General features: G+C 54.0%; 44 protein-coding genes and 1 pseudogene (2 of these 45 cut by a window edge). 4 read left to right on the top strand and 41 right to left on the bottom strand.

The annotated features are described in order from the left end of the window. The 12 genes from FE783_RS19600 to FE783_RS19545 all read right to left on the bottom strand — a co-directional run. Positions 1–56, bottom strand: the start of a protein-coding gene (locus tag FE783_RS19600) for an ABC transporter permease (RefSeq protein WP_238403166.1). 799 nt of this gene lie to the left of the window's left edge; 56 of the gene's 855 nt are visible here — the first part of the coding sequence; it begins with the start codon at positions 54–56; its stop codon lies beyond the left edge, outside the window. Positions 57–295: 239 nt separating this feature from the next. Then, complete coding sequence (locus FE783_RS19595; RefSeq protein ID WP_138881071.1) at positions 296–1,927, bottom strand: extracellular solute-binding protein; 1,632 nt, start codon at positions 1,925–1,927, stop codon at positions 296–298. Between the two features lie 188 nt (positions 1,928–2,115). Continuing rightward, positions 2,116–4,413: a helix-turn-helix domain-containing protein gene (locus FE783_RS19590; RefSeq protein ID WP_158301912.1), complete on the bottom strand. Its 2,298-nt coding sequence runs from the start codon at positions 4,411–4,413 to the stop codon at positions 2,116–2,118. Positions 4,414–4,636: 223 nt separating this feature from the next. After that, positions 4,637–5,725: a sialidase family protein gene (locus FE783_RS19585; RefSeq protein ID WP_138881069.1), complete on the bottom strand. Its 1,089-nt coding sequence runs from the start codon at positions 5,723–5,725 to the stop codon at positions 4,637–4,639. Between the two features lie 15 nt (positions 5,726–5,740). Further along, complete coding sequence (locus FE783_RS19580; protein ID WP_138881068.1) at positions 5,741–6,889, bottom strand: GNAT family N-acetyltransferase; 1,149 nt, start codon at positions 6,887–6,889, stop codon at positions 5,741–5,743. Between the two features lie 3 nt (positions 6,890–6,892). Further along, positions 6,893–8,464: an extracellular solute-binding protein gene (locus FE783_RS19575; RefSeq protein ID WP_138881067.1), complete on the bottom strand. Its 1,572-nt coding sequence runs from the start codon at positions 8,462–8,464 to the stop codon at positions 6,893–6,895. Between the two features lie 26 nt (positions 8,465–8,490). Then, positions 8,491–9,396, bottom strand: a complete 906-nt coding sequence (locus FE783_RS19570) for a carbohydrate ABC transporter permease (protein ID WP_238403160.1) — start codon at positions 9,394–9,396, stop codon at positions 8,491–8,493. Next, positions 9,390–10,322 (bottom strand): ABC transporter permease, encoded by a 933-nt coding sequence (locus tag FE783_RS19565; protein WP_238403159.1) that lies wholly within the window; start codon positions 10,320–10,322, stop codon positions 9,390–9,392. Before FE783_RS19565 ends, FE783_RS19570 begins: the two co-directional genes overlap by 7 nt. A gap of 243 nt (positions 10,323–10,565) precedes the next feature. Continuing rightward, positions 10,566–12,803, bottom strand: coding sequence for a helix-turn-helix domain-containing protein (locus tag FE783_RS19560; protein ID WP_158301911.1), 2,238 nt, complete (start codon positions 12,801–12,803; stop codon positions 10,566–10,568). A gap of 608 nt (positions 12,804–13,411) precedes the next feature. Beyond that, positions 13,412–15,079, bottom strand: coding sequence for a PhoX family protein (locus FE783_RS19555; RefSeq protein ID WP_138881139.1), 1,668 nt, complete (start codon positions 15,077–15,079; stop codon positions 13,412–13,414). A gap of 142 nt (positions 15,080–15,221) precedes the next feature. Next, complete coding sequence (locus FE783_RS19550) at positions 15,222–17,333, bottom strand: multicopper oxidase family protein (RefSeq protein WP_138881064.1); 2,112 nt, start codon at positions 17,331–17,333, stop codon at positions 15,222–15,224. A gap of 156 nt (positions 17,334–17,489) precedes the next feature. After that, the gene (locus tag FE783_RS19545) at positions 17,490–18,824 is read right to left on the bottom strand and encodes a hemolysin family protein (protein ID WP_238403158.1); all 1,335 of its coding nucleotides are present in this window, start codon (positions 18,822–18,824) and stop codon (positions 17,490–17,492) included. A 266-nt stretch (positions 18,825–19,090) separates the two neighbouring features. Here FE783_RS19545 and FE783_RS19540 point away from each other — a divergent pair, with 266 nt between their 5' ends. Continuing rightward, positions 19,091–20,233: an AI-2E family transporter gene (locus tag FE783_RS19540; RefSeq protein WP_138881063.1), complete on the top strand. Its 1,143-nt coding sequence runs from the start codon at positions 19,091–19,093 to the stop codon at positions 20,231–20,233. A 25-nt stretch (positions 20,234–20,258) separates the two neighbouring features. Here FE783_RS19540 and FE783_RS19535 read toward each other — a convergent pair whose 3' ends face one another. From FE783_RS19535 to FE783_RS19495, 9 genes are all read right to left on the bottom strand, one after another. After that, the gene (locus tag FE783_RS19535; protein WP_138881062.1) at positions 20,259–21,719 is read right to left on the bottom strand and encodes an HD-GYP domain-containing protein; all 1,461 of its coding nucleotides are present in this window, start codon (positions 21,717–21,719) and stop codon (positions 20,259–20,261) included. Between the two features lie 97 nt (positions 21,720–21,816). After that, the gene (locus FE783_RS19530; RefSeq protein WP_138881137.1) at positions 21,817–22,815 is read right to left on the bottom strand and encodes an acrylyl-CoA reductase family protein; all 999 of its coding nucleotides are present in this window, start codon (positions 22,813–22,815) and stop codon (positions 21,817–21,819) included. 41 nt (positions 22,816–22,856) lie between these two features. Then, positions 22,857–23,120: a hypothetical protein gene (locus tag FE783_RS19525; RefSeq protein ID WP_138881061.1), complete on the bottom strand. Its 264-nt coding sequence runs from the start codon at positions 23,118–23,120 to the stop codon at positions 22,857–22,859. An 87-nt stretch (positions 23,121–23,207) separates the two neighbouring features. Beyond that, positions 23,208–25,676 carry a S1C family serine protease gene (locus FE783_RS19520; RefSeq protein WP_138881060.1) on the bottom strand — a complete coding sequence of 823 codons (2,469 nt, stop codon included), beginning with the start codon at positions 25,674–25,676 and terminating at the stop codon, positions 23,208–23,210. A 132-nt stretch (positions 25,677–25,808) separates the two neighbouring features. Continuing rightward, a complete protein-coding gene (locus FE783_RS19515; RefSeq protein WP_138881059.1) occupies positions 25,809–27,134 on the bottom strand; it encodes a GerAB/ArcD/ProY family transporter in 1,326 nt (441 codons plus the stop codon). A gap of 1 nt (position 27,135) precedes the next feature. Beyond that, positions 27,136–27,372, bottom strand: a complete 237-nt coding sequence (locus FE783_RS19510) for a hypothetical protein (RefSeq protein WP_138881058.1) — start codon at positions 27,370–27,372, stop codon at positions 27,136–27,138. Beyond that, positions 27,365–28,537, bottom strand: a complete 1,173-nt coding sequence (locus tag FE783_RS19505; RefSeq protein WP_158301910.1) for a Ger(x)C family spore germination protein — start codon at positions 28,535–28,537, stop codon at positions 27,365–27,367. The genes FE783_RS19510 and FE783_RS19505 overlap by 8 nt, the downstream gene beginning before the upstream one ends. Then, positions 28,527–30,125 carry a spore germination protein gene (locus FE783_RS19500; protein ID WP_138881056.1) on the bottom strand — a complete coding sequence of 533 codons (1,599 nt, stop codon included), beginning with the start codon at positions 30,123–30,125 and terminating at the stop codon, positions 28,527–28,529. The genes FE783_RS19505 and FE783_RS19500 overlap by 11 nt, the downstream gene beginning before the upstream one ends. A gap of 137 nt (positions 30,126–30,262) precedes the next feature. After that, positions 30,263–30,541, bottom strand: a complete 279-nt coding sequence (locus FE783_RS19495) for a hypothetical protein (protein ID WP_138881055.1) — start codon at positions 30,539–30,541, stop codon at positions 30,263–30,265. 189 nt (positions 30,542–30,730) lie between these two features. Between FE783_RS19495 and FE783_RS19490 the strand changes: the two genes are divergently transcribed. Continuing rightward, positions 30,731–31,204: a nucleoside deaminase gene (locus FE783_RS19490; RefSeq protein ID WP_138881054.1), complete on the top strand. Its 474-nt coding sequence runs from the start codon at positions 30,731–30,733 to the stop codon at positions 31,202–31,204. Positions 31,205–31,208: 4 nt separating this feature from the next. On the opposite strand, the gene FE783_RS19485 is transcribed toward FE783_RS19490, so the two are convergent. The 5 genes and pseudogenes from FE783_RS19485 to FE783_RS19465 form a co-directional block, all read right to left on the bottom strand. Further along, a complete protein-coding gene (locus FE783_RS19485) occupies positions 31,209–32,618 on the bottom strand; it encodes an extracellular solute-binding protein (protein WP_138881053.1) in 1,410 nt (469 codons plus the stop codon). Between the two features lie 89 nt (positions 32,619–32,707). Then, the gene (locus FE783_RS19480) at positions 32,708–34,996 is read right to left on the bottom strand and encodes a hypothetical protein (protein ID WP_138881052.1); all 2,289 of its coding nucleotides are present in this window, start codon (positions 34,994–34,996) and stop codon (positions 32,708–32,710) included. 67 nt (positions 34,997–35,063) lie between these two features. Beyond that, positions 35,064–36,374 carry an ABC transporter substrate-binding protein gene (locus tag FE783_RS19475; RefSeq protein ID WP_138881051.1) on the bottom strand — a complete coding sequence of 437 codons (1,311 nt, stop codon included), beginning with the start codon at positions 36,372–36,374 and terminating at the stop codon, positions 35,064–35,066. A 586-nt stretch (positions 36,375–36,960) separates the two neighbouring features. Further along, positions 36,961–37,251 carry a hypothetical protein gene (locus tag FE783_RS19470; protein WP_138881050.1) on the bottom strand — a complete coding sequence of 97 codons (291 nt, stop codon included), beginning with the start codon at positions 37,249–37,251 and terminating at the stop codon, positions 36,961–36,963. 482 nt (positions 37,252–37,733) lie between these two features. Further along, positions 37,734–38,590 (bottom strand): annotated as a pseudogene (locus FE783_RS19465) (DUF72 domain-containing protein). Positions 38,591–38,809: 219 nt separating this feature from the next. On the opposite strand from FE783_RS19465, the gene FE783_RS19460 reads away from it, so the two are divergent. Beyond that, positions 38,810–39,118 (top strand): hypothetical protein, encoded by a 309-nt coding sequence (locus FE783_RS19460; RefSeq protein ID WP_138881049.1) that lies wholly within the window; start codon positions 38,810–38,812, stop codon positions 39,116–39,118. A gap of 64 nt (positions 39,119–39,182) precedes the next feature. On the opposite strand, the gene FE783_RS19455 is transcribed toward FE783_RS19460, so the two are convergent. Next, positions 39,183–39,809, bottom strand: coding sequence for a DsbA family oxidoreductase (locus tag FE783_RS19455; protein ID WP_138881048.1), 627 nt, complete (start codon positions 39,807–39,809; stop codon positions 39,183–39,185). A gap of 132 nt (positions 39,810–39,941) precedes the next feature. Here FE783_RS19455 and FE783_RS19450 point away from each other — a divergent pair, with 132 nt between their 5' ends. Continuing rightward, positions 39,942–40,643: a DUF6483 family protein gene (locus FE783_RS19450; protein ID WP_138881047.1), complete on the top strand. Its 702-nt coding sequence runs from the start codon at positions 39,942–39,944 to the stop codon at positions 40,641–40,643. 24 nt (positions 40,644–40,667) lie between these two features. On the opposite strand, the gene FE783_RS19445 is transcribed toward FE783_RS19450, so the two are convergent. From FE783_RS19445 to FE783_RS19380, 14 genes are all read right to left on the bottom strand, one after another. Continuing rightward, a complete protein-coding gene (locus FE783_RS19445) occupies positions 40,668–41,342 on the bottom strand; it encodes a response regulator transcription factor (RefSeq protein ID WP_138881046.1) in 675 nt (224 codons plus the stop codon). Beyond that, complete coding sequence (locus tag FE783_RS19440) at positions 41,339–42,697, bottom strand: sensor histidine kinase (protein ID WP_158301909.1); 1,359 nt, start codon at positions 42,695–42,697, stop codon at positions 41,339–41,341. The genes FE783_RS19445 and FE783_RS19440 overlap by 4 nt, the downstream gene beginning before the upstream one ends. Before the next feature lie 279 nt (positions 42,698–42,976). Continuing rightward, entirely contained in the window at positions 42,977–44,635 is a 1,659-nt protein-coding gene (locus FE783_RS19435; protein ID WP_138881044.1) for a glutamine--tRNA ligase/YqeY domain fusion protein, read from the bottom strand. 803 nt (positions 44,636–45,438) lie between these two features. Next, positions 45,439–46,758, bottom strand: coding sequence for an ABC transporter substrate-binding protein (locus FE783_RS19430; RefSeq protein WP_158301908.1), 1,320 nt, complete (start codon positions 46,756–46,758; stop codon positions 45,439–45,441). Between the two features lie 173 nt (positions 46,759–46,931). Next, positions 46,932–47,834, bottom strand: coding sequence for an arginase (gene rocF / locus FE783_RS19425; RefSeq protein ID WP_138881136.1), 903 nt, complete (start codon positions 47,832–47,834; stop codon positions 46,932–46,934). An 88-nt stretch (positions 47,835–47,922) separates the two neighbouring features. Next, positions 47,923–49,125 carry an ornithine--oxo-acid transaminase gene (locus tag FE783_RS19420; RefSeq protein WP_138881042.1) on the bottom strand — a complete coding sequence of 401 codons (1,203 nt, stop codon included), beginning with the start codon at positions 49,123–49,125 and terminating at the stop codon, positions 47,923–47,925. A 242-nt stretch (positions 49,126–49,367) separates the two neighbouring features. Continuing rightward, positions 49,368–49,760, bottom strand: a complete 393-nt coding sequence (locus tag FE783_RS19415) for an OB-fold nucleic acid binding domain-containing protein (protein WP_138881041.1) — start codon at positions 49,758–49,760, stop codon at positions 49,368–49,370. 156 nt (positions 49,761–49,916) lie between these two features. Then, positions 49,917–50,789 (bottom strand): glycoside hydrolase family 25 protein, encoded by an 873-nt coding sequence (locus FE783_RS19410; RefSeq protein ID WP_138881040.1) that lies wholly within the window; start codon positions 50,787–50,789, stop codon positions 49,917–49,919. After that, positions 50,773–51,033: a hypothetical protein gene (locus tag FE783_RS19405; RefSeq protein WP_138881039.1), complete on the bottom strand. Its 261-nt coding sequence runs from the start codon at positions 51,031–51,033 to the stop codon at positions 50,773–50,775. The genes FE783_RS19410 and FE783_RS19405 overlap by 17 nt, the downstream gene beginning before the upstream one ends. A gap of 2 nt (positions 51,034–51,035) precedes the next feature. After that, positions 51,036–51,419, bottom strand: coding sequence for a hypothetical protein (locus tag FE783_RS19400; RefSeq protein WP_138881038.1), 384 nt, complete (start codon positions 51,417–51,419; stop codon positions 51,036–51,038). A gap of 94 nt (positions 51,420–51,513) precedes the next feature. Then, positions 51,514–55,323 carry a GBS Bsp-like repeat-containing protein gene (locus FE783_RS19395; protein WP_138881037.1) on the bottom strand — a complete coding sequence of 1,270 codons (3,810 nt, stop codon included), beginning with the start codon at positions 55,321–55,323 and terminating at the stop codon, positions 51,514–51,516. Between the two features lie 221 nt (positions 55,324–55,544). Beyond that, positions 55,545–56,384 (bottom strand): hypothetical protein, encoded by an 840-nt coding sequence (locus FE783_RS19390; protein ID WP_138881036.1) that lies wholly within the window; start codon positions 56,382–56,384, stop codon positions 55,545–55,547. After that, positions 56,384–56,920 carry a YmfQ family protein gene (locus FE783_RS19385; RefSeq protein WP_138881035.1) on the bottom strand — a complete coding sequence of 179 codons (537 nt, stop codon included), beginning with the start codon at positions 56,918–56,920 and terminating at the stop codon, positions 56,384–56,386. Before FE783_RS19385 ends, FE783_RS19390 begins: the two co-directional genes overlap by 1 nt. Before the next feature lie 35 nt (positions 56,921–56,955). Continuing rightward, positions 56,956–57,671, bottom strand: the end of a protein-coding gene (locus FE783_RS19380) for a baseplate J/gp47 family protein (RefSeq protein WP_138881034.1). 838 nt of this gene lie beyond the right edge of the window; only the last 716 of its 1,554 coding nucleotides appear in the window; its start codon lies beyond the right edge, outside the window — the gene reads right to left on this strand; it ends in the stop codon at positions 56,956–56,958.

The following is a 57,671-nucleotide window of genomic DNA, read 5'->3' as shown; positions in this document are numbered from 1 at the left end:
CCGTACATCGGCACATAATAAAACACGATATAGTAGGCCACTACCGGTATGAGCATCAAATAAACATATTTATTAAGCTTCAAGTCGCGGATGGCGCGATACTTGAATGCGTTTTTGTCGACCGAAGGTTTCAAAGCAGCGTCGGGCTTTTCCTTCAACACAACGGACATTACGCAGCCCTCCTGTCTGTCTGATTTCTTGAATCTATGGGCTTGATATGAGGGAACCGCCGGGCGCGGAGAATGTCCATTCTTCGCGCCCATGCTCGCGGATCCGGCTAGCTGGCAATGGAATGTTACTTACGGTTATTGAAACGGTCGAGCGCGGCTTGACGGGCTTTGATCGCTTCGTCGATGCCCATGCTCTTGATCGTTGCAACGAATTTGTCGAAGTTTGCGATCGGTTCCGAACCCATGATGAACTTGTTGATCATTTCATCGCGATACGTTTTAACGTCGTTCATGATCGAAGACGTTTTGGAGCTTTCTTCGGCGGTCAGCGTAATCGGCGGCATTGTTTTCGAATGCTCGGCCTTCGCCCAAGTTTGCGCGGCTTCACGCTGCTCCGGCATCGTGAAATATTGCTCGATGTAGCGTTTGTCCTGAACGATCGGGCCGCTCCAGCTTGCGATGAAATATTTCGCCATCGCTTGCGTAATCGGCAGCTTATCCGGATTGTTCATGATGACATCGGTATATTTCGGATAACCGTTCTCCATCTTGTAGCTTTGGCCTTCAATGCCGAAGTTGAACAGCAGATGTCCTTCTTGACCGTACTTGTAGTCGAGCCATTTGACAATTTGCTCAGGGTTTTTGGCCGATGCGGAGATCGCCGCCCCGACTCCCGTAAACGGCATCGTATATTGGCCAAGCGGCTTGTCTCCGGCCTTGAGGCCCGGATATGGAGCCCCTACCAGCTGGAAGCTCGGAGTAGTCGATTTGGCCAGCAGCGTATACCTGGAAATGCCGCTGCCCGGGTACGTGGACAATGAGCCGAGCTGATTGTTCGTCACTTTGGCGTCTTTCAGCTTCGCGTCGGTAGTCGCATAGTCTTTGTCGATCAAGCCGTCTTTGTACCATTTGGCCATCGTAGCCAAAAATTCTTTGAACTGCGGCTCGATCGGGCCGTATTTGATTTTGCCGTTCTCGTTGTAGAACCCTGATGCAATGCCCCACGCTCCGACGAACAGATGGTTGGTGTCCAAATCGTCGATCGAGAAGTAATACGGAATTTCGTCCTTCTTATTGTTGCCGTTCGGGTCCTGATCGCGGAACGCCGTCAATACGGTCTCCCATTCGGATAACGTCGTAGGCATCTTCAAATTCAATTTGTCGAGCCAGTCTTTGCGCAGCACGGGACCGTGGACGACTTTAAGCATCTCGTCGCCGAGCAGGAACGGCATGACGTAAATATTTCCTTCGTCAGTCGTAATCAGCTTGCGGAATTCCGGGTTGTCCTTCAGCACCTTGGTCAAGTTCGGGGCGTTTTTCTCGATCAGCTCGTTCAGTCGGATAATGCGCTTCTCTTTAATCAGGCTGTCGGCGCCTTTCGGAGCGGAACCCCACGTGTACTCGATGACGTCCGGCAGCTTACCGGATGCGATCATCAGGTTGAATTGGTCTTTCTCCTGTCCGGTCGGCGGATGCTGGAATTCGACCTTCGTTCCAGTCCTTTTCTCCAATTCTTTATAAGCGGCTATTTCACCGTAGCTTTTCATCGTGGCGCCGGCGTTCGCGTTCAAGCTGACCCAATACGTCAGCGAATCCGGATATTTCACATCAGCCGAGGATGCCGCTCCGCCGGAATTGCCGGGAGTCGTTCCCGCTTCCTTCTTCGGCTCCTCTTTGCCGCCGCAGCCTGCGATTAATACTGCCAGCATCGATGTTGCAATCACCGTGGTTGTAAGCACTTTCATATTTTTCACCATATTCGATGACCCCTTCCGTATTAAAATCTTGTGCGAGTCGTACCCGCTCCTTAACTATAGAAAATGCCGGGGAAGCTGCCTACCGTCCGTTCTTCCAGACCGCAAACCGCACTTCACATCCGGCACCAACCGTTTTTCACCATGACGAACCGATCTTCAGATCCCGTGCCAGGAGCGGCTTTCAGCGCCTATCCTTGCTCCTGGTTTTGCATCTCCCGGTACTTCCCGGGCGTTATTCCTTCATGCTTCTTGAACACGCGGATAAACCCTATGTCGGTGGCATATCCGACTTGCTGGGCGATCTGGAGGACCGTCAACGCAGGATTTTCCAACATTTTCTTCGCTTCGCGTATTCGGACCGCAAGCATATAGTCCGTCAAATTCTCGCCGTTCTGCTTCTTGAAAAAACCGGACACGTATTGCGGCGTCATGCCGAAGTGATCGGCGATCGAAGTCAGGCTCAGCCCGTGATCCGCATAATGGTCGTCGATATACTGCTTCAGCTGGACACTCAGTCTCTCGCCCTGATCGGTTCGCGCTTCCCTCACGCTGTCGCAAACAATCTGGCACAGTTCTTTGATTTTGCGGAGCATCGACTCCGCCGACGAGCTGTTCGCGATGGCTTTGACCGGATCGGAGGATCCGAACAGCTGCTGCTCGTCGATCTTAAGCGCGTTCAGCACCTTCAGCATCGTGCTGAGCAAATCGAAAAACAAGCATTTGCCCATTTCCGGCGTCATCCCGCGGGATACGATATTTTGCTCGTACAGCTCGTCCAGCAGCCCGGCCGTACTGTTATAATCCCCGCTTTTGATATAATTCATGAGCTGGGCTTCCGTTTCCATCGGATAGTGATAGAACGTTCCGCCTTTGTCCTGTATCCTCTCGAAGTGAATAAGCGAGCTCACGCCGTGTATAATCCGGTAATCGAGCGCGTCGAGCGCCTCCTCGAAGCACCGTCCGGCCTCCGCCAGCCCCGAGCGGATCGAACTGATGCCTACCGCTATTCTCATCCGGAACCGTTCTTCGATAAGCCGCTTCAATTGTACAATGATATCGTCGCGCTCCTGGGCCGATTGCTCCGAGGCATCCGGCAAGCTCAGCAGAAGCGCCAGCCGGTTGCGGTCCGTTTCCGTTACATAACCCCTGTCCCCGATCAGCTCGCTGCTCAAATTGAACAAAATAAACCGGGTAAGCGCCCACTCCCGCTCGCTGCCGTCGACGAGAAACTCGCTGTTCTCGTCCACCTCGATGAGCAAGACGCATACATGATCGTGCGGAAAGCGGACGCCCATAAATTGGAGCGACTGCTCCTTGAGCGACGCCGTATCCGCCTGGCCCTTCAACAGCCGCGACAAGAAATAGGTGCGTACGACGGGAATGTGCCCTTCCAGCTTTTGCCGCATCTCCTGGCCTTCGGCGAGCGTCTCGGCGATCGAATTTTTGATAAATTCGTATTCGTTGACGAGCGCCGGCTTATCCGCATGCTTTCCGTTCATGATGGCGAACATCATATCGCGGATCGGGCTGTAGCTCCGGTAAGCCATCCAGTAAGCGACGATCGCCCCGACAACTACGGCAAGTCCGAGCAGCGACAGTGCCCATCCTTTGATTTCGTTTACCCGCTCCAGTACCACCTTCTCCGGTACGAGCGACACGTATTTCCAGCCGCTTTGACCTGTCGTATGGGACAGAATGCTTTCGGTTCCTTCCGCTTTGTATGACTGATAGCCGCTTCCCGCGGCGATTTCCTCGCTTAATCCTGCAGGCAGGTCAAACCGTCCGCTGGACGAAAGAAGGACTTGGCCTTTATCGTCTATAATGTACATCGAACCGCTGTTGACCCATTCGATTTGCTTCAGCAAATTGAAAAACTGCTGATCCTCGATATTCATGATCAGCGTGCCCCAGACGTTTTCCTTCTCCCCGAGCGGGAGCGATACCGCGCATTGGATTACGTTCTTGGTGGTGGAAATATCTTTGATCCCGGTAACCGGCCAGAACGTTTTGAAATGATAGCCCGACAGCAGTTGCTCGCGGACTTGCTCCAGACTTTTGTCCGCATACGGATACAGATTGGTATAAAACGTGTTCGCATCCGTCTTGATAAAAGGGGTCAAAATAATATCCCCTTTGCGCAAATGAATATAGAAGTCGTTGATAAAGCCGGTCCCGTTGCGAATGTTGCGCAGCGACCTGACCGCTTCCTCGTACTGGATATATTTCTCGCTTTCCTCAATCGTCCATAACGTCTGCAGCTTCGGATGCGTGGCGATCTGGACCGCCATCTGGTCGATTTCCTGCAGATGATTGTCCATGATCTGCCGCACCTGCTCGAGCATCGCCAAGTTGGAGCGGCTGGCGTTCTGGACCATCGTGTTCTCCATATTCGTGTACAGGATGGCGGACACGGTGACCGGTATAATCAGAATGAGGATATACGATAACAACAGCGTCAAAAATACGCTTTTGCGGCGGCGAATCATGCGGCTGACCTCCCCGTTCGGAAATGGATGACGATGCATAATTTATTAATAGCAAATTTTGTAAACGCTTTCTAAAAATTAAACAATCTTCAGGACTGAAGTTTATCATATTTGTCCCCCCTCTTCAAACCATCTCCGCACTGTCAATTAAGTCCAAAACGAAAAAAGCACCCGCCGCTCGGTTCACCGGGAACCAGGGAGGATGCTTCTTTGTTCAAAACGTTTAAGGCTTCCACAATGTGGCGGCGAGATAACACGCTCCACCCAACTCGTCGTTGTAATAGTAGACGATCACGAGCGTCCCGTCGTCACGAAGCACCGTACGCGGATAACCGATATCGTGGCTGCCCGCCTCGGCATTCAGGATGATTTCTTCGCCCCAGGTGAGCCCATTGTCGGAGCTCAGCTTGGCTCTCATGCCGTAGGGCGCATTCCGGTAAGCGTAAGTCATGCAGATGCGGCCGTCGTGGAGCCGGGTCAGCGTCGGCGGATTGCCGCCATGCCCCGTGTCGGCCACCGGACGACCGACATAAGCCCAAGTGGCCCCATTGTCGGACGAGCGGTACAGATCGATCCAATTCGCCGCCACATTGTTGTCGCCCACTCTGCGCTCGCGCGTCGCGACCAAAATGTCGGTATCCGACAGCCGGACGCTGGCCGGCATAATCGTGAAACCATTGCCGGATTCGGGACCGATCCATGAAACAAATTCGAACGTCCGGCCGCCGTCCGGCGTCCGTGCGCAAAATACGCGGCTGCCCGTCTCCGTTCCTTCCGCCGTAGGCGCCGTAAGGAAAAACAGGCATTCGTCCGGGCCGGACACGAGATAGTCGGTGCGTGCCGCCAGCCCGATCTGCCCCATCATCGGCAGCGCAAACGGCCCTTCCCAGGAATGGCAGCGGTCGTGCGACGTGTAGAACCACGATCGCGACCCTCCCGTCAAATCCTGCCTCGCGCACATCAAGGCGAAATCCGGGTGGGCGAAGTCGATCGGCCGCTCTACGGGGACAGGCTCGCTCCCCCCGTCCGTCTCCCCCGTCTGCGATGCGGAATGCTCTCCCGCCGACAATCCTTTGTTGCCCGGGGTGCGAACCGGCGTCTCGACCGATTTCCAGCTTTCCCCTCCGTCCATACTGCGCGCCTGCATGGCGACGAAGGGCCTCGTCTTGTCGCGGGCGTGAAACCCGCCCTCCGTACTATGATAACCAAGTGTGTAGCCGACTACGATCTCGTCGCCCCACGACCATATGCCGTAGTTGGCTGGCCAGCCCGCGTACCGGCCCGCTTCTTTATATACAATAACCGTCTTCACGAGCGCACTCCTCCATTACACGTAGTTCAAGCCTTTCGTATAGGGAAACGGAACAGGCAGGAATCGGGCTGCCGCATCGCGCCATTCACGGTCCGACGCCGGTCCCTCCGGCTCGTGATCGAACAGCAGCGCAGTCAGCGACGCCAAATCCAAAGCTTCGCTTTCACGACTGCCAATCGCAACGGACCAGGAGCCGTCCGGCCGGCCCCGAACTGTCGGCACTTCACCTCCGGCGCCGGCAGTTCGCTCCCAATTCGGACGAAGCTGCTCGAACAATCTGGCCGGGCTCACGATATGGACGGTGCCCGAATTATCTTCGTCCGCGGCCGTACCGATCCCATCCAGCAGCCTCTCCATCTCCCTCTCCTGCCAGCCGACGGTGATGTCCAGTTTGTCCGCCAGCCCATTCGCGAGGGCATACTGCACGATCGCGCATACGTCCACTGCCGGGCCCGCCCATTCGAGCACATAGCTGTTGCGGGCTCCGTAATCGACTCCGTCGCGCTTAAGGGCCAGTACGCAGAACGCGACGGCCTTCCCGTTCCGCTCGGCGATCAGTGTCGTCTGCTCCATCCGCTGCATTGACGTTACCGCGGCGGCGGCATGCAAATCCGCCAAGTCCCATACGCTCCGCTCGTAACGCACATCTATGCCCGCCGAAAGCTCCCGCAGACGGAACCAATCCGCCAAGTCCGCCGCCCTGCACCTCACTCCCGGAGCCAGCCGGGAAGCGAACGCCTCCGCGCCGTCCACCGACAGCGTATGCTTACGAAACGCGCCGAACCGGTGGCAGCCAGCGTCCGTGTACAAGGATCGATTGCCCGAGACGAGCAGCAGAGAGGCGCCGGCTTTGTCGATATGCCGTTTCGCATAGTCCAATATGAGACTGGCGCAGCCTCTGCCCCTGAAGTCGGGATCGGTGCATACCGCCCCGTACGAATACACCAGCAGCCGCGCTTCCCCGACCCGTACGATCGACGGGACCAATCCGGCGAACGAGACGAGCTTTCCCTCCACATACCCGCCAACCGCCTGCCCCAGACTGCCGGAGAACACTTTGGGCGACGACACCGCAAGCGACGGGCGGTCGTCGTTGCGAAACGTCCGATCGACCAGCCCGATCGCTTCCTGAATATCGCCGTTTGTCAACAAACGAATATCCATAGGTTATTTCATCCGTTTCCATGCGGCATTGTAAATGTCCTCGATCTCGGTCGCCCCGCTAGCCGCTACCTCTTTCGCGAAAGCGTCAAGCTCGCTGAGCGGACGGCTGCCGAGAATGAACTTGTCGATATTTTGCGTGACGACGGTGTCAACCTTCGAATTCAGCTGCTTCAGCTTCTCCCGCTCCTCCTCGTTGAACGGCGGATCGAGCGGCTTCTCGACGACTTCCTTGCGGTCCTTCTGCTGCTTGACGGTATCCGACCATTGCTTTAGCTCCGGCGGAGATATGGTCAGCATCGGCGTATCGTCGGTGAACGTGCTGAAGGCGAGCAGCCCGGTTCCCAAGAACGATTGCATCGCCCGGTACGGGTCCTGCTTATCCTTGAACTGGTCGATCAAGCCTTTGCTGATCGTCACCTTGTCCCCGGACCTTGTGAAATGCTCGCCGGGCACGCCGAAGTTCGTAATATCCGCGCCTTCGTCGGAATACATCCAGTCGAACATTTTGACGATTTCCTCCGGATTTTTCACCTTACTGCTGATCGCGTAGGAATTGAAGCTGGACGGATTGTCCATATAGTTCCGTTTGTTGCCGGCCGCGTCCTTGAAGATCGGCAGCATATCGAATTTCGCCTTCGGATTGACCTGCTGCAGCGCGGCGTTGAAGTTGACGGCGAACGTGTAGTTGTCATAGAAAAACAGCGATTTGCCCGAGCTCAAATTTTGCTGCCATTGCTGCGCCGTCAAGTTCGTAAAGTTGGGGTCGAGCAGCTTCTCCTTATACAGCTTGGCCAAATACGTGATCACTTCCTTGAACTCCGGACGGGTCGGGCCGTATATGAATTTATCCTGCTTCGGCTCGTAGTAGATGGAGAAGCCGCTGCCGAACGCATACGCCAGAAAACGCAAGTTGTACTGCGAGCCGCTGCGCATCGTCCACGGATACGAATCCGGGTACGCCTTCTTGACCGCCTTCAGCACCTCGTACAGCTCCTCGAACGTAGTCGGCGCCTTCAAGTTCAGCTCCTGCAAAATATCGGCGCGGATCATCGGGAAGTTGCCTACGTTGGCCGCCACCGCTTTATTGGCCATGATCGGAAAGCCGTAAAAATTGCCGTCGATCTTCAATTTGTTCGCTTCCGGGTCGCCTTCCAGCCTTTTCTTCAAGTTAGGCGCGTACTTGTCGAGGTACGGGGTCAAATTCAGGAATATCCCGGTACTCGCATAAGTCGTAATATCGGTGCGCGTCACATGGATGACGTCCGGGATATTGTTTGTGGCGATCAAAGTCTTTTTCTTCGCTTCGTAATCGCTGCTCGGTACGCCCTCCATATTGACTTTGAAGTTCGTTTTGGCCAAAATTTGCTTGAGCGCCGGCGAGTCCTTCAGGACGGGCTGGATCGAGCTGTCGCTTCTCATGACCGTAATCGTTCGCGGCTCCCGCCCTTTGTCGGATGCGGCGCCCCCATCCGTCGATTTCTGCGTCCCGTTCGAGGAAGAACAAGCGGACATCACCGCTATGGCGGGCAGCAAGACGCTGAGCGCCACCGGATATAACCGTTTCTTTGCAGCCATAGTAACACCCCTTCTGCTTATCTCGTTTAACCTTTCAGCGAACCGACCATCGATCCTTTGACGAAATATTTTTGCAGGAACGGATATAGCACCAGAATAGGCAAAATGGCGATGATGACGACCGCGTATTTAATGTTTTGGTCGACCACCAGCATACCCATTACTCCGCTGAGCTCCGTTGATTGAGCCGACATATCGCCCTGAATGACGATATTGCGCAAGATCATCTGAATCGGGAATTTGCTGCTTTCGTTCAAATAAATGAGTGCGGAGAAGAAGCTGTTCCAATGCCCGACGGCGTAGAACAACGTCATCGTCGCCATCAGCGGCGCCGAGAGCGGCAGCACGATCGTCCGGAACACCTTGAAATCGTTCGCCCCGTCCATTTGTGCCGATTCGATCAGAGCGTCGGGAATCGCCTGGAAGAAGGTCCGCATCATGACCATATAGAAGACGTTGATCGCCGGCGGCAGCACGATCGCCCACAAGGAGTTGAGCAGGCCGAGGCTGTCGACTACCAAATAGCGGGGAATCATCCCTCCGTCGAAAAACATCGTGAATACGATCAATAGAGCGAACACGTTTTTGCCGTAAAAGTGGCTTCGGGACAACGGGTAGGCGCAAAGCGCCGTCATCGCCAAATTGATCGCCACGCCGACTGTCGTGTACAGCAGCGTATTCTGATACGCTTGCACGATCGGAGCGCTGGAGAAGACGATTTCGTACGCCTTCCACGTCATATCGATCGGGTAGAACCCGACCTCCCCGCGCGTAACGGCTCCCCCTGCGCTGATCGAGACGATCGCCATGTAATACAGCGGATACAGCATGACGAATATGACGCCGATCATAATCAGAATGTTGACCAGATCGAATACCGAAACGTTTCTTTTGCCGAAGCGGGACATCGATGCACCACCGTTCCTTACCATAGGCTCGTTCCGCCCAGCGATTTGGTCAGCCGGTTCGCGCCGATGACGAGTATATACGCTACGACCGACTGGAACACTCCTACTGCCGCGGCAAAGCTCAGATCGCTTCCGAGCAAGCCTCTGCGATACACGTATGTCTGAATGACATCAGCCGTCTCGTACGTGGCGCCGTTATAGAGCAGCAATATTTTCTCATAGCCTACGGAGAGAGAATTGCCGATCGAGAGCAGGAACATAATTGTAATAACCGGAATCAAGCTCGGCAGTGTAACGTGAACCATTTGCTTCCACCGATTCGCTCCGTCCATTCTCGCCGCTTCGTACAGCTGCGGGTCTACGCCGGTCAAGGCGGCCAAATAAATGATCGTGCCCCAGCCGATCTGCTGCCAGATGTCCGAAGCGGTATAGATCGTCCGAAACCACGAAGGCTGGATCAGAAACTGCACCTGCTCGCCCCCGAACCATTCGATCAGCCGGTTCAGCATGCCGTCGACGGCCAGGAAATTGACGATCATGCCGGAGACGACAACCGTGGACAGGAAATGGGGCAAATAAGCTACCGATTGCACCAGTCTTTTGAAATACTTGGCACGAAGCTCGTTCAACAGAAGCGCCAGCACGATCGGCGCGGGAAAATTGAAGACGAGTCCGTACAAATTGAGCATGAGCGTATTGCGCACAAGCTTCCAGAAATACGGGTCGGACAGAAACACCTTGAAATGGTCGAAGCCGACCCACGGGCTTTTGATAAAGCCGCTGAAGACGTTGTAATTTTGAAATGCGATGACATTGCCGAAAATCGGGATAAAATGAAACAATACAAAGTATACGGCAGGCAAAGCAAACATGGCGTACAAATACTTGCTTCTGTTCAGCTGCCTCTTCCAATTGCGGGTACGTATTCCGGCAAGATGTGTGCTGTCCACCTTCCTGTCCTCCATTCCGTTAATCACACACGAGAGATCGAGTTGGTTCTTTATGGAAGAACCCGATTCTCTATTTTCCCGGCAATAGGCCCGTCGCGTTCTGCTCCTCCTTCCGTATCGGCGGCGCCGTATTTCCGTTCCCCCTCAGCATAGCCGCACGCCTTGCCCTTTTCTATTGCCAGTGTGCCGGAAACAGTCCCAATTTCCCGCCGCAGGCTTCAGTCTCAGTTTTCCTTCACAGTCTCAAATCGGCTCTTCTTCCGAAACGATGCCGTCCTGCAGCATTTTTCTATAATCTTGAGGGGTGATGCCCTCATATTTTTTGAACAGCCGGAAAAAAGTGGAGCGGCTTACGATGCCGACCTTCTCCGCGATTTCGTCGTTCTTCATCGCCGTCGACATAAGCAGCTTCTTCGCTTCCGCGATCCGTTTGATGCTGATATATTCGGTCAAGTTCGTCCCGGTCGATTCCTTGAACAGCTTGGAAATATACTTCGCGGACAAATTCATTTCCGAAGCGACTTGCTCCAAGTACAGATCGTTCATATAGTTGGCGTCGATGTAATCGATCATCCGGATGACGATCTTGGCCGCTTTGTTATCTTCCTGCGTCGTCGCCGACTCGACGATCTCCCGGCAGAAGCGCAGCAGCAGCGCAAGATGCTCCTGCAAGTCCAGCAGTTGAGACGACTTGCCCACCAGAATCTGATGGTCGCTTTCCGTCAACATGCGCTCCGGACTGATGCCCTTCTCCATCAGGAATTTCACCCCGATATTGTACAGCTCGACCAGCAGCAAATTCATATACCAGTGGGACGTGCCTTTCTCCAGGTTCACATCGACGATCGCGCGGATCTCCGCCTCCAGCACCGTCATATCGCCGCTGCGCAGGGCATTGAGCACTTTTCGTTCCTCCACGAATCCGAACTGGTAATATTGCTCGAGAGGGAACCGGGAGGCATCAATAATCTGGCAATCGATCTTCTCGTCAGCCTTGGCCAGTGCGATTCTGGAATCGCCGTATGATTTGGCCAGATCTCCGATATGCTCGTATATTCTCCCTACGCCCACGACGAGTCTGCAATATTTCGTGTCGTAGTTGAACGTCTCCATCAGAAGCGCGAGCGCTTGATCAAGCGCGGAGCGGTCCTTTTCTTCTTTGAGATTGACCATGGCCGCATATAAGTTTTTCTGGACGTCGATTACATAAGCGGACACATGCCGCTGCAGAATGCCTTGAATGATCTTCTTCATGCTCTCCAGAACGAGAAGCCGATCCGTGTCCTGAATGTCTTGATAGAACGCGTCCTTGAAATGAAACTTGATGCCGACGCACACATATTGTCCATTCTCGAAGCCGATTTCCTGCATGAGCGCCTCATGCTTGCTTAGCCGGTTGCCGTTCAGGACGTAAGTAAAGGCATTCTCCAGAAACTCGCCGGAAAACTTCTCCCTTCGATGCTGGGCATCGATCAAATTCCGGATCGGATTGTACAGCTTGTTGCTGAATATGAAAGAGAATACGATGCCGAGCACGATCAGGATGACCGACATCCACTTGATCAAAGATAAAATGCCGCTCGCTAAACTCGTATATTCCGTTGTCGGCGTAATCGAATAATAGTTCCAGCCGTACTCCGACCGGTATACAGTGACGACTGAAGGACGCTTATCCAGCTTGAGTTCCGCATTGCCGTTATCCGTATCGCTCATCGCGTCGGTCAGAAGCTTCACGACGGAAGGCTGAAGCATTTCGGACGAGCCGGCGACGACCCGGTGATTTTGATCGGTTACGAGGAAAGCGCTGGAACCGACCACCCGATTCTGGATCAGGAACTGATCGATTTTGGAAGCGGATACGGTCGCGACCAGGACGACACGGTTACCGGCAATGTACTGGCTCAGCACAAAGGGGACGACTCGCTCGCTCCCGTCCTTGAATGATTTGCGAACCTCCGTCGGTTCCAGCACGCGCAAGGAGAAATCGCTTCGCAGCAAATCCGCCCAATACCGATCCCCGTAATCGGCGAAACGGCTGAATTGGGTAAAGAACGAATGAAAGCTCTCCATCCCGTCGCTTTTGTATACCCAGTCGCTGTCGGTATAGACGAACATGTCGTCGATATACGGACTCACGATATTGCGGTTGGACGCGAGCCACTTGATAATGCTCGATGTTTTCTCTCTCTCGTCGACGCTTTGCTGGCTATAGGGGACCAAATACCGCTGCACCGTATCGTTCATCAGAAAGTTCATGCCGGTCTGCTCGGTCGTCCGCAGCACGTTGTCGATCGATTTGGAGGAGGAGATCAGATTCGAGCTTATTTTATCGATCGTCTGCTCTTTGAAGATGGCCACGTTCGCGGCATAAATCCCCGCCCCGATGATCAGCGTCGGAACGAGCAGAAACAAAAAGTACGACAAAATGCGAAAATATAGCCGATTCGTTCGCGCCGGATATCTCCATTTCTCTATGCTCATAGCAGCTGTACTCCCCTCTTCTTGTTCATGGCAGGATCCATCCGTCTTTGTATTTATTGTATCAGCCTGACTGCGGCGAGCATAGATGAACGGCAAAAAAGCATCCGCGGCACGGTCGGAACCGGGCGGATACTTTCGTGTACAGCCATTAGAGAAAGAAATATTCTCGACCCTATATAGACGGAAACATTGCATAAAGGTGATTATGATACGATGTGATTTAGGTGAATTTTCGAAAAATAGGAGAGAGATGCACGGTGTATAAAACACAAGAGATATGCAGTTTCTGTGGATGCAGAATGGTTCGGGATTCAAAAGGTGCTGTTCATTGCCCCGAATGTAAAAAGAATTCGCGAAAAGAAAAGACAATAAAACTGTATATTGTATTATTCTTCACTACTGTTATTCTTCTTGTTATTAATGAGATAGTCATGCGAGGCGGAAATGACGCTTGGGATCAACTAAACAGAGGACTGCCTCTCTTTGTCGGGATACCTATTTACATTATTCTCTTTATCATTTTTATTCACAGCAGAAGATAGACTAGTTCCTCCGCATAATAAAGAGCCACGAAAGCATCTCCGTGGCTCTTTATTCACATGCAGATCTTAGCCAAGCTTAAAGCCGCTGATCGCCACAACCCCGCAGCGGGCGATCGTGTCGCCGGGACGGTGCGGCCACAAGCTGGTCGGCTTGCTCAGGTCGGTCGTCAGCTCGCCCGGATGCTGGATGGACAGGAACAGCGTGCTCTCGTCCGGCGTGAAGTATGGGCCCGTCAGCTCGCTCTCGACGGGGGCCGACGCGAATTGCATCGCTTGCGCCATGGCGGGACCGTGTGTCGGAACGACGAACAGTCCGTTGTTCATGAATGTTTTGTATACGCCTTTGTTATGGCTGCTCGACGAGATGTCCGTAACGACCCACAAGTTGCCGCTCGAATCGAACGCCAAATTGTCCGGCGAGCTGAAGCCCGATTGACGTCCTCCGGCGATAAAAATTTCGAAGTCGAACTCGGTTGCCCCGAGATCGTCGTCTTTCTCGAAGATGCGGGTAATATGCCCGTGAATGTTGCCGTGCGTATCGTTGTTCGTGTGGCTTATAAATACCGTATTGTCGAACGGGGAAATCTCGATGTCTTCCGGGCGGTCGGTCGGCGTGCCGCCTACGAGCAGCGCCGCTTCGTGGCAGTTCGTTACGACGTCGCCTTGATTTTTGAATTTGGCGAGCAGCTCTTCCCGCGTTCCTTTGACACCGGCCGGCGCTTTAAAGCCCGTATTCGAGAGCAGCTTGGCGATAGCCTCATACGTAACCGGCACCCATTTGCCCGACTTCAGGTTCGCTACATAAAGCGTGCCGTCTTCCAGCAAAGCCGAGTTGGCACGGCCCAGCGATTCGACGTACTTGCCGGAGCTGACGAATTTGTATACGCAGGCATCCTTCTTGTCGTCGCCCATATAGACGACGACGCGGCCGTCCGCAGTCAAGCCCATCGCCGTATTCTCATGATTGAAACGTCCCAATGCGGTATGCTTCTTCGCGTATGAGCCGTCAAACGGGTCGATCTCGACGACCCAGCCGTAATGCGTAAGCTCGAGTCCGGCACGCTCGGCCGTCTCCGAGAAGTTCTCCTCGCAGGACAGTACCGTTTTCCAGAACGTAACGCCTCCGGAGCAGTTGGCGAACGTGCCCTTCGCGGAAGAGGCCCCGCCTACCGCCGTCGTCGATCGGGCCGGGCCGGTCAGCTCGAACGGGCTGTAGCCGTTAATGCGGCGCGCGTACTGCGAGCCGGTATCCATTTTCCACGAGCCGTCGAAGTCCTGATATACCTCGATCACGGACATTCCTTGGTAGTACAAATCTTTCTGGATTTGTTCGTCCGTCCATCTGCCATTGTCGGCGATCGGTCCGATCGAGAAAATGTTCGTATATTCATGGTTGTTTACGAGCAAACCGCGCGTATTGGAGCCGTTGATCGGGAAGAAGGCATTGTAGTCGGAGCCTTGCCCGAATTTCTCGCCGGCTTGGTTGATCACATCGTCGAAAGCGGCGACTACGTCGTACTTGTATCCTTTCGGAAGCAGCAGCAAATCTTCCTTCGAAGGCTCGATCGGCTGGAAGTAGCCGCTTACTTTATTCGTCTTGTAGCCGAACAGATGGTCCGCCGTAGGCGATGCCGCGGAAACTTTGCCTTCCAGTATGCCGAGCCCGGCCGATGCGGCGGCCAGAGCGGCGGCTCCCGTTCCCATATACGACAAAAACGTGCGTCGGTTGATCATTTTCCCCACGAAACATTCCTCCCATACTAGGCGAATACGGCGGCAAAGCGTACGCCGACATCACGCCAGGTTGTCTTTAGGACAACAATACCTCAGAAGTGTAATCGGAATGTTTCGCCCATTTGAAGAAGTTGTAAAGGCTTTATTCGGGATGATTGCTTGTCGCGCTTCCGACCGTAAACGGAGTCGTAACGCCCTCATACATCAAATGCATCGTCATCCCGGCTGCGGCATGCTGCAAATTGTGACAATGATCCATCCATATGCCGGGGTTGTCGGCGCGGAACGCGACCTCGTACGTTTCGCCCGGGGCCACATCGAGCGTATCCGACCACCATGGACTTCCGGATACCCGTTCGCCGCTGCGCGACAGGACAAGCATATGGTGGCCGTGCAAATGCATCGGATGGTCCACCGAGCCCCGATTGACGATGGTCGTCTTGACCAGATCGCCTTCCCGCACGACGAACATCGGCGTATTCGGGAAAACCGCTCCGTTAATCGTATCGTAGGAAGAGAATACCCCATTGTAGAAGCCGAGCTTATTGTCCAATATCATCGTAAATTCCCGGTCGAACCGGCTATCCGCATCGAATGGGGTAGGCGCGGGACTCCCGTAATGCTGCGGCTCGAACGGCACCGTAGGCGGGGAGGAAGGAAGGTCCCCCGATCCGTCCGGACTCATGAACAGTCCCAGCTTCTTTCCTTCTCCCACACTCAGAAATACCGGACCGTCAGGCATCGTGAACGTGACGTCATACCGCCCTCCGGTCAGCAGCCCGAGCCGAGTATACCGCAAAGTTCCGGGTTTGTTCAGGTCCGTTCCGTCGATGGCGGCCACTTGATATTCGGTTCCGATCAATGTGTATGTCTGGCGTACCCAATCGTCCGTATTGATCAGCCGAAGCCGGACCGGCGTTCCCGCAGCAACGGTCATGCGCTCGACCGTATCGGACGAGCCTATGGCGAAGCCCGCCCCTCTCCACATATGAGTAAGGACCGTAATATCCTTCAGATCTTTCGCCTGCGGCTGCCTCGGCTCTACGATAAGCGCGCCGAACAGTCCTTTCTGAACCGCCTCTTTGGAATGCTGATGCGAATGATACCAGAACGTGCCGACCTGTTCGGCTAGAAAGCGGTACGTATACGTTTCCCCGGGCATAACGGCGTTTTGGGTTGCACCGGCTACCCCATCCTCGGCATTCGGAACGTCGAGGCCGTGCCAGTGGATCGTGACGCCATCTTCGATATCTTTATTGATCAGCGTCACTTCGACCAGCTCCCCTTCCTTCATGCGGAGCTCGGGGCCCGGAATTTGCCCGTTGTAAGTCCAGGCGTCCACTTCCTTGCCCGAGCTTAGCCGGACCGTCTTCTTCTCGGCTGTCAGCGTGTACTGCCGATCCGGCTTCCCCGTTCGCGGCCCCGTCAATTGGGTAACGGAAACCGTCGAAGCGGACGTCGCAGCCGGTTTTCCCGCAGCATGAGCAGTATGATCGAGGTGCCCTCCGCCAGCAGGGATCACTCCCCCGCCGTAGTCCGCCACTCCGGTTCCCATATCCAGCTCCTCCGGTAAACGGCTGGCGTTCATCGCCGATATAAAAAACGGTGCGGCTACGGCTGAAGCTATGACCAGTACGCCAACATTGCGCAATGCGCGAACCGGCCAGGATCGCAGCTTTAGAGCGGTGTCAGAACGGCCCGCTCTCTCCGAGCGCCTACGGTGTAACGTCCATAACGCGAAGCACAGGATAGCAAATAAACTCACCGGGATCGCGACATTAAGCCATTCAAACGGAACCGGAGGCACCAGTACGAAATAGAAAGTCGTCAGTGCCCCTAGCGCCAGTAGTTGAAACGGCGCAACAAGACTAGCCTGCGAAGCCCGGCTGCGAAGCGTGCCATTCACGGGCCCGTCCGCTTCCTTCTTCGTATCCTTGTACAAGTTCATAAGCTTCGGCACGGAGGAGAACCAGACGAATAACACGGGTACCCCAACAAGCGGTATGTGGAGCGCCGCCCGGTCTATCCAAAATATCGGCTCCATTCGGACGGCCAATAAAGCAACGCAGCTTACGACCGCACAGACTGCCGCCGAGACGTATGCCGCCCACCATAACAGCTTGCGCGACCGGATGCGAAGCCGATCGATCGAGCCGTGAAACACGAGCTTCGAAGCTTTGCCCCCCGCTATCCACGATAAGATAAGCAGCAGCAGCACCGCCGCGAGCTCTATCGATACAACGATTCCGTACAAACTTCCATTCCCCCTCGGATTGGTTTTGGCGATTTCATTTTACCTCTCCGGCCAAGCGGGCCGACACCGTCGCAGGTTATAGCGCCGCCCGGCCTTCGGTCGGGGGAACAAAAAAACAGCCTGTGCCGGAGCACAAGCTGCTTACTTTTAACGCTATCAAGATACGACCGACACGACCTCATCCTCGCTATCTTCGGCCGTCTTGCGGACGACCAATCGCGAGACGCGCATATGGTCGACTTCTTCTACAATCATTTCATAGCCTTTGAATGCAACGCGTTGATTTTTCTTGGGCGGAATTTCCACTTGCGAGTATACCCATCCGCCGATTGTATCGTAATCATCCGTTTCGATATCCAAACCGAAATAGTCGTTGAACTCTTCGATGTGAAGCAGACCGTCTACGGAGTGCGTATGTTCGTCTTTTTTCTCGATGCTCGGTCTCTCTTCGTCGAACTCGTCATGAATTTCCCCGACAAGCTCCTCCAAAATGTCCTCCATCGTCACGAGACCGGATGTGCCGCCGTATTCGTCGATCAACAGGGCGACTTCCGTCCGTTTTTTCTGCATCATCTTCAGCAATGCGCTGATCGGCATCGATTCCGGGATGCTCATAATCGGTCGGACGATCGAACGGATCGTGTCGAGACCGTCTCTCGATTTCAGTATATCTTTGATGTGGATAAATCCGATTATATTATCTTTATCAGGGTCGCACACCGGATAACGTGTCCGCATTTCCGTAGTGGCGATTTCCATGTTTTCTTCGAAGGATCGATCCGCGTACAGGCAAGCAAGCTCCGTACGGGGAATCATGATTTCTCTCGCGACGGTTTCGGTGAACTCGAACACGTTGTCCACGAGCGTCAACTCCGTGTTGTCAATAAAGCCGCCTTTATGGCTTTCCTTGACAAGAAGACGAATTTCTTCTTCGGTATGCACCGCGTCGTGCTCGGATTCCGGCTCGATTCCGGATTTGCGGAGCATCCAGTTGGAAGCGCCGTTCAAAACCCAGATGAACGGATACATGATCTTGAAAAACACTATCATCGGGATCGCGGACCATAACGTGACCGCTTCCGATTTGCGGATCGCGTACGTCTTGGGCACTTGCTCCCCGACCGTAATATGAAACGAGGTAACGATAGTAAATCCGATAATAAAGGCAATAATATGAATGATACTGTCCGGCATGCCCATTCTGCTCAGAATAGGCTCGATAATGCGCGCGATCGTCGGCTCGCCCAACCAACCGAGAACGAGAGACGTAAGCGTAATGCCAAGCTGGCAAGCGGATAAATAGGCGTTCATGTTGCCCAGAATCCGGCTCGCGAATTTCGCCCTAATATTTCCCTCCAGGGCCAAAGCATCGATACGGCTGCTTCTCGCTTTCACCATGGCAAATTCCACGGCTACAAAAAAACCGTTCAGCAACACCAAAATTAACGCCAAGGACAAATTCAGGATTATCGGACCAGGGTCACTATCCAAATAATTTCCTACCCGCCTTACCTTGAGGCGGACAGGTACACCTCCCTTGAGAATAAACTATGTCTTCTATTATAAAGGAACGTCAGTGAAGATCAAAGGTTCGCACGGGGTCTTATTGGACCATTTGGCTACAAAATGTCAGATAATTCGCCGAAAACAGTTTATTATTTAATCTTTATTCGCGTTTACTGCTTAACATAACAATTGATTTTTTGTAAAGCGCGTCGGAAGGCTGCAAAATCGGTTTGGCGGGGGATGGTAACAACGTGGACAACGATAAGGTTTGGACGGAACGGTTCAAAAGATTGATCATGAACAACCGGTTCGTGCTCGGTTTGCTCGTCTTGCTGCTGATCGGCTTGAACATACGCGTATTTTCGACGATTCCTTACGTGTTCCTGCCCTTCGTCGCACTGGTCAAAACGGTATTTCTCCCTATTCTGCTCACCGGCATCGTCTTTTATTTGCTGAATCCGGCCGTGGATCTGCTGGAGAAGAATGGCGTCAAGAGAGTCTATTCGATCCTTATTCTATATTTGCTGATCGCCGCGATCATAGCGCTTCTGATCACGATCGTAGTTCCTTTTATACAAGGGCAGGTTCGGAGCCTGCTCGACAATTTCCCGAGATACAGCAAGCAGGTGGAGCTTCAATTCGAACAAATCGTCGGAAGCGGATTGCTGGAACAAGCAAGGGAGACGCTCAGCTTCAATCCTGCCGATTATGTGGAGCGGGTGACGGGACAGCTGTCCAAATTCGTAAATAACGCCTGGACAAGCATCGGCGCCGTAGTAGGGGCGGTGACCGAAGTCATCCTGTCGATCTTGACCGTGCCGCTCATTTTATTTTACTTGCTCAAGGATGGCAGGCGGCTTCCCCATTACTTGTTGCAATTCGTACCGACCTCGCTTCGCGGGGAAACGTACAAAGTCATGTCGGAGATGAACCGTCAGATCAGCTCCTATATCCGGGGCCAAATTATTGTCAGCTTCTGTATCGGCATGCTGCTATATGTCGGCTACTTGGTCATCGGCTTAGACTATTCTCTCGTACTGGCCGTGTTCGCCGCTTGCACGAGCGTCGTCCCTTACTTGGGACCGGTGATTGCCATCACACCGGCCCTGATTATCGCCATCGTCACTTCGCCGTTCATGCTGCTGAAGATGATCATCGTCTGGACGATCGTTCAGCTGGTGGAAGGCAAGTTCATCTCGCCGCAAATTATGGGCAAAAATTTGCATATCCACCCGATTACGATTTTGTTCGTCATCTTGACGTCCGGCAAGCTGTTTGGGATCTTGGGAGTGATCCTCGCCGTTCCGGGCTATGCGGTTCTAAAGGTGATCTTCGTACACCTGTTCCGATGGTTCAAGGTGCGATCCCGGCTCTATGAGCCCGAGAAAAGCTAGCCGCTCGAGCAGCCTTGCACCCGCATCATATCGAAACGCCGCCGGAAGCGGCCACGGCAGCAGGCATGCCGCCTTCCTGAATCATTCTGGCCGGATACTGATACACTTGCGGGTCGCGCTCGCACAGCCGTATCCAAGCTTCCACGCAATCCGGATCGAAGTGGGTCCCTTTATGATCGTGCAGGAACGCGATCGTTTCGCTGTGCGACCTGGCTTGGCGGTAGGAACGGTTCGACGAAAGCGCATCGTAGACGTCCGCTACGGCAATGATCCGGGCGAGCAGTGGAATTTGTTCCCCCCGCAGCTTATCCGGGTACCCCGTCCCGTCCCAACGTTCGTGATGGGATCTTATGATTTGCAGCTCTTCCTTCATGAATCCGAGATTGCGGCACAACTCGTAGCCCTTGACGGGATGCAGCTCGATGATGCTGCGCTCCTCGTCGGTCAGCCTGCCCGGCTTGTTCAGGATCGAATCCGGTACGTTAATTTTCCCGACATCGTGCACGATAGCCCCTTGGGCCAACGCCCGCAATTGCTCCGGTGACGCCTGCATTTCTTCGGCCAGCCGGAGCGCGTACATCGTCACCCGGAAGTTATGTCCGGCCGTATATGGATCTTTCGTTTCGGTTGCCAAAATTAGCGCTTTCACGCTAGGGGAGATGCTGTTCGTAATTCTTTCGATCGGATCTTTCGTGAACAACGCCTTCATGGCGCCCGAGATCGATTTCTTCGATGCATATTGAAGAACGAGCCCGACGATCATGACGAGCATCGAGAGCAGGAGGAGGAAATGGTACAGCCACCAGCTGAGCATCCACGTTGTGCCCGATACCATAATGATCTGGGCGGCGACGAGCCATCCCGAGCTGTATACGATCGACAGCTGCAGCGGAAATCGGGAATACCGGTACGATTGATTGTACCGGTACATCGTGATCAGGTTCAGCACGATGGTGGTGACGGCAACGACGGCCTTAATCGGATTGCGGTTAAACGGAACGATGCTGACGACTTCGGGAACAAGGATCCCGATCATGGCGAATAACCCGAGTGCTGCGGTCCAGACCGGGACGAGGTAGCTTTTCCAGTGCGACAATCGTGCTACCAAGACATGATCCGACGACAAGGAAGACAGCCAGAGCCATATAGCCGCAAGGAGAACGCTTAGCTGGGCGGCGATTCCCGGCAGCGGAGACGGGCTCATGACAAGTCCGGGCGTGGAGAAACCATGGACGGTGAACATTTCGGCGAGCGAAATAAAGGCGAGGGACAGGAAGCTGATCTCGATGTTCCGCAGCCGGCTTCCGGCGATGCCAACCATCAAAGCGATAATGGTGGCAAGCAGCGCGACGGAGCTGACGATGTAGAAGTGACCATGCGGATGGTTCATCGAGACGTCGAGAGACGACCATGACCGCAAAAACTCGAAGAGCAGCAGCGGAATCGCAACGGCAAGCAAAGGTCCGACAAATCCATGGAATTTCATAGGACGCTTATCCCCTTATCGCTAAGCATATAGTCCTATTTTACCACAACATCCCAGTATGCTGGCTAGTGGCTGTCCGCTGCAATCGGGCAAAAATTCAACTTATTTTTACTAAAACCCGGCCCCTCGATTCCCCGCCGATAATCGAGGCGAGCGACTGCTCCAGTCCATCAAGTCCGACCTCGTCCGCGACCAGCCGGTCGTATCCGCCGGTAGGTCTCCACTCCCGAGCGAGCCGCTCCCAGATCCGGACGCGGGTCTCGTGCGGGCATCGGACCGAATCGATCCCGAGCAAGCTCACGCCCCGCAAAATAAACGGGAATACGGTAGCCGGCACCTCGGCTCCGCCGGTCAATCCGCTGACCGCCACGGCGCCGCCGTAACGCACGGCGCCCAGAAGCCCGGCCAGCCCCGGCCCTCCTACCGGATCGACGGCGCCCGCCCAACGCTCCTTCTGCAGCGGCTTATGAACCGCACCGGCAATCTCCTCCCGGTTCAGAACGGCTGCGGCGCCGAGCTCGCGCAAGAAGCCGGCCGCGTCCGGTTTGCCCGTACCGGCTGCGACTTCGTACCCGAGCGAGGCCAGCAGCGCAACCGCCATGCTGCCCACGCCGCCCGTCGCGCCGGTGACGGCCACCGGACCGAGTCCCGGCTGCACGCCGTTGTCCTGCAGACGCTCGATCGATAATGCAGCCGTAAACCCCGCCGTTCCTATAATCATCGCCTCGCGCAGACTCAGTCCGTCAGGCACAGGGACGATCCAATCGCCGGGCACGCGCGCCGCTTCGCTGAAGCCTCCGAAGTGGGATACGCCGAGTCCATAGCCGGTAACCAGGACGCGGTCACCTACCCGGAACCGCTCGTCGGCGGACTGCTCTACCGTACCGGACAGGTCGATGCCGGGGATAAACGGGTAGGCGCTTACGATTTTCCCGTCAGCCCGGACCGCAAGCCCGTCCTTGTAATTGACGCCGGAATAGGCTACCCGGATCGTAACATCGCCCGGCGGCAAATCTTTCTCCGTAATGGCGGCCACCCGGGTGAAGCAGCGGTCTTCTTCCTTCTCCACGAATAAAGCGCGAAAAGTTCCCATTATGCGTCCTCCTGTCAGCCTAAAGAAGTTTGAGCCATTTAAGATTACTGCAGCTTGGCTTTCGCCGCTTCCACCAACGCGTCGAACAGCTCGTCGTCCTCCTCCAGCCGTTCTTCGGCAGCTTCGATTTCCGCCTCGATGCCGGACTCCTCCGTGAAATTCAGGCTGTAGCTCCACTCGTTGCCCTTCTTGCTTTGCAGCGTTATTTCATAGCGGGACCGCTGTCCTTCCAGCGAGAAGCGCACTTTGCCCAAGTAGCCCTCCTCCTTGCTGTACACCATCTCCGCGTCGATAATTTCCCATTTCATCGTCAAGTCCTCCCTTTCTTTTCTTGTATCGACGTAAACAGGGACTCCCCCGGGCTCATCGCTCCGGGAGACCCCTGCACCCATTAGTCAGTCCAGTACGATTGACCCGAATGCCTGCTCCATCCGGTTTGCATTCGCCTCGGTATGGGCCGCATCATCCAATTGCATGGTCACCGTATAGACGATATTGCCTTTGGCGAGCACGTACACCGTTTCCTTGTAAGGCGCTTTTTTCGTCTTGTACTCGATCGCGAACTTTCGCGCCGGCTGACCGAATACCGTCTCTTCGGTCGCTTCATACTTGAACTTGTTATCGTTCTCGGCGCTTTTCTTGTATGACTGCTCCAAATCCTCTACGACAGCGTCCAGCTTGCCGCGGTCGTCGGCTTCGATCTCGAACGAGCCGCCGTCAAACATATAGGAGACGTCCGCCTCGCCCTCCGCCCCGTAATAACCGGATACGGATTCCCAAGTTTCCGGAATTTTCACCGAGTATTTGTATTTCGCATTACGCACTGTAATCGTCCGGTTCGGATCGAGCAGCTCATTCTCATCCTGGATGAAGCCGAGTCTCGCATTCATATCGTCCTTCGATATGGACAAGGACGTCTTGAGCTTGCGGAGAAACTCCTCCAGATCGGCTCCTCCGTCTTCCTCGAAGAACGTCACGTCGATTTCGTATTTGTACTTGTCCTTGATGAAGTAGATCGTATGCCGGGACTCCCAGTCCTCTCCCAAAGCCGAAGAATAGCGGTTTTCCTTCGCCGGAACACCCCCGCCGAGCTCGAATTCGTGCCAGCCGCCCACTTTGCGGCTTGCCTCCACGTAGCTGTCCTCGAACCGTTTCTGCTCCCGTTCGGTCCAAGCATCCAGCGTATCGCCGGAAGACGCGGAAGTGACCCGGAACGCCACCTGCACCGAATTGTCTTTGTTCGTGTAGGTCGGCTCGTCCGCATAAGCGCTCTCGCTCCAGTCGGACGGCAGCTCGAACGTCAGCCCGTATTCATTCGTATAGGAGGTGTCGCCGTCCTTATAGACGGAAATGTCCTTCAACGCGTCGTCCTTCGTGTCGAACGTCAGCCGGAAGCTGTCCAGCAAATCGAGATACGTATTTTGCTTGAAGCTGTTCTTGTAGTTTTCTTCGCTCTGCACGTAAAGCAGAACGTAATAAATGCTGCTCCCTTTCAGAAAAGCTCTATTCTCATAGTACGAGCCGGACGACGTTTTCCCTACAATTTTCGCGTAAGAGCCTTCGTTTCGCTCCACGTACTGCTTCTCCAGAACGAGATCGCCCGATTTGGCCAGCGCTTTGCGGAGCAGACCGACCGGAGACAAGTCCTCGCTCTGCTTCTCCTCTACGGTGACGTTCAGGGCGAACTCCCCTTTGGAGTCGGCGAACATGACGGTGTCCCCTTCTTCCGACTGCCTGGCTTTAATCAGCCCGGCCGGATATTTCAGCGACCAGCCGAAATGGCTGTCTCCGATCCTCGTCTTGCCCCGGTCCGAATCGATGTAGGTGCCGTCGGACGTCCGCACCCAATCGGAGCCGGCGTTCGCCTCCTCACCCAGTACGACCTCGCGGGTTACGGTCTGGCCGCCGGATTTGAGCGTTACTTTCACGGTCTGCTTGGGCAAATATTTCTTCATCAATTCATTGAACTCGACAATCGTCTTGACGGAAGACTGGTCGAACTGGATCACGATGTCCCCCTGCTTGATGCCCGCATTGGCGGCCGGCGAATCGGGATCGACATAAGCGATCCGCAGCTCTTCCTCCGTCGGCAAGCCGACAACCGCTTCCCAGCTTTCCTCCAGCTCCACGCCCAGATAAGGTCTCATCACCTTGCCGTATGTAAAAAAATGATCCAGAACGTATTGCACCGTATCGACCGGAATCGCGAAGCCGAGACTGTCGATCGAGTAGTCGGCGAATTTCATCGTATTGATCCCGACGACCTTCCCCTTCATGTTGACGAGTGCGCCTCCGCTGTTCCCGGGATTGATCGCCGCATCCGTCTGCAGCAGCTGGTATTTCGAATTGACCGCCCGCTCCAGGCCGCTGACGATGCCGACCGTCACGGAATTGCGCAGCGCGAACGAAATCGGGGTGCCGATCGCAATGACCGTCTCGCCTACTTTCACATCGCTTGCAGAGGCGAATACCGCCGGCTTTAAGCCCGCCGCCTCGATTTTGACGAGCGCCAAGTCGCTCTCCTCGTCGAAGTGCGTCGTCTTGCCGGGATATGACTTGCCGTCGGACGTGACGACCACGATATTGCTCATATCTTTGACGACATGCGCGTTGGTCACGATATATCCGTCTGAGCGGACGATTACGCCCGTCCCATGCGCCAGATCAAACCGGTTGGACGGCTTCCCCCCATCCTCTCCCGGTTTCCCGATCACGGCTACGACCGACGACGTGACTTGTTGAATGACGTTCGGAATTTCGTTCATGTCCGCCGCCGAAACGGGAGAAGCTCCCCCGAAGGCACAGCCCAAACTTACGATCAGCAGCCAAAGGAGCGCCTTGACCGGTATTGTTCCCCTCTTCATCCATCCGCTTCCTCTCTCTCAAACTTAAAGCCATGCAATCTGAATCTATCACATGGCAATAAGAGGAAGCAATAAGGAACCGTCGAGGGAGTCGGCTGCATGCAGGTCATTACGTGACAATCCCCAATAAATTTACGGCTGTCGCCCGCCCGCGGGCTTTCGCACGATCCGGTTGGACCTCCAGAAGTCCAGCGCGTTGAATGTCACCGATCCGGCCAACGCCGCCGCGTACACCCAAGCGCCGATTATGCCGTAAAGCTTGTACAAATGCCCCGTATAGCTCCCGATGAACAGCGCCGCGAGCGCAACGGCAATCATCGCCCAGCCGCCCGCCGTCGTTGCGGCGGATCCACCCGGCAGGCGGGACCGCTTCCGTTTGCCGCGGTTCCGGAGCAGCATCCCCGTCATCACGCACGCGAAAAAACAAAATTGCACGATCAACGTAATCGGAAAAGACGCATAGCTGCCGAACCGGTATACTTCCATGACGCTCTTGAACGAAACGAGCGTCAGCATCAAAGCGAACCAGCCGCTCATCACATTGATTCCCCGCATTTTGCCGGTGCCGAGCATCGAAGACAAGCCGGCCATGAGGCAGAAGTAGAGCAAGATCATTTTCATGAAATAGGACGGCATCCAAAATCCGAGCATCACGACGTCCAGCCGATCCATAAAATCGGTAATATTGATCTGCTCCGACAGCGTGAAAATCGGGTACATCGCTCTTGCGGTCGTAGGCGCTCCCAGTACGGTCATATGCAGCAGCATCAATACGGTCAGCAAAATGGTCGAGGAGACGATGCCGAATTTCAACGACACATAAAATTGGCGGGAGCTGCCCAAATAGTTCAAAAATGCCCCGAACACGAATATTTCGCCGGCCCAGCCGGTGCTGAGCGCGCCTCCCTTCACGATAGCACCCGGGCCTTGCGCCAGCATAGGCTGCACCCGGCTGAAGTCCATCTCATTGGCAAGCAGAAACGGCAGCAGAAGCAGGCTTGACAAAATAACCGGAAACAGCAAGTTGACGGACCGCGTGAACTCCTCCACATTTCCGGTAGCGTAATAAATCAGAAGAAGCACGGAGGACAAGTAGATGAACTCGGTCGGCGTCCGCTGAAGCACGGACGTTCCGATAAAGTCGCCGAACATGCGCAAATCGCGGACAAGCAAATGCAGGACGTAGAAGAGCACGATGACGTTCACCAGCCGGCCCAGCCATTTGCCGCAGGCGGCCTCGCATATTTCGAACATATTTTTGCCGGGGTAGGCGGCGCCAAGCCTGTACAGCAAATAGGCGATCAGCCAGGCATACAGCATCGAGAAGATGAAATTGAACCAGGCATCCTGCTTCGACACCTCCGCCAATGTTTTGAACAGGCTGCCCATCGCCCCGGCCATGTAAAGGATCGTGCTCAGCATGAAAAGCTGGTAGCCGCTAATTTGTTCTTTCGTCATCTCATCCCCCCCTGACCATCCGCTCCATATAAGGAACAACGTAGTCGGAGACGAGCCGGGTAGGCATCGGCCAATCGAGGCCGAGCGAGTAGAGGATGTACATGCCGGCGCTTAATGCGGCCAAGGCGGCATAGATCCACTTTTGCGCGGCGGATACCTTACGCATCGGCTTCCATTGAACCGCCACGGTCAGTCCGATGCCGAGCCACAACAATACCGCGAACAGTGCGTTACTCATTCTGCCGCTCCTTCACGCTTATATTTTTCGAGAACATGCCCGTCCGGTTCACATTGACACTAGCCTCCACGCGGAGCTGAATATTCCGGATGTCCGAAGGCCAATTCCTCCCCCAATCGCTGCGCCAGCGTCCGGGAAACGTGCGGCTGAGCATGGCGCCGAAGCCGGGAATATCGGTCCGCTTCTTCCGGATGATGTCCCCGACGGTCTGCAGATCATCGCGGATTTTATGCTCCAGCTGCCGTTCCAGAAGCGCGACATTATTTCTGTTCTCGTAATCCCGGCCGTCCGGTGCCTCGATAATCGTCCCTTCGCCTTCGATCTTGATTCTGTAGTGAATCTTGCCTTCAGCGATATAGGGCTTCATGCTGCTTTGCCCTCTGCGGAAGGCGACGCTCACCAGGCCTCCTTCTACTTCGACCGTCTCCAAATACGGTTTAAACGAATTTTTGAGCCAGCGGATGCCGGTAGCAGCATCCCCTTTGGCAATGCCGCTCATCCGGCCCCCGGACGTATAAGCGAACCCGGTTATTTGCAGCTCTTCGTTCGGCTTGTCGCTTCCTTCCGTCTTCACCGCTTCCACGTAGGGGAGAAGCGCGTCTTGGCCTTCCCCGCTCAGTTCCGACACTACGTCCTTGACTTGTATCGAAATCGTCGCATCCGACTTGAGAAGCTCCCGCAGCGCTTCCGCAGAGAAGCGCTCCAGCTTGGGCGTGGCGTTCAGCACGTCCAACGCCTTTCCTTTGGTGACGGCAATATAACTGGTCAGCCGGTTTTCCGGAACTCTGCCGGCAATATCCATCATTTCCGCCAGCCCCGCTTTGGCCGCCTCCTCCCCGATAAGCAGCACTTTGCGGTGACCGGAGAAGAGACGGCGGGAAAGCCGGCTCTGCAGCTTGTTATAGGCTTCCCGGACGGTCCGGCCCGTTTCCGAATCGATCGTGTACGGACGGTTGCCGCCGCTCCCGCCCCCGCCTCCGGACGCTCCCCCCATATTTCCCGGCAGCGGGACGAGTATGCTCACCCGATAGCCGTCCTTGTCAATATCGATGCCGCTCGCCAGCACGATCGCGATATCGTTCACTTCCGTCCTGTCCCAACAGCCGGTGAGCAGCATGGCCACACTCAATCCGGCAGCGAGCACGATCATACGACTAGGCTTCATTGTCTTGCTTCCGCCCCGTTTCATTCCGGTCACCCGCAGCCCGTTTATTTCCATGCCCGCTTCCGGTTTCTTCGCCCAATCGGGTCAAGTTCGCTACGCCCAGAGACAGCGGACGCCGCTTCATCCGCCACCACGGAGCGCGAACGAGCGTATCCTTCAAATCGCTGAGCGTCATCGGGCTGATCGGAGACAAGTACGGGATGCCGAATGAGCGAAGTCGGGCCAGATGGCCGATAATGAACATGACGCCGAGCACGATGCCGTACAGCCCGAACACGGAAGCGAGCAGCATGAGCGGAAACCGGAGCAGGCGGACGGAGATGGCCGCGTTGAACTTCGGAATCGCGAACGAAGCGATTCCGGTAATCGATACGACGATTACGAGCGGCGCGGATACGATTCCCGCTTCCACCGCCGCCTGGCCGACCACGAGCGCCCCCAATATGCTGACCGCTTGGCCTACCGCCTTCGGCAGCCGGACCCCGGCCTCGCGCAGCGCTTCGAACGACAGCTCCATGATGAGCGCCTCGACCACCGCCGGAAACGGGATCGCTTCGCGTGCGGCCGCTACGCTGAGCAGCAGCGTCGTGGGGAGCATCTCCTGATGGAACGTCGTCACCGCTATATACAGGGCCGGCGTCGTAAGCGCGATAATCATGAATTGGATGCGGATCAGCCGAAGCAGCGAAGAGATTTGGAACCGTTCGTAATAATCTTCATTCGCCTGCAAGAACGACCAGAACGTTACCGGCACGATCAGCACGAACGGGGTCCCGTCGGTCACGATCGCCACCCGGCCTTCCAGCAGAGCGCCGGCGGTCGTGTCCGGCCTCTCCGTATACATGATTTGCGGAAACGGCGAGTAGCCGTGATCCTGGATCAGCTCCTCCACATATCCGGACTCCAGGATGCCGTCGATCCGGATCGCTTCGATCCGGCGCACCACTTCCTTCACCAGCTCCGGATCGGCCAGCCCGTCGATATAAGCAACCGCGATGTCGGTATTCGTTTCTTTGCCGACGACGAGCGGCTTCATTTTCAGCCGGGGCGACTTGATTTTGCGCCGGATCAGCGCCGTATTCGTACGCAGCAGCTCGGTGAACCCTTCGCGGGGGCCGCGGACGGACGATTCGGTCTCCGGTTCGGCAACGGTCCTGTGCTCCGCTCCGCGAAGCCCCATGATCAGCGCGCGATCGTTCCCGTCTACGAGCAGCCCGGCATCCCCGCCCAGCACACGCTGCAGCATATCCCCGAAGTTATCCGCATCGGAAATTTGCGTTACCGGCAATGTCCGGCTGCTTACTTCCTCCAGCAGCGCACGGTCTCCTCTGTGGATCATTAAACTGCCGGCAACCCGGTCGACCAGCTCCGTATCGGACAATCCGTCGACATAGCAAATAACGGCTTTGACGCCGTTCTCCATCCGGAACTCGCGAATGACGAAGTCCGAGCTCTCGGCCATAATGCCGTTCAGCTCCCGTACGTCGTCCTCGATATTCCCGCTTAACGGCATTTTCTTCAAACTGCCGATGTACAGCTCGTCCTTAACCGGCTCCTTCGACGGTCCGCGCTTCGTTGCCCGGCTCATGATCTTCCCCCTCCCGGAAACATCAAGTAGAATATGCTTATGTTACCAATTTGTCCGCCGGGCTATCCCCTCCCGAAACAAAATAGCGCCGGAACGTTCGTTCCGGCGCTGTATTCGTACCTTATCCGGCAGCAGGATTAAGATTCGCTGCTTGCTTGTCCACTCTGCTTCAGGGCATTCAGCTCCCGCTTCTCTTCCGCGAGCATCTCCTCGGCGAGCTCGACCGGAGCCTGATTATAGCTGAGACCGGCTTGATCCACCGAGCGTTCGGCTTTGGCGATCGCGTTCTCCGCTTGGCTTATCGTCTGCTCCGTCGGATGCGTCTCGGCCTGGGATACGGCGTTATGCGCCGTCTCCACCGAATTTTGCGCTTGGGAGATCGGATTTTGCGACTGCAGGCTGGAATCGTACTTCATATGCGTGGCCTCCTGTTGTTCATTTCGTGAATTGCCCGGTTCCCGTCTTACTATGACGAATCCGCTGCAATTTTATACCTCGGGATACGGAGACGCTCCAATGGAGGGAAAATCATGAATAAGACACGATTAAGTCGGCCGATCATAGGATAATAGTAGTAGAAGAGGCGACACTCGGGAGGCGTAAGGATGAATAAGGAAGCGTATATGCAAGAAGCGATCGCTATGGCGTGCGAGAATGCGAAAGGTACGCGCGGAGGCCCGTTCGGCGCCATAATCGTAAAAGACGGCCGAATCGTCGGCCGGGGGGTGAACGAAGTCACCTCCGGCAAAGATCCGACCGCTCACGCGGAAGTGCAGGCGATCCGGGATGCGTGCCGCAACCTGGACGATTTCCAATTGACCGATTGCGACGTGTACACCAGTTGCGAGCCTTGTCCGATGTGCCTCGGCGCCTTGTACTGGGCGAGAGTGCGCACCGTTTATTTCGGCTTCGACCGCGACGATGCGGCTGCGGCAGGCTTCGACGACAGCTTGATCTATGAAGAAGTTCCGAAGCCAGCTGCTGAGCGCCTTCTTCCTATGATCCGACTGGAACCGGACGCTTCGGCCGCAAGCCCGTTCGACCTATGGAAGCGGTCCGCACTCAAGACCGATTATTGATCGGCTACGGAACGGCTTCCACCTCGGAACGATTCAGCTCGTTTAAAGCCCGCTCGATATTCCGGCAAACGGTTGCTCTGTCGTACAGTCCCGACCAATACAGCTTAGCCTCCCGGTACACCGCGTTCAGCTCCTTCGAGGTCAGCTGCAATTCGGAGGCAAGCCGGAAGGTCGGGATAATTTCCCGGTACAAATAATAGCGGGACGGACGGGGCAATTTGTCCTCTCCCGTCCATTCGGCTGCCCGCTTGTTGGCCGGTATGCTGAGCGTATGGCGGTGTATGTTCAACTGCGACTCGTAGGACCGCAAAAAGTCGGCAAGCAGCTTCGCGGCTTCCTTCACTTTGGACTTGCGGTTGATGGCCAGGCCGATGACGATCATCAAGGTGCGGAATTCGCGAAGCGAAGGCAGCGGCGCGATTTCGAACGGAAAATCCGCATCCTTCAGCTCGTTTAACGACGAGTAGGAGGTGATGATGATCGATACCTTCTGCTGCAGGAACAGCTCCTCCGCATCGGCATTGCTTGCCGACAGCATGGACGGAAACACGTTCTCCATGCCCAGCAAATCTTTGCATACGTCCAAGCCTTCCATCAGCTTCTCGCAGTCCAGCCTGTACGTTCCGTGTTCGTCCGGCACAAACTTCATGCCGCTCTGAAGCAGGAACAGCGGCCACCGGTTGCGCGCCAGCATGTGATAGTAGAAGCCGTACCGTTCATTTCCGACGGCCAGCCGCCGGGCGGCGTTGAACAAATCGTCCCACGTCCAGCCGCTGTCCGGCTCCGGCAAGTCCTTCTCGATAAAATGCCGCTTATTATAGCAAAGAACGAGCGGGGTAAAAATAAGCGGCTGTACCAGCTGCTCGCCGTTCGCCACGAACGGTTCGGTCAGGAACGGATAATGATGCGGGTCGGTCTCCACGGGCTCGAGCAGATCGACGGCATCGTTTTCCTGCAGAACGGTGAAGTTGTAATCGTTCATCGTGAAGACGTCCAGCAGGTTGGCGTCCATATATTCTTTGTAGAAGCCGAGATAATTGCTTGTCGGCACTTTCAGCGTCTGCACCTGGATATGCGGATAGCGCTTATGGAATTCGTCCAGCAAAAAGTCGATGCCGGTTTCCAGGGCGATCGTTTCGTGATAGCCGAACCGGATCACCGTATTCGTTTCCGGGGACGGGGCGGCAACGCGATTCCCGACCTTGGGGATTTTCTCGATCAGTCCTTCTTGAACGAGTACTTCCAAGCCTTTGCGGACGGAGTTGTTGCTCAGCTGAAACTGCTTCCCCAATTCGGCTTCCGACGGCAAATATTTGTCGACGCCGAGCCGGCCCGTTAAAATATCCTCGCGCAATAAGTCGACCATCTCGTCCAGCCGGACCCGAAATGTTTTTCTGCTCGGTTTCTCCGCCATTGTACTACCTCGCTATCCGATTTCCTTTTTCTAGTAAGCATAGCGAAAACGGTGCCGCTCTTCAAGCGCTTCCGCCAGCTTACGCAAAATCATTTCGAGGTCACGGTTATGCGGTTCGTCTCCACAATCGTCCCCTGCAGATCGACCCGGGCCCATATTTCCGCGGTGCCGGCTTTGCCTGCGACGAGCTTGCCGTTCTCGAAATCCGCTACTGCCGGATCGCTGCTGAACAGCATCGGGTTGCGCCTCTCCAGATGATCCACCGTACGCCCTTGCTCCAGTAAACCTTTAATGAACAGCTCGGCGGTGCAGCCCTGGCTCAGCTCGCATACCGAGGCCGTGAGCTCCGCTCCGACAGGCCGTACGATGAGCCCGGGAATCGTCAGCTTCAGCAAGTTCGGGCCTTCGGTCAAATAAAAGTGGCCGAAATCGTCCTGAGCGAGCCAATTCCGCTTGCCGGCATCGCGTATGATCGTCATTTGCTTGCTGGCGGCGTCGATCCTGAAAAATTTGCTCCCTTGCACTCCGTATACATTGCCGTCCGTCCCGATTTGAAATTGCGTATCCCGCCACACCGTACTCGTATACGATTTCGGGATCAGCTGCTGCGTATGGACCACTTGTCTCGTCTGCGGATCGAATACGAACAAATAGCCTTCGGCCGATCCCCAAATCATGCCGTCCGGCCCCGCGATCAGCTCGGTAACCGCTTTTTGGCCCGGAACGGGGACGATTTCGAACACCTTCTCCTTCTTCTCCATATCCCAGACGAACAGCTTCGCCTCCGTCTCGACCGGATCCATTCCGAGACCGCCCCATATACACGTTCCGCCGTAAATGAAGCCGTCCTTGTACGCTACCGCCGTCACGCTTTGACGCTCGACGGGAGCCCAGTACGCTTCTCTTTCGCCGCTTATCAGGTCATAGATGACGAGCGCCCCGCCGAGCATGCCGTATTTCGGCACCGTGCCGATGATGAGCTTTCCCTCGTCATGGGCAATTGTCCCCGCGAGACCCCGGTCTTGATACTTCACGTCATAAGCACTGAAAAGCAGCCTCGGGTTCGGCGCTTCCTTGTCTTGGACGTTCCACGGCCGTTTCGTATCGAACTCGAACACCTTCATGCCGGTGTACGCGGAGAAATAGACGCTGTCCTTGTAGCTGTACACGCGGTCGGTCTGGGTCGCCGACAGCTTCTGCCCGTATCCGAGCGTCTCATTCGTATATTGTACCGTCGCTCCGGTGAATGGATCGAAGCAAGCGTTGCCGCCGGACAAATATCCGCTCGTATAAATCGTTCCGTCATTCGCCTTCGCCGCAGTCTGCAGCTCGGTCGGTTCGCCTTCGATATCGAGAGCGGTTAGCGAGGAATGCCCCGTCTCCGGATTGTATTTGAACAGCTTCGCTTCCGTCGTCATTCCGACCAGCGTAAATCCGGGATAGTCCGGTTCGTCCAGCCGGACGAACGCGAAGCCGTTTATGTTGCCCCCCGAATGAACGGGAAGCTGCACATATTGGCTCGTCTGAACGTCGTAATAGCCGAGCTGCGCATTGTTCGTGTAGTACACCTTGTCTTCGACGGGTGATTTGGGCGACATTAACCGGGAAGAAGCGTTGTCCACCGTATCGTCGAACCGCCCGGTCGCCAGATCCAGCGCAATCAGCCCGCTCGGGGAGAAGCGCATGAACAGCTTGCCTGCGGCGACGGTCATATCGAATACGAATTGGCCGGAAGCGAACGGTTCGGGCAGAGGGATTTCCGTTTTCACGCCCGTTCCTCGGTTGTAACGGATCAGATGGACGTGTGAGCCGATGCCGAAATAGGCGTCGTCCCGTTCCGGATCGTAGGCGACCGAATAAGCATACGATTCGTTGTCCATAATCCGGCCATAGCTGGTCAAAGTTCCGCTCCGCGTATCGAATTCGAACGCTTCGCTTTTGCTGTACGTGCCTCCGATCAGAATACCGTCCGGACCGTTCTTCATGTCGAACAGCTGGGAGCCGTTCACGGCGCTGACGAACTGTACGCGATCCGCCCCGGGTACGTATTTGAACAAATAGCTGGGCGTTCCCGCCAAATAAACCGTTCCGTCGGGCTGTACGGCCAATCCCCGGACATAGGTGTTCGCATACGTCCTGCCGTTCACCGTATCCTCGACCGGAATTTTCGCGACAAGCTTGCCCGTCTTGACGTCGGTTACGAGGAGTTTGGCCGGAATGCCTACCAAGGTCGTATAGGCAACCGTATTTCCCGAAGCATCCCGGCCGAACGCCGTCCTATGCGTATTGACCGTATGAACTTGGGGGCCGAGATCGATCAGCTCGAACTCGACGCCCCCTCCCTCGGCCTGCGATTTGCTTAAAGTAAGGTTCTCCACGTATCCCGATCCTTTCGATGCCGATGTCGATCACCGGCTCCGTTCCGCACGGAGCCGTGCCGCCGGCTTATTTGCCTTGCTGGGCCCCTATCGCCTTCTCCAGCCGCTCCGATGCGTTCCGCAGCGCCGTATTGATGTCGGTCCCGTTCAGGTACTCCTCCAGCGCCGTATACCCTTCTTTATCGGCCAACGCCTGATAGGCCGACTTTACCGTAGGAGGTGCAAACGTTTTCGGAAGCAGCGATTTCACATTGCGGTTTTTCAAATACGGTGCGTCTTTGCCGAACGAATCGAGCAGCTTCGGATCTTTCAGCGACGAGAAGGTGGAGCCGTTGGCAACCATCCATTGCTGGAATTCTTCGGATGTCACGTATTGCATGACGTTGAAGGCCGCCTGCTTGTTTTTGCTCATGCTCGTCAGATAGAAGTAGTTCGGATAAGATTGCATGCCGATTCCGGGCTTCTCCGGCAAGGACGGCGCCTGCACGACGTCCCAGTTCGGGGAGGCCGGCTCGTCTTTGGGCGGGCTGTTCAGCGTCAAGTACATCGCCGCCGTATGGTTTTGCAGGAAAGGAGTCGATTGCGACGACAGTGTAAATTTGTTGTTCGGCAGCTCGTTTCCGGGAATTTGATAGAACCGGGCGTAGTTCAAGATCGCCTTCTTGAACGGCTCCTCGGTCATTCTCGATTTCTTCGTCTTCGGATCGACGAACTCGGCTGAATATTGATTCAAGAACAGCATGTGCTGGAACGCCATCGTAAGTCCTTTGTACTGGATGCCGTTTTCCTTGCGGGTCATTTTCTTGGCCAGCTCGTACAGGTCATCCCACGTCATGCCGTCCTTCGGATACGGGACGCCGAATTTGTCGAACAGATCGCGGTTATAGAACAGCGCTCCCGACGAGGTGCTTACCGGCAATCCGTACATGCCGCCGTTCGCGATCTGCTTCTGAATTTCCACCGAGGTCGGCTCCAGCTTGGACAGATCGTAGCCGCTCGATTTGATCAGCTCGCTGATGTCGTACTGCAAATTCAAATCGGTCAGAAAAGCCGAAGTAAGACCGATCGAGCTGATCATAATATCGATCGTCTGTCCGGTCGTTATGAGGTTCGTAAGCGTCTTCGAATCTTCCTGCATAATATACTTGATCGTATATTTGGGAAACTTCTCGCGGATTTTGTTGCCGTACCGCTCGTTGAAAGCTTCCTCCGCTATTTTATTGCTCGTCATGTAGAACGTAAGCTCCGCCGGCTCATCGCTTTTCGCCGCCGGTTTGGCCGGCTGCTTGGCGGCATCGCCGCTCCCCCCGGTTGAACCGCATGCGGTAGATACGGCCAATGCCGCCGCCGTCCATACAATTGCCCATGTACGTTTCATTCGAACATTCCTCCCAGATTGTGTTATGTGCTCGGGTAGTGACCCCCAAATGTAAAACGCTTTCAAACAATGTTGTACGTGTCATCTCATTCATAAACAAGATCAAAAGTCGAAACGCCGTTCCCCCTGAATGAAAAATTGCATATCGCAGTCGTTACAAATCATACATTTGAGCCGAAAACCCCCTCCTTTATTAACGTCTCTATCCACTAATTCATATCTACCATTTATCGATGTAGTATTTCTTATACTAAAGCGGATTCATTTTAGTGTCAACCCCATTTTGAGTTAAATGTGCACTAGATATTATGTCGAAATGAAAAAAGGCCCCACCCATGTGGAGCCGCCGCTTCTTCCAAGGTACGGAAATAGTTAGTCGTCGAACAAATCACTTTTTTCCTGTCCAGCGTCAGATCCGGTCCGGCAGTCTTCCGTGTAGCTGAATAATAAGAAAAACGTCTATCGACGTACTTCAAGGATAAGCGACCGCGATTTAGAGGAAATTTTTCTTGGTTCAGAAACTCGTACTTCGCTTTAACGTTTTAGCGAAGTTAACTTTCTGAATCTATAAAAAAAGACCTACTCATCACGAGTAGGTCCGTTCTGTTCGCATGTCCGAAATGCTTTTTCTTAATTGTTTCATTCGGGAAAGCTTATTCTCTATAGCCTTTGCCGTAGAACGCCGCAGTTGTGGCGGCGTGAGTAATACCGTATCTTTCGAGAGTTCAAAGCTGACTGTATTTGTCGGCAGTAATTTTCCCCTCTGAACTACTACAGCATAGCGCTTTGGTCTTGCAGCGACTCTGATACCGACTGGAGTTACTGCAGCGGTACCGCGACGAATATTACCTTCTGGGCGTCCTTTATAATTCTTCATTTCTGCAGCCCTCCTAGAATCGAATTCAGATAATCAAATACCAATGCATTAGCATGTGAATTTATTATACCATCAATTATAAATTCGTTGTACTCCTCAAACATCATCTGACTCCACTCAGTTTCTTCGGGGAAATGATAGGAAATAACATATTCTTTGACCTTAGAGGTCAAATAAAACATACCCTTCGATTCAATGTAGGATAATACCGGTTCTTCATCCGAATAGTTGTTATAGGTGGTCGCTACAAATGACGATTCGTCATTTAGTTTGAAGTCTTTGTCACCATCTGTGTCACCCTCGGAGTGAATGATTTTGAGAGTATCGTTTTTTGCGGTACATCGGTTCACATCGCCAATTTTGCTCTTAGTTAACTTAAAGTCCTCTACGATTGTCGCACCCGCTAGATTTTCAAGCGCTATTTAAATAGGATAAATATACCCTCGTCGATCTGAATACAATCGAATGTGCCATCACTGCGGCTAGTCGTCGAACAAATCAAGCTGCACGGGCGATACGGGCAGCGCCGGATAGCCGAGACCGAGCATATCGGCGAGCATCAGGGCATTGCCCGCCGCATCTCCCCCGGAATTGTTGTTGAAAATGACGCATATTTCGTTCGTCCCCTCCTGCAGCCGTACGAGCCGTTCCGCCCACTCCGCCAGCTCTTCCCGGCTATAGCGGTACAGGTAGCGGACGTCCCGCCAATTCGGTTCTCCGCTGCTGTGCCATCCTTCCGCATTGCGCCCGTGAAACCGGACGATCGTCAGCTCCGGGTGGGTCGGCACGTCCACGATCGGCACCGAACCGACACCGGCTTGAGGCTCGTCGCAAATGCTGTGCGCCCAGCCCTCCCGCTCCATGAACTCGAGCGTCCGCTGGCGCATCCCGGGCGCGAACCAGCTCTGATTGCGAAACTCCACGCGAGCGGCATCTCCCCCATGCGTTCCTTGGCGCTTCTTAGTTCGTCCACATTGCTGCGTGTACAGTCGAACCAAGGCGGGTATTGGAACAGCACCGCCTTCAGCTTGCCCGCCTCGCGCAGCGGCCGGATCGAAGCGATAAAAGCTTGGAACATCGCCTCGGTCGATTCGTGCGAAGGCTTGCCGCGCTGATGGCCGGTCATCCCTTGATAAGCCTTGACGACGAAGCCGAAATGACCGGGCGTTTCCTGCGCCCATTTCTCATAATTCCGCTCCGGCTGTATCGCATAAAACGAGCTGTCCACTTCCACGATCGGGAACGTTTTGCCGTACGTGCGCAGCTTGTCCTGTGCTCCCGTCCCGGGCGGATACAACGCCTCTTGGTCCCCCCAGCCCGCGAGTCCGATCCGAATCATATTCTCCGCTCCTTGCCGATACGCTTGTGTCCCCTATTGTATCACAACTTACGAAGTTCCTTAATGAACTGCGGCTTTGGTGCTTTTCTCCAAAATTCAAGAAAAAAATTTAAAGGATACCCCCAAAAAACGGCGAATCCTTCCGAAACCTATATACGCAGACCGTAATCGCTGGCCAGAGACTCATACCGACAATCTTAATGAAGGCGGTGTTGGATCATGGAATGGATGATTATGTTGTTGGCGGTGCTTCTCTTGATTGCTTGGATCGCCCTTCGCGGGGCAGGCTGGAAGACGCTGCTCGTCGGAAGCGGAGATAGCGGAAACGAGCTGGAAGCCAAGTATGCGTACCTGAAATCGAACGATGTCAAATGCCGGCTCAAATTCGAAGAGGCGGCAGGGATGGGGATCGCCCAAGCCGACGTTGCCGGCAGAGGACGCTCCACCGTCAAGTTGGACGTTCACAAGAATGATGTGGAGCGGGCTAACGAGCTCCTCCGGGAATTCGATCGACCCTTGCCGCTATAACCGGACACGATACAGAATGAACAAAAAAGGTCATGCAGGATACCCCTGCACGACCTTTTTTGTTTCAAGACGACTGCTCCAATCGCCCGAACACCTTCAGAAAAGACTCGGGGGGCTGCGCTCCGGATAACGCAAACTTGTTGCCGACGATAAAGAAAGGAACGCCGGACACGCCGATCCGCCTCGCCATCGCAAAGTCCTCCTCGACCTGCGCTTCGCCCTCGCCGCGGTCCAGCCTGGCGCCAAGCTCCGCCGAATCGAGTCCGAGCTCGTCCGCAATTTGCAGCAGCACCGACCGTTCCCCGATATTGCGGCCTTCCTCGAAATAAGCCCGGTGAATCGCATCGACCAATTCGGCCTTCGGTTCGTCCGGGGAAATGGCAATCAGCCGAAGGCTGAGACGCGTATTGGGCATATATTCGACTTTGCCGAAATCGAAATGGAGCCCTGCGGCCGCCCCGGCCTCCACGACCCGGCCGAGCATGCCCTCCTGCGAAAATTGCTCGCCGTACTTTTTCTTCATCGTGTTCATGAAAGGAAGCCCTTCCTTCGGTACGCTCGGATCGAGCATAAACGCCCGGAACCGGAACTGGGGACGCTCTCCGCCGCGCATGGCGAGCGCCTGAAACAGATTCGCTTTGCCGATCCGGCACCACGGACATACCGTGTCCTGGAAAATATCGATGATCATCGGGGCATTCCGCCTCCATTCCTGAAACAGATGTACTGCCCCTAGTGTACCCGAAATTCGCCGGGAGAGAAACGTATGGTATAGTAATTCGTAGTAGAAATGAACGTAAAAAGCGAGGGAGGCGTCGGCCGCATGTTCCGCAACGATTATGTCATGCGCTTGATCGAGCAGTTCGGCAATGCGCTCGGGGTGTTGCTCGGGTTAAAGAAGCAGATGAAGCCGCAGGAAGCGATGGAGCTTGTCGGCGAAACGTACAAGCGGCTATTCGGGCTGAACCCGAATCTGATACGGGCGTTGTCCGAGCGCGATCTGACCGATTTGCTCAATCGGGACGGGGAAGCGACAGCGGAGAAAATGCTTATTGTCGCCGGCTTGATAAAGGAAGAAGCCGATCTGTGCGCCATATTGGAGCGTCCCGACGAAGCCTACAGGCTGAATCTGAAAGCGCTGAACTTGACGCTCATGGCTGCGGGCGAGAATGACGCCGCGGAATGGCTGGACGTTCATGGGCAAGTCGAAGAACTGCTCACGCGTCTAAGCGGCTATGAGCTGCCCGCCGAAACGAAGCAATTGCTGTGGACCTATTATGATTCGGTCGGGCGGTTTGCCGATGCGGAGGATATTTTGTTCGACCTGCTCGACCGTTACGGCGCCGACAGGGCCGATCAAGCCGCTTACGAACAGCTGCTTGAGCAGGCCGAGCAATTTTACGAACGGCTGCTCATTTTGGACGAGGATGCGCTGGAAGCCGGCCGGCTGCCGCTCGATGAAGTGCAGGACAGTCTGGAGGAAGTTAAGGCCCGGGCTTCGGAGCTGGATCGGGACGGACCGTAGGAGGAGCGAAAATGGGCGTACCGCTTAGCGGTTCCGCTCCTCTTCGTCGAATAGACCCAGCTCGCGGGCTTTTTGGGCCGCTTCCTTGCTGCTGCCCCCGCCCAGCTTCTTCAAAATGTTGCCGACGTGCACTTTGATCGTACGAATCGAGACGACCAGCTTGTCGGCGATCGCCGGCTGCGACATCCCTTTATCGATCATCTCGAGCACCTGGAGCTCGGAGGGCGTAATTTTCTCCTGCAGCTCCTTTTTCTTGTACGACTGCTCAAGCTGCTTCAATCGCCTGAACTCTTCGCGCATTTGTGCGGCGGCTGCCGCGCTGATCGGAGATTCGTTGCGGTAAGCGTCCCGGATCGCGGCGGGTATCCGTTCGAAGTCGGATTTAATCAAATAATCGGCCGCCCCCGCCCGGAATGCATCGAACATGAGCTCCTTCAGCTCCATCGATGTCAGCATCAGCACCTTCGCGCCGCCGCGCATCAGCACTTCTTGCGCCAGGCTGATTCCGGCGACCTCATCCGCCAGCATAATATCCATCAGGACGATGTCATAATCCAGTTCCCGAATCGCTTTCGCGGCTTCCTCCGTCGTACCCGCGCTCGCGACGACGGCGATGCCCGGCTCGCTCGCCAAGTAGGAGCTTAACCCCCGTAGCCAATCCGGATCGTCCTCTACGATGAGCACCCGAATCTCGTTCATCCGCTCTCGCTCCTTCTCGTTTTCTTCGGAAACCGCATAACCGCCGTCGTTCCTTTGCCGGGCTCGCTGAACAGGTCGAAGCTGCCGCCGTGCTTTTTCATGACCTGGTAGCAATAAGATAAGCCGAGCCCGAAATTCATCCGGCGGTCGCCCTTTGTCGTGAAGAACGGCTCCATGACTTGCTTCAGCAGCTTTTTATCCATTCCCGGACCGGTATCCTTGATTTCGGCGACCGTATATTTTTTGATCTCATACAGCTTTACGGTAATATCCCCGCCGTTCGGCATCGCCTCGATCGCGTTTGTCAGCAAATTATTCCACATCTCCGTCGTCTGCGCACGATCGCAGTACAGCTCGAGCGATTCCGGAACGTTCAGGTGAATGCGGACTGCCGACGATTCGGCGGCCAGTTGGTCGCACAGCGCCGCAAGCATCGCTCCGGGTTTGTTCCATGCCAGCCTGAGCGCCAGCTCCTGCGTCTGATCCTGAACGCGGGCAATCATCTCCTGAATGTGCCGGGTCGCCGCCAGCACGACCGTGATATCCGCGGCCAGCTCCGGCTGCTCCGTCCGCTCGGCATAAGCGCGTATTTTCTCGCCGAACAGCTTCGTCTTGCCGACGTCGTTCTTGATCGCATGGTTCAGCACGGCCGTTCCCGACGTGACGGCCCGGATCGACACATCCAGCTTCCGGGTCTGGATCAGAAACCGGATACCGAGAAAGCCGTATTTGAAAATCGCCACCGTGAACACGAGCACCGCGAACGCGATAATCCATGTATTGTAACGCCACATCTCAATAAATCCGAAGCTCGGTAGGACGTAGTTCATGACCGAGCAGAGCAGCACCGTCGGCACGATCGCAAGCCCGGTCAGCCGGTCGTTCAGACGCAACGTCGCATGCGTCTCCCTCTTGAAGACGATCCAGAGCGAGGCGAGTCCCACGGCGGGGACCGCCCATGCCGCCGTCAGCCGAAACGGAATCGGGTGAATCGGCCGGACGAACAGCAGCGTTGCCACGATCGGTACGAGCATCACCAGCGCGAGCCATCTTTTGCGGCTCGGAGTCATATAGGCCGGATTGTAGCTGAACGCGAACATGACGAACGTGTAGGGCAGTCCGTAATATTGCATCAGCGACGAAAGCACCCGCACCCCTTCCATAAGCGAGATCACGCTGTCTTCGGCATGACGCTCCTGCGCAAACGGCAGCAGCGTGTCCCCGATCACGGCCGACAGCGCCCCGGATCCTCCGCAGAAGGCGACGCCGCTCAGCCACCGTATCGAGCTTTTCCGTGCATCCGATACGAGCAGCACGACGCCTACGCCCCACAGAGCGATCAATACAAACAGCATAGCCCACGTTCCTTTCCCCGCAGCAATGTATCCCAATATTGCCATTATATCACGGAAATCTTTCTTGCTCTGTGGGAAGCGAGAACGAAATGTTCGCAAAAAAGCGAACCGCATTCGTCGAATGCGGCTGTTCCGCTGCCGCGAGGCGTCAGACGGCCGGGGATCGAGCAGCATGCCGACCGCCAGGACGGCGGCCAGTCGCGACATGTTAAACAAACGGGCCGCCCTTGCCAGCTTTCACTGACGGGGCGACCCGTTGACTTTGTACCGATCCGATCGTTACTTCGCGCCGGGATCGTACGAGCTTTTTAACGATACGATGCGGTTGAACACCGGTTTGCCCGGGGCCGTATGCTTCGAGTCGACATTGAAATAGCCGTGGCGGAAAAATTGGAACTTCTCTTGCGGCTCGACCTCGGTCATGTTCGGCTCCACGAATCCGTTCACGATTTCCAGCGAATTCGGGTTAAGCCTCTCCAGGAAGTTGTCCATATCGACCTTCTCGTCCAGCACGAGCGGCTCATACAGCCGGAATTCCGCCGGAACGCCTTGCGTCGCATCCACCCAGTGGATCGTCCCTTTCACCTTGCGGCCGGTAAACCCGCTTCCGCTCTTCGTCTCCGGGTCGTAGGTGCAACGGATCTCGACGACGTTGCCGTTCTCGTCCTTGATCACTTCTTCGCACTTGATGAAGTAGGCGTGCTTCAGCCGAACTTCGTTGCCCGGGAACAGCCGGTGGTACTTCGGCGGCGGATTTTCCATGAAATCGTCCTGCTCGATCCAGATCTCCCGCGAGAACGGAATGAGCCGGTTGCCCATCTCCGGATTCTCGGGGTTGTTCTCGGCTTCCAGCATTTCCACTTGCCCTTCGGGATAGTTCGTAATGACGACCTTCAACGGCTGCAGCACGGCCATCGTTCTAGGCGCCTTCAGCTTCAAGTCTTCACGTAGGAAATGATCGAGAAACTGCGCATCGACGGTCGAAACCGCTTTGGCCACGCCTACTTCCCGCATCAAATTACGGATCGCTTCCGGCGTGTAGCCCCGGCGGCGCATTCCCGTAATCGTCGGCATACGCGGATCGTCCCAGCCGTCTACGACTTTCGTGTCGACCATCATTTTCAAGTAACGTTTGCTCATGATCGTGTTGGTCATGTTGAAACGGGCGAATTCGTACTGACGGGAGACGTGCTCCATCTCGCATTCGCGGATGACCCAATCGTACAACGGGCGATGATCCTCGTATTCGAGTGAACAAAGCGAATGTGTAACGCCCTCCAGCGCATCTCCGATCGGATGCGAGAAGTCGTACATCGGGTAAATGCACCAGGCATCGCCCGTCTTGTGGTGATGCGTATGTAGGATGCGGTACAGCACCGGGTCGCGCATATTGATGTTCGGGGACGCCATATCGATTTTGGCGCGGAGCACCCGCGTCCCGTCCGGGAATTCGCCGGCCCGCATACGCGCGAACAAGTCCAAGTTTTCGTCTACGGAACGGTTGCGGTATGGACTGTCTTTGCCCGGTTCCGTCAACGTTCCCCGCGCTATGCGCATTTCTTCGGCCGATTGATCGTCGACATAGGCTAAGCCTTTGCGGATCAATAGAACGGCGCGTTCGTAATTTTCCTCGAAATAGTCCGATGCGAAATGCAGCTCGTCCCACTCAAAGCCGAGCCAGCGAATATCGTTCAGAATCCCCTCGACATATTCGGTATCTTCCTTGACCGGGTTCGTATCGTCGAACCTCAGGTTCGTCCGACCGCCAAACTCGTCTCCCAACTCGAAGTTGAGGCAAATCGCCTTGGCGTGCCCGATATGCAAATAGCCGTTCGGCTCCGGCGGGAACCGTGTGATCACCTGGCTCGTCCGGCCCTCTTTCACATCTTCCGCAATAATGGTCTTAATGAAATTGGATGAAGCCGTCTTCGTTTCCATCTCTGCCGCTTGCCTTCCCTTCCTCCGATTATGTATCTCGTTTGCTATATCTCTATATCATACACAAAATTGTGGGAAAATATAAGAATTCCTTTTTAACGAAGTAATTCGATGATGTACAGCCGCGGTTTAGTGGTTGGAATTCTTGCGAATCCGTATCGGATTCTAAAAGGAGAACCTCTTGTCGAAGCAATTCGAAGAGGTGCGACCGCAGTTTTAGAGGTGGGTTTCCTTGGTAAACCATTTCGCTTTCGCCTATCACTTGGCGATCTTGAAATGGTTTATCGATAAGAATTCCTTGGATCGAAGCAACTCGAAGAGGTGCGAACGCGGTTTAGAGGTAGGTTTCCTTGGTAAACCATTTTCGCTATCGCCCCGTCTCCTTGGCGAGATTGAAATGGTTTATCGATAAGAATTCCTTAGATCGAAGCATCGTCACTTTGAAATAAATGGATAACATGCAGGTAAAAAGCTGCATTAAGGCCTGTTTCAATGATTTAACTGGAAAACATGCAGCTTATTGCTTGCCATAATGGCAATCCTCGCCAATTCGGGAAAAATAACTGGACTTTTTCCAGCTAACTGAGAGCGCAAGCGGCGTTTCGCAAAAAATAACTACATCTTTTCCATCTACGGACAGGAGGAACTGCCGATGTGAACGGAACCATCTCACGCGAACCCTCCAACCAGTTCTCTCCCGCAAGTTTTATCTCCATTAGTTCAATAAATCGCAAAAACCCCCTACAGCCCATTGGCTACAGAGGGTTCAATTCTATATATCGCTACCGGACGCGGACTTTGTTCTAAGGGATAACGATTTCCTTATTAGCCTTGTCTTCCCCGTTCCGCAAAGCCGTATTAATATCCATGCCGTCAACCATCACATTTTTGCTGACTTCCGCATTCAACATAGCATTGATTTTGGGATCATATTTGGAAGCCTCCGGCAGTGGGGAAGGGGTTACCTTGAAAATCGCCTGCAAATTTTTCCCTTTATACGTGTTGCTGTCCGAACCGTACACTTTCCGGATTTCTTCGTTTTTCAACACGGACAATCTTCCGGCCTTGCTCAGCATCGTCTGCACGTCTTCGCTCAGCAAGCTCAGCACCACTTGGTAAGCGGCCTCTCTGTATTTGCTCGATTTGTTGACGACCGCCATATGGAAGTCGACCTCTTTCCCTAAGCCCGGCCGATCGCGGTAGCTCGGGTGGGCGGTCAAGTCCCATTTGAAAGCATCTTTCGTTCCGGCCTTGTCGAAGAAGGAGATATAAGAAGCAATCCAGTTCGGATACATTGCCATCCGCTGCTCCTTGAAGAACAGGTCGGTCGAGTGAATGTGCTTCCCGTTCTCCAGATAGCCCGGGATGGAATAAAACTGCTTCAGAAGCGAGAACACTTGGGCATGCTTGTCGGTTGTCAGGGAAGCCTTTCCCTTGGCCTTATCGAACACGGGCACACCGTACTGCCAGTACATCTGTCTCAGGTCGGGCGGCATGACGCCGATATAGTTCGTATTGCCGTCTTTGCGGGTCAACTTTTTCCCGAGCTCCAACACCTCTTCATACGTCATGACGTCCTTCGGATAAGCAACGCCGAATTTATCGAAAATATCTCTATTATGAACCATCGCGCCATAGTTCATGGCAAACGGCATCCCGTAAAACGCTTTCTGCTCTCCGAGCTTCTGCATCTGCTGCACGACGGCGGGCTCGAGCTGTCCCAGGTTAACGTTGTACGTTTTGATCATGGCCGTTAAATCTTCCGGGATCGCGGCCTCGAGCACGGTGGCCAAAGAAGGGTTGCTGACCAAGACCATGTCGGGAATCGTCCCGGCTGCAATGAGCTTGTCTAGAGGATCGCGCGTCTGTTTCAGAGTGATCTGAGGATACTTCGCTTGTATGGGTCCAACAAAAAACTTTTGAAACTGCTCATCCGTCGTAGCGGTGTTGATATCCAGCACCAGAAGCTCCGAGGGCCCTCCTTTGTACTCGGTCGTACTTGCTTTGCCTGCGGGTGCGTTCGTGGTGGCGCTATCCTGCTTCTGCCCTTGGCTGCATCCGATGACTGAACTCGCGATGACTGATAGGAATGCCAGCGATGATACAATACGAAATTTGGTCAATTGCCATCCCTCCCTAACACTAGTTGAGAGCGCTTCCAATATTCCTGTTGTATACATGCACATCAACGCGCTGTGTAATATTATTTCACAATTCCTTCCTCGTTACAAGATGGAAATTTTTCGATTCAAGACTTGCACCACATCCGTCCAACCCCGCGTGCAGAGCAGCCGAATTACAGCAGCTTCTCTCCAAGAAGAGATGTAATCAGCTCAACGGCGGCTTTCGCCGTCTGGTTTTGGCTGTCCAAAGCCGGGTTGACCTCCACGAATTCAGCGCTTGTGACTACATTGGCATCGGAGAGCAGTTCCATCGCAAGCAAGCTCTCCCGCAAGCTGATCCCGGCCTGCACCGGAGTGCCGACACCGGGAGCGTCCTTCGGATCGACTCCGTCCAGATCGAAGCTAACATGAACGCCGTCCGTTCCTCGCGTCACCGCATTCAACGCTAGCTCCATCACCCGCGATATGCCGAATCGATCCACTTCATGCATCGTAAATACGCTCACACCCTTCTCCTTCAAAAAAAACCGTTCCCCCGGGTCCAACGAACGAGCGCCGACGATGGCAACATTGTTCGGCTTCACTTTGGGGCGATTCCCTCCGATTCCGACCAAAGCGGGATGCCCGTAACCCATCGCCACCGCAAGCGCCATGCCGTGAATGTTGCCCGAAGGAGACGTATCCGCCGTATTGACGTCGCCATGTGCATCGTACCAGATTACCCCGATGTTATCCTTGTGCCGGAGCACCCCAGCTAATGTCCCGATCGCGATGCTGTGATCCCCGCCCAAAACCAACGGAAACCGACCGCCTCCGATTAGGCCCGATACGGCATCCGCCAGCTCTTCGTTGACCCTGACGATCTCATACAAATATTTCAAGTTCGACTCCGGAACGGCCGAATAGGCCTTCGCCCTCCGAACGGTCAAATCTCCCTCATCCTGCACGGCATAACCTAATTGCTCCAAACGCTGCTCCAGTCCCGCGCAGCGAATCGCACTCGGCCCCATGTCCACTCCGCGCCGGTCGGCGCCAAGGTCCATCGGCACACCGATTATGGAAACGTTTTTGCAAATTCGGGGATTCATACAGAACGCTCCTTTCATGACGAGCTTGAGAGTAGCACCCGCTAACGTTACCGCAAAGACAGTCACTTTCCATCGATCAGCCTGCTGCAGCTGCAAGAACTTGCCCGATCCTCTCCAAGCCCCAATCCAGCTCTTCCCGTGTGATCGTAAGCGGCGGAGCAAGACGGATCGTCGTGTCGTGCGTCTCTTTGCACAGTACGCCCAGCCCCATCAGCCGTTCGCAATAAGGTCTTGCTTGGCGGTCCAACTCGATTCCGATAAACAAACCTTTACCCCGGATGTCCTTCACGATCGGACTTGCCAAGGAACGGAGCCGTGCCATCGCATATTCACCCAGTTCCAACGATCGTTCGGCCAACCTCTCGCCCTCGAAAACATCCATAGCCGCTACCGCGCAAGCGCAGGCCAGCGGATTGCCTCCGAATGTGGAACCGTGCGAGCCCGGCTCGAACACTTCGAGAACGTCCCTGTCCGCCGCCACCGCAGAAATCGGATAAACGCCTCCGCCCAACGCTTTGCCGAGAATGTACACATCGGGCACGACTTGCTCCCAATCACAAGCGAACGGCTTGCCGGTTCGACCGAAGCCGGTTTGAATCTCGTCCGCCATCAACAGGACGCCGTACCTTTTGCACAATTCCGCAGCTTCACTTATATAGCCCACCTTCGGTACAATAATGCCCGCTTCACCTTGAATCGGCTCCACGAGGAAAGCTGCCGTATGGGGAGTAATCGCTTGTTCAAGCGCCTCCGCATCCCCGTACGGAACCATTTTGAACCCCGGTGTAAAAGGTCCGAATCCCCGCTTGTATTCCGGCGCCGATGAAAAGGAAGTAACCGTAATCGTCCGTCCGTGAAAATTCCCTTCGCAAACGATGATCTCCGCCTGCCCGTCAGGAACGCCTTTCTTATCGTAAGCCCATCGGCGTGCGGCTTTGGTGGCCGTTTCCACCGCTTCGGCGCCTGTATTCATCGGCAGGAACATCGTTTTGCCGCTCAGTCGGGCAAGCTTCTCATAGAACGCACCTAACGGCTCGCTATGAAACGCGCGGGATGTAAGCGTTATCAAATCCACCTGCTCCTTGAGTGCCTCAACGATTCTCGGGTGGCGATGCCCATAATTCAACGCTGAGTAGCTGCTAAGCATATCCAAGTAACGGTTGCCTTCCGGATCCTCCACCCAAACGCCGTCACCGCGGACAAGCATGACAGGCAGCGGATTGTAGTTATTGGCTCCGTATCGGCCGATATTTTCCATAGCGGAGTTCATCGCATTCATCTGCATTCCCCTTTCGCCGGTTCGTGAAGCTCAGTTCGTTCAGGGAGAAACGTGTCATATTCTATCCTATTTATAGTATATGCTGTGTTGTCGCGGCGGGTACAATGGAAAATATGGGGCAGCCGAAGTCCGAAAACAGAAAGGCGTGAACAAATTCATCACCCCGCAGTCGCCATAAACGCAAAAAAAGCCGGACTTGAAGCCCGGCGGATCGTAAATGATCTTGCAAATTATATCGCTCTTCAAGGAAGTACAACAATCTCGGACGCTCTTGTTTTTAATACGATCATGTTGGAGTCGCCGCCGATTTTGCCTGTCACTTGAACGTTATAGCCCTTTCGCAATGCGGTGGATGCTCCTTCTACGGATATTCGCAGCGTGCCCGTTTCGTCCTCGATGAAGGCCGTAATATTGCCGTCGGGCGAGGTTGCGGGAGTGGAAATGACTTTTCCTCTGACCGTTACGAGGTTTCCGGGAAAATCGTTTGCTTCTACAATAGAGAGGGTTGGAATTGCTCTGGAGGGGAGGGCATTTTCGGCTGCCGCGAAGTCCGTCTGCCTTTGGACAGCCGCATGAGCCACGAGCAGCAAGATCGTTAACAGTGGCGCAAGCCATAATCGCATGTTCTGAACCATGACCGCGTACCTCCTTGGCTTTGGACTAATGATGTTTAGCTATAGCTTAACCACGGAGTGTTATCGCGAATCGTGCGGTTTGTTAAGAGATTTTGAAGGGAATGAAGGCGAGGTTTTCAGCATGTGCGGTGTTTGGCGCGGACCGCCCGGTTGTTCCTACATGGTTCCGTCCTGTTCTTGCCGCAGATCGACCCCTTTATCCTTTGCGATCAGCACAATGGCGAGCCACGCCAGATCGTCCAACGTCATCTCCCGGTTATACGCCTGGGCCGCCCATTTGTAGTCCGTCACAAGCGGGCGCTCCAGCTCGCAGGTAACACTTTTTTCATACAACCCATGCAATGCGCTCGTCAAAACACCCCACTGCCATTCATCCGTAAACTTCACTCGCCGATCCTCTCCCTTGATTCGAAATAAATACTGCCCGAGATGTCCATCCAGTTCATTCAGGTCTACATGTCCGGAAATGCCGTCTACCCGCCCCTTTTCGCTGTATTGGAACATAGTCCACCGGCTCCAAACCGGATTGCTCATCGGAGTATTAGTCCCATAATGGGCTACCCATAAAGGATAAGAGCCTAAATCCGCTTCGAAAAAGGTCCTGGCAAAAGAGGCGCCCGTGTAAATCATCGGCGGCTTGCCTGTGCATGCTTGAACCTTATTCAGCCATAGTCTGGACCAATCGCTGACTTGAGATTTTATAAAGGATTTGCCGTCAAGCGAACCATGCTCCATATCCAGAACATGCCACAGCTCCGCATCCAGGCCGATAACCGTATGCAAATAATGCTCTGCCTCTTTAATCGGATCGTTGGATACATGTGCGAAATGGTAAAATCCGAGAGGGATGCCGGCGGCCTTGGCGCCTTGGTAATTCTGATACAGGTTGGGATCGACCCGTTGGGTCCCTTCCGTAGCTTTCATCATGACGAATTCAATTCCAGCCTGTTTCACGGCCTGCCAATCTATACGGCCTTGCCATCTGGAAACGTCGATCCCTTGCGCATTGCCGCTATTTCGTGTCTGCATCTTCCCGATCCCCGTTTCTGTTTTGACCTTTCGAGTAGTGATACGCTCCGCTCGCCGTTAAACCGACCAGCGATACGGTCAGCAGTATTTGTTGGATGTGGTCGGACACCAGCACAAAGACGGCCGCGATCGCCAAACTGAACAAATGATTATGCTTACTGGGCACTCCGTACGCTTTCAATATGCCTACATAAGAAGTAACTACAGCGGCGAGCATTAAAATATCGTTCGTCATTTCAGCCATCCCTACATCCTCCCAAACACATTCGCGACATCTTCCACCCTTATGCCGAGAGAAAAGGCAAGCAACACGACCAGTACGTATATAAAAAACTTTTCCTTGTTCTCGATAAACTGCTGGTACCAGAGCCGGTCGTCCGCCGCGGGCGACTCTTTCGCATTTGATTTTAGTAGACTTAGCTCCTGGTTAATCGCCTCCAGCTTATCGTCCTGACGCTCGGCAAGACCGGTTAGCCGAACGACATTCTCCCTCAGCACCGTAATCGTCTCGGCGTAAATTTTATGACTCTCTCGCACTTCCTTCAGATGCTCCCAAACATCGCGCTTAAACTCATGGAAATCTTCCCTTAACGTATCGATCTGAACTTGGCAGATATCGTGTTCGCCCACTTTGATCCACCGTCCTGTCTGCTTGAAATTATAGAGAAAAGGAGCAGATTGCTCTGCTCCCTTGAAAACGGGAAACTCCACCGCATCCCTATTTTTAAGTCGAAATGGCTTTAACACCCGCCGCCGTACTTAACCGCATCTGACTTGCCGCAGGATCCGTTATGCTTACCAACTCGAATACCCCTACTCCCGCAGAAGTAACAACCCGCATCGGCGTAGGACCGACTACTCCGGAATTAGGATCGTACAGCGGCAGATTTAGGGTAAGGCCGGTTTTTACTGTAACGGGATATGTCCCTATTTTCTTTTTGGTGACGAACTCTTTGTACGTAAAGGCGGATTCGTTGTCTGCATTGTCATGGTACGTAACCGTATAGCGGTATCGGGTTCCCGGCTTCAGATTGCTAACATGCAGCTGGGTTACGTCCCCAATATTCGTACCGTTATAGAGCGGTGTCCCGACATACGCGGAACCGTTCCATTCTCCGAGGTACATATGTGTCGATTTTCGGCCGGATGAAGGAGCCGGATCGGAAAAAACGCTCCAGACGAAATCCGCCGTCGTTGTCCCCCACACGGCAGAAGGTTTCGGATCGTTAGCGCGCTGGGAGTCGACGAAAAATTTCGTTTCCCAGCCGGTCGAATTCCCGTTCCCTGCCCTGTCATAAGGGTGGAAACGGACGATGTATTCCCCTTGGGCGCCTAAAGGAATATTTACGTATCCATCACTCCCGCTGAAAGTTCCGTATGTTTTCGTCCATGCGCCCCCCGGGACTAAATACCATACCTCCAAATAATCTAAACCCGCCCCACCTTCGACAATGCCGTAACACCATACCGAATACGTCCCAGTAGTCAGGTTCGTATAGCTATATCCTTGGACGCTGGTGATCATGGGCGAGGTTGTGTCCTTGATAACATAAGCACGAACAGGGGCTGTACTATTCCCGGCGTTATCGACTGCACGGAAATCGTAGCCCCATTGTCCTTCTGTCGTAATATCTGGTACATGGTATAACCAATCGTTATTATTCGGATTTTTGGCCGCGTTACCGAGCAGGTACCATGAACCATCCGGCCGTACGGCGTGAACGTTCACCGATGCTACGCCCGAAAGCCCGTCCGTGACGTTATAGGCAGCCATCCAAATGGAGTTTTCTTTGGTGTATTGTTGGGGGGAGACGCTGGCTATAGTAGGAACGGCGCGGTCGACGTAAATAGCATAGCCACCTGCAGGACCCGACCAATTACCAGCGGAGTCCCTTACATAAACAGCAAAGTGCCACAGTCCCTCCGGCATTCCTGCTAACGGAACATCGTGATAATTGTTGCCACTAAAGATTTCACCCGGATCATAATTCCATTGAGCCCAAGCAGTGTTAGACCCTGCAATATGGTAGGCTGTCTGTGGCGTGCCGTCATTATAGGACCAAACAAGTCGTAAATTTCCAGACGATGCATTTGTTGCACCGTAGTTGTTGTAACCCTCGATGTAGTGACTCGATGATGAAGGTGGTGTTCGGTCAACAAAGTTTGTGACCTCGGCCCGCATAACGCCGTTCCCGACACTATCATAAGTATATACATGTGTCGTATACGTACCTTCCGCATTGCCATAACTACTGATCGGTATATCGCAATACCAGTCATTGGTAGCCCCGTTTCTAACACCATCATGCCATATAAAGTTAGTACCCGGGAATTGCGCCGTAGGGAACCTGACCACCGAAACCGCGCTTATATTATCCACTACGCCGGTAGCCCACAGACGAAAAGTACTATTGGGCTGGGTGTTAAAGTACTGATTTGATGTTACGCTCGATAACGTTGGGGCGGTGCGGTCTACAGTGACGTATACAGCATAAGAGGTATTTACGTTACCTGCATTATCATAAGCATGGATGTGAACCCCGTACTGTCCCTCTTTATTACCGTGATTGGCTATAGGGATGTCACAATACCAGTTATTCGATCCACCGTCTTTAGTCCCGTTATACCAAACAAGATCATCTTGTCCATTGTCCCCGTGCCACGCAGGGAATTTCACTATCGATACGCCCGATGTAGGGTCGGTAACATTGTAGGCCCATACTCGGAATGTCCCGCCCGGAGCTACGCTTACAGTATAATTATTAGACACATTTCCAATTACAGGCGGAGTTACGTCCACTATATAAGATGTGTCTAAAGAGTTATTAAGTCCCGCGTTATCATAGACATGGAAACGGCAGGTGTAATATCCGTCTCCTTGATTGAGAGGAAAATCGTAATAGAAATCGGCTCCCGGTTGTCCATTGTCCCAGAAAGTAGCGGCAAACGGCCCATTCCACCCCGCGCCATTCCTATTCCAGTAAGCGTGTGCGTAAGAGATACCTGAATTGGAATCAGACCAGTTGAACGTATGCTTTCTGATCGTCCCTGTATTGGTTGCATGAATCGAATGAGGATCGATTGTCCCTTGTGTCGGGGATACAGTATCAACACGATATGTTGTATCTAAATACGCTCCATTGTTAGCGGCATCATAAACCCAGAAACGTACAGCATACAGACCGTCCCCTTGGTTTAACGGGAAATCATAAAAGAAGTCGGACCCTGCTTGACCGTCGTTCCACGTATTTGCGGCAAATGGCCCATTCCACCCTCCGCCCTCTTTCATCCAGTAGGCGTGTGCGTATTGAACGTTGGCCCCTCCTGCATCTGTCCAGTTCTTCGTATGCTTTCTTACAGTCCCCTGATTCGTTGGATGAATGGAATGAGGGTCTATCGTCCCCGGAGTGGGGGCGATACGGTCAATAACGTGATAAGAGGTATAAACGGTATTTCCTGCTATATTACCTGCGTTATCGTACGCTCGGATGTCTATTTGGTATGTCCCGTCTCCACGGTAAGGGAAATCATAATACCATGTCCCTCCACCTGCGTTTGTCCCTACCCCTCGATGAATCCAGCCACCTGTAGGCGCATGATAGTCCCAAAACTCTACACGGTTTACTCCCATGTTATCGGAGACGTTGTACAAGTGTTTACGATAACTTCCCGTGGAAGATGTAACTGATGTCCCGTCCGTCCCTGTTGTCGTAGGCAAAACAGTATCAACATAAAACAAGGGTTCCCATGACCACGGACCTACGGCTCCGCTTTGGTCCTGAGTAATGATTCGGTATCGATACGTCCCACTTGGCAGAGCAGGACTTATCGTCCATGATGTCGCTTGTCCTGTTTGCCAGCCTGTGTCCCTAACAACTCCATTCGTATTATTGTCGATAATATGGACAGCCCAAGCCCCTTGGTAGTTTCCAGCATCAGGATCGCTAAATATCCAACTAACTACTGGTGATCCTGTACTATACCATCCACCGTGAGCAGGTGATTGAGGGGCAGGCTGTCCCGGTGCGGTATTAGGTACATCTACTTCGAGACGTATCGTATTTGCTTCAAGGTATCCCGGCCAATACCCCCATCTAATACCATAGTTAGCTCTAGTCCCATTTTTACAATCTTGCACAAATTGCGTAAGAGGGTATTGGACTTCTATTGAGCGAACAGGAACAGGGCCGTTTGAGCCACCAGACTGATCATCATAAAAATGAGCACCCCAATAACCGTTTACTGTTGATCCAGCAGTTGGTATATATTGAGCTTTTGAGAGATAAACTGAGGTTCCAAGATAACCAGAAGTCGTTACTGTCCAAGTAGCTTTGAGCGTAGCACTAGTGATAGTAGCAGGTAAGCCGCTAAAATCGAATCTAATATAAGGTGACAGGGCTTGATTACCAGATATATTGTACCAATACAGGCGCTCATTATATTGATAACAATTTTCACCGTTGTCATCACAAGTTTCCTCATATTGATAGTCATAGTGTAGCATTTGTACAGGGTATAACGTTATTATTGCCATGGTTCAACCTCCTTATAGAAAATAAGCGGGACACCGATCTACGTCCCGCTTATGGGCGTGTTATAAGTAAGTTTTATAAACCGCAAACAGTTCGTCCATGTACATTTTCCTCCTCTAAAATCTCTATAACTATAAAGCTATTTTAGTTAACAAACAGTTAACAAACCTAAACATTTTTGCTACCTACTGCTTCCCTACGATCAATGTCTTAGGCATAGAACCTAAAGATCGCTTCTAACCCACATCCGTCCAATCTCGGGAGACACAGGATCGCTTGTCCGAACCTCTAGCACAAAAGCCTTTGTTTTATCGCTTCTAATAGCGTCAATCTCGGCCTTGCGTGCCACGTCGTTGCTATCTACCGGTGCTGCCACTTTAAGCGTTCCGTTGATTGTTTGCCCACCTTGTGTAATTAAGACATCGTATGCTGTCCAGGTTATCGGGTTAGCTCCTGCCGCTCCATACCAAAAGGTAGGCTTACCGGTAACTGGATCAGCGGATAATGCAGCTGCTGGCTGATCCGTAGCATATCTTTGATAATTAGTACCGTCATAATAGGCGTTTGACAACAGCCAACTTCTTTGCTTACCAGATGCAAATAAGTACAGGTCAGTACCCTTTATATTTGCATTACTCTTATTGATAGCCAGATCACCAGTCATCGCCTGCGATCCGTCTCTCGGCAAAGCCGCATCAGCCGTAGCCCGTAAATTCGCAACATCCGTATTCAACTGCTCGATAGTTTTTACCGGAGCATCCCACCAATTCGCCTTCCCAGTGATCTTTTTGATCATATTCGCCAATTTGCTCCACAACCGTGTCGGCGTATCGGCCCCGCTTGCAGCTGCTACGGTATCGTCTATCGTACGGTTACCTATCTTCGCATCCGTAACGCTGCCATCAGGGTGATCAAGCGTTGCCGCCTGTCTATGCGAGTCTACTTCAGCCTGTGAAGCGGCATTTGTATCGATCAGGTCCAGATTCTCGTTGTGTGCCGCGCGAGTTACAGTTTCATTGGCTAAAGGCTTTTTCAACCCAAGCTTGGGTGTTACATCCGGCATTATCCGTACACCTCCAATTGATCCCAAGTGAGATTAAGTGCATCGAACTGATCCCATGTCCAATTTCCGGCATCCAGATCGCTCCAGAGGAAGTAATTGAACTCATAGAGCAGATCAAGATGCGCCGGCAATACCGCCCTAACGGCGTCCAATAAGTTATTAACATTAGGCGGTACGCCAAATGTATCCACAAAACGTACGGTCACCGTATATGCGGCATGATCCTCAACCACGTCAATGGTGCCGTTGTCATAAGCTTCCGCCACATCCTTCACAACGCGAATCGTCGCGGTCCCCGTTCCGCGTAACCGGGATACGACTTTGTCCCGTCGCTCGCCGATCGGTTGAGCCGGTGCCGGAGTGAGTCCCAGCTCTCTTTCCCATGCATCCAAGCTCCACGTAGCTGTTCTCGCAAAAAACTGATCGAGGGTACTATCCAACGCTGCCCGCAGATTGTCGAACTCCGTCCCTTCGGCTTGAAGGACCGACCCCATTACGCGCGAAGTTTCGTAATATCGCGGCAGGTAGGACATCATTTTGCGACCTCGATCACTTGCTATTGGAAATGCGCTCACGAGAACGACACCACCCCGAGCACGGCCACTTCTTGAATACCGACCGGAATGTTGCCGGTTCCGCCATTGACGAGCAAATTGGCGTAGTCCTGCACACCTGTCGTATCAAGGATAGCCTGACCGATCCGCATGTTACGAACGTCATTGTCGTCGGAGAAGGCCAGCGATTTGATATATTGGGCAATATTTTGTTCCGCTGCCGCTTTCACGCTGGCTTCGTTATACCCGCCGGTGATCGTAAGCGTAGCCGAAATATTGATCAAAACCGATGCTGCAGACTCTACCGTAACTCGTGCACCGACAGGCGCTTTGCCTTCTCCGGAAACTTTCGAAAAGGTCGAGAGGAACTCGCAGAAATCGATCCATACGACGGTCGACGAGTCGGATTGCAGACGAGTAATACGAAGCTCAACTTGATCCTGACCGTTCCAGTAAAAGTTTTGCATCCAATCGGCAGAAGTGACGTCAAGCTCGTTGGCCCGAACCGTTTTTACGGCCTCTTCGGTTCCGTTTGGCGTCGTTTTGGTCCAGACTTCGGTCGTGACGTTCCAGACTCCGATTTGCAGCAACGGATCGGTGCCGTCGATTCCGTCCACCCTCATCTTCGTCCGGGCCTTCCATATGCCCGGCTGCTGAAGCAGCGCATGTAGCTGCTGCGAAACCGAACCATTTCCGGACGAGCTATATTCCATCTTGATCGCATTTCCCGAAT

Origin of the sequence: Paenibacillus mesophilus (assembly GCF_005938385.1) — a bacterium.
Taxonomy (GTDB): domain Bacteria; phylum Bacillota; class Bacilli; order Paenibacillales; family NBRC-103111; genus Paenibacillus_AB; species Paenibacillus_AB mesophilus.
The sequence above is the reverse complement of the archived record's forward strand: the minus strand, read 5'-3'. Positions and strand labels throughout refer to the sequence as shown.

What these genes read in the sequence shown, in the direction of transcription:
- FE783_RS19525 (WP_138881061.1), bottom strand. Translation starts at nt 23,120, where the DNA reads ATGAAATGGGAAATTATCGACGCGGAGATGGTGTACAGCAAGGAGGAG.
- FE783_RS19420 (WP_138881042.1), bottom strand. Translation starts at nt 49,125, where the DNA reads ATGAATGCGATGAACTCCGCTATGGAAAATATCGGCCGATACGGAGCC.
- FE783_RS19535 (WP_138881062.1), bottom strand. Translation starts at nt 21,719, where the DNA reads ATGAAATTCCATGGATTTGTCGGACCTTTGCTTGCCGTTGCGATTCCG.
- FE783_RS19555 (WP_138881139.1), bottom strand. Translation starts at nt 15,079, where the DNA reads ATGATCAACCGACGCACGTTTTTGTCGTATATGGGAACGGGAGCCGCC.
- FE783_RS19410 (WP_138881040.1), bottom strand. Translation starts at nt 50,789, where the DNA reads ATGCAGACACGAAATAGCGGCAATGCGCAAGGGATCGACGTTTCCAGA.
- FE783_RS19575 (WP_138881067.1), bottom strand. Translation starts at nt 8,464, where the DNA reads ATGGCTGCAAAGAAACGGTTATATCCGGTGGCGCTCAGCGTCTTGCTG.
- FE783_RS19405 (WP_138881039.1), bottom strand. Translation starts at nt 51,033, where the DNA reads ATGGCTGAAATGACGAACGATATTTTAATGCTCGCCGCTGTAGTTACT.
- FE783_RS19505 (WP_158301910.1), bottom strand. Translation starts at nt 28,537, where the DNA reads ATGAAGCCTAGTCGTATGATCGTGCTCGCTGCCGGATTGAGTGTGGCC.
- FE783_RS19590 (WP_158301912.1), bottom strand. Translation starts at nt 4,413, where the DNA reads ATGATTCGCCGCCGCAAAAGCGTATTTTTGACGCTGTTGTTATCGTAT.
- FE783_RS19395 (WP_138881037.1), bottom strand. Translation starts at nt 55,323, where the DNA reads ATGGCAATAATAACGTTATACCCTGTACAAATGCTACACTATGACTAT.
- FE783_RS19520 (WP_138881060.1), bottom strand. Translation starts at nt 25,676, where the DNA reads ATGAAGAGGGGAACAATACCGGTCAAGGCGCTCCTTTGGCTGCTGATC.
- FE783_RS19580 (WP_138881068.1), bottom strand. Translation starts at nt 6,889, where the DNA reads ATGGATATTCGTTTGTTGACAAACGGCGATATTCAGGAAGCGATCGGG.
- FE783_RS19445 (WP_138881046.1), bottom strand. Translation starts at nt 41,342, where the DNA reads ATGAACGAGATTCGGGTGCTCATCGTAGAGGACGATCCGGATTGGCTA.
- FE783_RS19460 (WP_138881049.1), top strand. Translation starts at nt 38,810, where the DNA reads ATGGAATGGATGATTATGTTGTTGGCGGTGCTTCTCTTGATTGCTTGG.
- FE783_RS19595 (WP_138881071.1), bottom strand. Translation starts at nt 1,927, where the DNA reads ATGGTGAAAAATATGAAAGTGCTTACAACCACGGTGATTGCAACATCG.
- FE783_RS19435 (WP_138881044.1), bottom strand. Translation starts at nt 44,635, where the DNA reads ATGGAAACGAAGACGGCTTCATCCAATTTCATTAAGACCATTATTGCG.
- FE783_RS19515 (WP_138881059.1), bottom strand. Translation starts at nt 27,134, where the DNA reads ATGACGAAAGAACAAATTAGCGGCTACCAGCTTTTCATGCTGAGCACG.
- FE783_RS19560 (WP_158301911.1), bottom strand. Translation starts at nt 12,803, where the DNA reads ATGAGCATAGAGAAATGGAGATATCCGGCGCGAACGAATCGGCTATAT.
- FE783_RS19390 (WP_138881036.1), bottom strand. Translation starts at nt 56,384, where the DNA reads ATGCCGGATGTAACACCCAAGCTTGGGTTGAAAAAGCCTTTAGCCAAT.
- FE783_RS19450 (WP_138881047.1), top strand. Translation starts at nt 39,942, where the DNA reads ATGTTCCGCAACGATTATGTCATGCGCTTGATCGAGCAGTTCGGCAAT.
- FE783_RS19475 (WP_138881051.1), bottom strand. Translation starts at nt 36,374, where the DNA reads ATGAAACGTACATGGGCAATTGTATGGACGGCGGCGGCATTGGCCGTA.
- FE783_RS19470 (WP_138881050.1), bottom strand. Translation starts at nt 37,251, where the DNA reads ATGAAGAATTATAAAGGACGCCCAGAAGGTAATATTCGTCGCGGTACC.
- FE783_RS19385 (WP_138881035.1), bottom strand. Translation starts at nt 56,920, where the DNA reads ATGATGTCCTACCTGCCGCGATATTACGAAACTTCGCGCGTAATGGGG.
- FE783_RS19415 (WP_138881041.1), bottom strand. Translation starts at nt 49,760, where the DNA reads ATGGTTCAGAACATGCGATTATGGCTTGCGCCACTGTTAACGATCTTG.
- FE783_RS19495 (WP_138881055.1), bottom strand. Translation starts at nt 30,541, where the DNA reads ATGAAGTACGATTCCAGCCTGCAGTCGCAAAATCCGATCTCCCAAGCG.
- FE783_RS19440 (WP_158301909.1), bottom strand. Translation starts at nt 42,697, where the DNA reads ATGCTGTTTGTATTGATCGCTCTGTGGGGCGTAGGCGTCGTGCTGCTC.
- FE783_RS19485 (WP_138881053.1), bottom strand. Translation starts at nt 32,618, where the DNA reads ATGGCGGAGAAACCGAGCAGAAAAACATTTCGGGTCCGGCTGGACGAG.
- FE783_RS19570 (WP_238403160.1), bottom strand. Translation starts at nt 9,396, where the DNA reads ATGGTAAGGAACGGTGGTGCATCGATGTCCCGCTTCGGCAAAAGAAAC.
- FE783_RS19490 (WP_138881054.1), top strand. Translation starts at nt 30,731, where the DNA reads ATGAATAAGGAAGCGTATATGCAAGAAGCGATCGCTATGGCGTGCGAG.
- FE783_RS19455 (WP_138881048.1), bottom strand. Translation starts at nt 39,809, where the DNA reads ATGATCATCGATATTTTCCAGGACACGGTATGTCCGTGGTGCCGGATC.
- FE783_RS19500 (WP_138881056.1), bottom strand. Translation starts at nt 30,125, where the DNA reads ATGAGCCGGGCAACGAAGCGCGGACCGTCGAAGGAGCCGGTTAAGGAC.
- FE783_RS19510 (WP_138881058.1), bottom strand. Translation starts at nt 27,372, where the DNA reads ATGAGTAACGCACTGTTCGCGGTATTGTTGTGGCTCGGCATCGGACTG.